The sequence below is a fragment of the Shewanella sp. H8 genome (assembly GCF_040285065.1).
Taxonomy (GTDB): Bacteria; Pseudomonadota; Gammaproteobacteria; order Enterobacterales; family Shewanellaceae; genus Shewanella; species Shewanella polaris.
This window is the reverse complement of the sequence record NZ_CP157213.1, coordinates 2,191,514-2,249,184: the sequence shown is the minus strand read 5'-3', so window position 1 is coordinate 2,249,184 and position 57,671 is coordinate 2,191,514. Positions and strand designations below refer to the sequence as shown.

The window sequence follows — 57,671 nt, the reverse complement described above, 5'->3', positions numbered from 1 at the left end:
ACTTTCTACTGTGCTTCTGACAAAGCGGTCAATTTCCTCATCAGTTTGTATTGCTAGGCCAGGTTGAATTTCTTCACCACGATAGTCATCTAAACCCGGTTGATTAATAATTTCACGGGTGAGACGAACACAAGCTCTAAAACCTTCAATATCATCTTGGTGCGATAAATAATTGAACTGAATTTGAGGCGCTATCTTAGGATCATTTGATACGACAGTTACGGCGCCACGGCTTTTAGGTTTATTGTGGCCAATATGAACTTGGAAACCATGGCCAGCAAATGCTTCTTTACCGTCGTAACGCATTGCGGCAGGTAGAAAGTGATACTGCAGATCAGGCCACTCTAAACCGGCCTTTGAACGGATAAATCCACACGATTCAAAATGGTTAGTTGCGCCCAAACCTGATTTATTTAAAATCCAGCGAGCGCCAATAAACAATTTGTTTAATGGATCAATTTTACCATTCAGCGAAATCGGCTTTAAGCATTTAAATTGGAAATAAAACTCTAAATGGTCTTGCAGATTCTGACCGACACCGGGTAATTGATGTACTTGCTCAATACCTGCAGTTGCCAACGTTGTTGCTTCACCTATACCCGACAGCTGTAGAATATGTGGTGAACCAATTGAACCTGCTGATAAAATCACTTCTTTATTGCAATTAACATCAATTAACTCACCTTTGCGTTCGTAACGCACGCCGACAGCCGTTTTACCCTGCATGATAACCTTGTGCACTAAAGCGTGGGTTACTACCGTTAGATTAGGACGTTTCATGGCTGGGCGAAGATAGGCATTAGCTGTGGACCAACGCACGCCATTTTTAACTGTCATGTGCATTGGGCCAAAGCCTTCTTGCTGACTGGCATTGTAATCATCTGTGGCTAAATAGCCGGCATCGACACCAGCATCAACAAAAGCTTGATACAACGGGTTTTTCATTTCATTGCCGTTATTTACCGCTAATGGTCCTTGGTCGCCTCGATACTCGTTACCGCCCAGATACCAGGTTTCTGCTTTTTTAAAATAAGGAAGACAATTAGCGCAATCCCAATTTTTTGCGCCTTGTTGTTGCCATTCGTCAAAATCGCGAGCATGACCACGCACGTAAACCATGCCATTAATTGATGATGAGCCGCCTAATACCTTACCGCGAGGGCAATGCATACGACGATTATCTAAATGTGGTTCGGCCTGCGTTTCAAACTGCCAAGCATACTTTTTAGTATTCATTGGAATTGATAGCGCGGTAGGCATTTGAATAAAAATGCTCTTGTCGCTTCCACCCGTTTCAAGTATTAATACTTTATTATCTGGGTTTTCCGTTAAGCGGTTGGCTAATACACAACCTGCGCTACCGGCACCAACAATAATATAATCGTATTCATGAGACATTTGCTTAGACATTAATTGGGTCACTCCTAAAATGGGCTTTCAAGTGACTGCATGCCAACGTAAACCGCTTTGATTTGCGTGTATGCTTTTAATGTTTCTGAGCCATTTTCACGACCAATACCAGACATCTTGTAACCACCAACCGGCATTTCTGCAGGAGAGGCACCATAAGCATTTATCCAGCAAATACCCGCTTGCATTTGATGAATAACTCGATGTGCGCGGGTAATGTCTTGAGTAAATACACCCGCCGCTAAACCTAGGTGAGTACTATTGGCACGTTCAATAACTTCATCTTCATCTGTAAAGGTAAAGACAGACATCACTGGGCCAAATATTTCTTCTTTCGAAATCGTCATCTCATCAGTGCAATCGGTAAATACCGTAGGAGCAACAAAGAAACCATTCGGTGCATTGTCAGGTGTTAATGCTGTCCCGCCTGTTAATAAGGTGGCACCTTCTTTTTTACCGATTTCAATGTAGTCGAGTACTTTTTGTTGATGGTCACGTGAAATTAATGCACCAAAATTGGTGTCAGGGTGCATTGGATCGCCACAAACTATGTTTTGCTCAGTACGTTCTTTTAAGCGTTGGATAAAGCGTGGATAAATATCTTGTTGTACAAACACGCGAGTACCGTTGGTACACACTTCACCTTGAGTATAGAAATTAGCTAACATTGCTGCTGACACTGCATTTTCTACGTCGGCATCGTTAAAGATAATCAATGGCGATTTTCCGCCCAACTCCATAGTCACTTCTTTAAGTGAACCTGCAGCAGCGGCCATCACTTTTTTACCTGTACCGACTTCGCCAGTAAATGACACTTTAGCGATATCTTCATTGGTGGTTAACCATGCGCCAACTCTACCGTCACCTTGAACTACGTTAAACACGCCATCTGGTACACCGGCCTGAGTGAATATTTCAGCTAAACGCATTGCGCCACGAGGTGTTTCTTCTGAAGGTTTAAAAATCATTACGTTGCCGCAAGCAAGTGCAGGGGCAGCTTTCCAACAAGCAATTTGTAACGGGTAGTTCCATGCGCCAATACCAGCACAAATACCTAATGGTTCGCGGCGAGTATAATAAAAGTCCGCGCCTACAGGCTGTTGATTACCTTCAATACTTGGTGCTAGTCCAGCAAAAAACTCAATAGAGTCGGCGCCAGTAACAATATCGACAACCGAGGCTTCTTGCCATGGTTTACCAGTATCTAAGACTTCACCTGCAGCAAGGTCATCATTTTGTTCACGAAGTAGGGCAACGGCTTTAAGTAAAATACGGCTACGTTCTATCGGCATCATTGCAGACCAAATAGCAAATCCTGTTTTAGCACTTTCAATTGCAGCTTGCTGTACCGATTCAGTTGCTACTTCAACTAAATAACTCACATTTCCAGTAGCAGGGTTGATCACTTCAAATGTCTCACCAGTACCATTTGCTAGGTATTTGCCATGAACATAATTTTGATAAATAACTTTTGACGACATTAATGAACTCCGTTTTGCACGATCACAGCCTTGATAAAGGCTTTAGATAAAATTTGGGCTTGTTTAAAATCTTCATTAGGGTTGGTACTCAGCGCACTGCGTAACCAAAAACCATCAATCATTGCTGCCGTTTGTTTAGCGGCATTGATAGCGTCGATTTTGGGTAATAATTGTTTAAATGAAAAAAGCAGGTTGCTGTATAACCGCTGACTATTAATATTTTGTAGTCTTGCTAATCCAGGATCGTGCATCGCTTGAGACCAGAAGCTTAACCATGTTTTTGTTGCGGCAGTTGAGCGTTGTAATTCAGTAAAGTTTGCTTCCACAATCATTGAAAGCCGTTCAAATGGGGTTAATGTTTTGCCTGACGTTCTCGTCAGTAATGCTTGCTTTAATTCTTCTAATAAGAATTTCTGCGTGGCTTCAATTAACCCTTGTTTACCACCAAAATAGTGGCTAATAATTCCTGATGACATTCCAGCTAATCCACTAATGGTATTAATTGTGGTGTTCTGTAACCCATGACGTTCGACAGACATTAACGTGGCATCTATCAGCTGTTGTTGTCTGACGTTTTTCATTATAGGTCTTGACATAAAGGGGTCCTGTTATCAGTCTTAAGAGTTGTTAATTGAACGCTCAATTAATAACAATACTAATGATTAGTGCTGTAACTATCAAGAAATATGTTGATTTAGATCACATATCTAAGTGTGTTAGATGAGATGTTAATCGAGAGATTACCTGTAACATGCTGTTAATATTGTTTATATCTGTATTGACAATAACGAGGCAATATCTTGTTTAAAATAAAAGATTTTACCTGTAATAATTATAGCTACAGTTATTTTTGGTTTTATTTTAAGTGGTTAGTCGATTATTTGTACAGATTTTAAGACGAGTTATCCTATATTGTTATGCTTGTGACATCTGTTGATGTGTCGAGTTTTTATGCTTAGATGATTGACTGAACAAGTTCCAAAGTTGACAATGATCTACTAATCAGATGACAGGTAAAGAGGGACATAGATGGATGCAGCTATGATTATGTGGAGTGTATTATTTGGTGCTATTGGCATGGGTTATTTTGTGTTTGGTAAACGGCAACGTGCAATTGTCCCTTTGTGTATTGGAATGGCGTTAATTATATTTCCTTATTTCGTCGCCAGCGTGACCAGTTTATTGATCATAGGTGTCATCTTAATTGCAATTCCATATTTTATTCGTATCTAGTCATGATCGTTAATCCCTTAGCATGACATTACTGATTGTTTTAGTGTGAAACAAAAAATGCCAATCAGGTAACTGACTGGCATTTTGTTTTATTATCTTAATTAATGCTTACACCGCGACAAATTAGTCAATGACATTTAACAAATTAATTGAATCAATCTATATTAGCTACTTAATATTATTTAATATGTTCTACCAAATGTGTACGCGTTGATCTTCAGGCAAATACAACTTATCACCGGGTTTAACATCAAAGGCTTTATACCACGCATCGTGATTACGTGGGGCGAGGGTGCGATAACGACCAGGTGCATGAGGATCGGAACGTAACTGACTTAACATACTTTGCTCGGTGCGTTTTTCTTTCCACACTTGAGCCCATGCTAAAAAGAATCGTTGATCACCCGTTAGGCCATCAATAACCGGCGCTTCTTTACCGTTTAAACTTAATTTGTAGGCATGATATGCCATTGATATACCACCCACATCACCGATATTTTCACCTAGGCTGTTGCGTCCGTTGACAAAGTTATTCGGGATGGGCTCATATTGACTGTATTGTTCTGCAAGCCTATTGGTCTTGGCATCAAAAGCCGCGCGGTCTTCGTCGGTCCACCAGTTACGTTGAATTCCGTTGGCGTCTGACTTAGAGCCTTGATCATCAAAACCATGACCCATTTCGTGACCAATTACCGCACCAATACTGCCATAGTTAACGGCGGCGTCTGCGTTTGGATCAAAAAATGGTGGTTGTAAAATCGCCGCAGGGAAAACAATCTCATTAAATGAGCTGTTGTAATATGCATTTACCGTTTGCGGTGTCATCCCCCAACGGTTACGGTCGGTTTTTTCCAGTTCTTTGGCAACACTGTCGGCTTGGAAGTATTGGCGTAACTGTTTAATGTCACCTACTAAGTCATTTTTAGTTAGGGTTAAACCATCAAATTGTTGCCATACATCGGGATAGCCAATTTTAGGTGTAAATGCAGCTAATTTAGCATGAGCATTCACTTTAGTTTCAGCACCCATCCAATCTATACCATCAATACGTTGACCTAATGCCGTACGCAGATTTTTAACTAACTCGGCCATTTTTTGTTTAGATGACTCGGGGAAATAACGCGACACATATACTTTACCAATTGCAAAACCTAATGATTGAGTTCCCGACATTTCTTCAACGGCACGTTTCCAACGTGGGCGAGGTTGCTCTTGTCCCGTTAATATCTTGCCATAAAATGCAAAGTTACTATTAAAAATGTCTTCTGACAGTAGATCTGCGTTATTGGTGATGGTGTGGAAGGTCAGATAGTCTTGCCATACATTGAGAGGTTGTTGATTAATTAAGCCTATCATTGCTTTAACAGGTTCTGGCTGCGAAATATTCAACTGCGGTACTTGGTAACCTGTTTGTGCAAAATATAAATCCCAGTCAAATCCTGGATATTGTTTAGCAAGATCTTCACGTTTAATTTGGTTTAAGGTTAAATCACGGTCACGACGTTTTTCTCTTGGCCATTGTGCTTGTGCAATTTTAGTTTCAAGAGCAAGAATTGCTTCGGCACGTTTTTCACCGTCTTTTATACCTGCAAAGGCAAGCATGTTAGCGATGTGTTCGACATAAGCTTTACGGATTTTATTGAAACGCTCTGTGTCTTCTAAATAATATGACCGGTCAGGTAAACCTAAACCACCCGCACCAATAGTCATTTCATATTGGTTAGGGTCTAAACGATTAAACCACATGCCACCGTTAATAGGAGATGATGCTCCGGTAAGCCATGCTTCACCAAATACCTTGGTTAAGTCTTTGGTTGAATTAATTGCAGCAATTTGATCTAAGGTGCCTTTAATAGGCGTGATACCTAACTTATTAATGGTCTCAGTATCCATGTAGGCATGGTAAAAATCTGCAATGAGTTGTTCTTCGGCGTTTAAATCTGTGCGACTGGCAATATCGTCAATAATCGCTTTGACTTGTGTTTCACTGCGCTCTGCTAATGCATTAAAAGCACCATAGCGGGTTTTGTCAGCAGGCATGACAAAGTTGTCATACCAAGTACCACTTGCGTACATAAAGAAGTCGTCACCTGGTTTAACGGCTTCATTGCGTGCTGTTAAATCAATACCAAAAGTACCTAATTCTGCTTTAGCGGGAGCAGGTGAGGTCACGGCCGCAGCCTGAGTGTTATTTGTATCAGATAAGCCACAACCACTTAATAGTGCTGTTGTTAATCCAATCGCAATTAAGGATTTTTTCATTGTTATCGTGTTCCTTAGCTAATGTATGAACAGAATTATTTGCTTAGTTATAGAATTATTTACTCTGTTATATTGAAAGAGTGACAGAAATAGTCAACATTTGAATTGTTAGCAAATTTTGCACCAGTGATATGAATGTCAATCGAGCGCTTTAAAGGGCTATGTCAGGGTATCGATAAATAAGCTGTATAAAGCGAGCGGTATTACACATCCAAGTTGCCTGATCGAACATTGCTATTGAGATACCCATCACCTCTAAACCCCTAGTTATGTTTAGCCTATAGACAAATCAAAGCGGGTACTAAGTCAGTTAATCAGTTAGTTGTTGTAGCGCGTTATCAATTTGTTGAGATAATTGAGCCAATAAATCACTGTAGGCTGTGACCATTTCAGCGGCAGTTGTACCTGCGTTGGTGATAGCGGTGAAATTTTGCTGGGTTATATGACGGTTTACATGGTTATCAACAAGTTCCCAATTGGCATTCAGTCTAGCGTTGTTGTTATCGCGATTTAAGGTCATGATCTTTATTGTTACGCGGTACTGAGGAGTATTTTCTACTGGCCAGGGAAATAACACCAGTTTACGACTATGATCGCTTTGGCTGAGATTCATACTCATGATACGGCTGATACCTTGATCTAATGGTTCGGCCCAATAGCTATTGCCTATTCTTTGCAGGCTGCCATCTTCAAGCTGATAGACCATTTGAGTGAAATTTAAGTACTCAGGGATGTCGATAGGGCCGATACCAATGTCGTTTTTGAGTGATGTACTTCCTGCTTCTATCACTGAAGGTTGTGCGGTTAACACAAAGTACTGTTTTGGCGGTGAGCTTTGACAACCGCAGAGCTGGCTAAGTACCAATAGACAAACGCTCCAAGAAATTAATTTCATCCCATATTTCCCCATAACATTATTCTCCTGACGGTATGGTTTTTTTACCTCGGATGATGGCCTCAGGTTGTTCATCTAAGGTCTCACTTAAACTGCGTAACGATCGAGCTGTGCGACTGATCTCTTCTAATGTGTTGGTTAACTCAATTAACAATGGTGAGTTTTGGTCTAGTGAATATCCAGTTCGGGTGGCAAGTTGCTCAATGCTTGTTAAGGTATCGCGTAATGCCATTAAACTTTGGTTGAGTGACTCTACTAATTTAGGTTCATCCAGACTCAACTGTGTCAGTAAACTATCGAGTTTAGCCAATACTACTTCAGTCTTTATACCAAATTTAGCTTGAGTGCTATCAATGTTAACAGCGGTTTTTTTTACAGCATTTGCGGCACTGTCGAAGTCATCCAGTGCTTGCTGTATTTTGCCACTGGCGGCAATCTCACTGAGTTGCATAGCCAAGTTATCGACATTGGTCACTAAACTTTTTAAGTTTAATGATTGTAGATCTTTTGACAATGATTCGAAATCATTGGCTATGGTAGGTAACTCTAGTAATGAGTCTTTTTTACCATGAAATATAGGCGTGCTACCAGGGTAAAAATCCAGTTCAACATAGAGTTGCCCGGTTAATAAACTAAGATAATTCAACTGAGCACGTAAACCGTTTCCAATAGCGTGAGAGAAAAACTCTTCCCCAACTTGTGTGCCTTTAAGGTTGATGCGTTTTAATAGTAAATCAGCATGAACAGCAGCTGTGACACCTAAGCTACTGTCGTTGGGGAAATTAATACTAATATCACTAATCTCACCTATTATCACGCCTTTTAACTTAACGGGTGCACCTACCTGAAGTCCTTGCACTGAGTTATTGAAATACATGATTACAGGCGCTTTTTCGGCAAATAACCGCCCACCAGAAAAGAACAGCAGGGCAATAAACACTAAGATAATGGCGCCAAAAATAAAGGCACCAATCGCAAGCGGAAGTCGTTGGCTTTTACTCATGATATCTCCGATTTTTCGGTGCGATTGAGAAATTGACGAACCCTAGGCTGATTACTGTGTATCTTTAATTCTCGAGGGTCACCACAATCGAGCATCGTATTGGTTTGATTATCCAGAAACACACAGCGGGTGCCGATTGACAATATACTGGGTAACTCGTGGGACACAATGATCACGGTAGAGTCTAGCGCTTGGCATATTTGCACGATCAATTGATCTAAACGCATTGAACTAATAGGGTCTAAACCTGCAGAGGGTTCATCAAAAAATAACAGTTGAGGGTCTAATGCGAGTGCGCGCGCTAATCCTGCGCGTTTGTGCATACCGCCACTTAACTCGGCAGGGTAAAACTTCTCGAAGCCAGCTAAGCCGACTAATGCCAGCTTATAGGCAACGGCTTCGGCTATTTGTCGCTCAGAAAGGTCGGTATAGAGCTGCAAGGGTAAAGCCACATTTTCGCCAAGTGACATACTCGAAAATAGCGCACCTGTTTGAAAGGTAATGCCCCAATCTTTGAGCATTGCTACCTGCGCGGGGTCATCTGCCTCATAAAAGTTTTTGCCTTGATAGAGTACTTCACCCTTTAGTGGTGTAAGTAATCCCACCATCGATTTCAGCAAGGTTGTTTTGCCACAACCACTGCCACCAATAACAAAAAAAATATCATTTTTGTTAATGTCGAAGTTGAGTTGTTTTTGCACCTCGGTACTGCCATAACCGACGGTAAGATTACGTACACTGATAAAGGCATCATCAACCATGATTAGATCCCTAATTTATCGTATAAAACATTGAGGGCAGCGTCGGAAACCACGAGAAAGACAATGGCTTTAACCACTGCGCTGGTGGTGGCTAAACCAACGGCATTAGAATCTCGACCGCAAAGCAGCCCAGCCTGACAACCCGCAATCGCAATAAGAAAGCCAAAAATTAAACTCTTTATTAAACCGGCTGAAATGTCTACCCAATCAATGGCTACTTGGGTTTGCAAAATGTATTGGGTGTAACTAACCCCCATTCCATTGGCAACAATTGCACCACCAATCATGCCGATTACATCAGAATAAATACACATTAACGGCATGATGAAAACCAATGCCAACAATCGAGGTAAAACCAGAAACTCCATGGTCGAAATTCCCATTACTCGCAATGCATCAATTTCTTCATTAACCTGCATAGTGCCTAATTGTGCCGCATAAGCAGCCCCTGTTCTGCCGGCCATAATAACCCCTGTCATAAGGGCGCCCATTTCCCGCACCATCCCTATAGCCACTAAGTTAGCCACATACACTTGAGCCCCTAATTGGCGCAGCTGTACCGAGCCTAAATAAGCCAAAATCATACCTACAAGCAGACTAATTAAGGTGACAATAGCAAGGCCTTTAGGCCCAGCTTGTTCGATGAAAAATACAATATCACTCCTGCGAGTACTGGCTTTACCTTTTAACCAGTTTCCCAATGCAAGCGTGCTATTGCCAACAAACACTAATCCGTCGTGTACCTGCAAACCTTGCACAATAAGCTGACGACGTAACATCGGCCACAGACCGCCAATGGCACCTTCATTAGTTGGTTGATAAACAGCAACATCGGTAGCAAGTTGCAGTAATTGCTGTAGCCCTTGAGGCGTTTGTTGAGTGTCTAGTGATAGTTTATGTTGTTCACACCAGCGAGATAACTGTAATAGAGCAATAGCGAGACTTGAATCCCAATGGGATAATTCTGTGGTAATTAAGGTGACACTATGGCAATTCGATGGCAGCTCAGCACAAATATCTGCGCCTAGCGGTGCTTGGCCTAGTTGCCAATCACCAGCAAGGTTCAGTAAGCAATTATCATCGTGCATGTCGATATGGAATGTTGCGAGTGTCATGCTAGACCCCCGAGCCAATATGAAATAAGTATACTCGTTTGTTTTATAAACAGGTTAGCTTGGTTTTTAGCTCCTGTTAACAGTGTAGACCAAGCCCGTTGATTATATTTTGACCTTGGACATATTATTTCATCAATAATGAAGCTATCACTTTGATGTATTGATGCTTTGCCGCATTGAAGATGAGTGAGTTATGGCGCGCGGTCGCGTGTAGATGACAATAAAAATGGCGTTAACAATTGAAAATAACTGCTGCTTGTCTCGGTTCAAATCAAATAAGCTTGCACTGACAAAATTTAACGCTAATATACACTGTTTATTTATACAGTATCTGTGTCATATTAGAGGTTGTCATATGCGCGTCATTCCCATTGCAGCCAGTGCCGGCATTACCGGTTTTGAGTCACCTGCAGCCGAGTACCTTCAATTAAGCCTCAGTCTTGATGAGATGTTAGTTCAGCACCCAAGTTCCACTTTTATCGGCTTAGCCGAAGGCGAGTCGATGCAAGGTGTGGGAATATTCGATGGTGACTTATTGATTGTTGATCGCCATGAAACTGCAAAAAACGGGGATGTGATAGTGGCTAATTTTAATGGTGAGTTTGTGTGTAAAATTATCGACATGCAACGACGAATGTTGGTGTCATCTAATGAGCAACATTTACCCGTAACCATATGCGACTATGATGACTTTAGCATCGAAGGTGTGGTGATCCGCTCAATTCGTTGTCATCGTCAAAGTCCACTGTTTATCAGCAAAAAAGGGTAAATAACAATGTTTGCCTTAGTCGATGCCAATGCATTTTATTGTAGTGCAGAACAGGTTTTTCGCCCTGATTGGCGCGGCAGACCGATTATTGTACTGAGCAATAATGATGGCTGCATTGTCGCGGCTAACCGGCAAGCAAAAGAGGCCGGTATTGAAAAGTTTTTACCCTATTTTCAAGTTAAAGCATTATGTGCTCAACGTAATGTCATCGTGTGTTCGTCTAATTATGAGCTCTATGCCGACTTATCAGCAAAAATGATGGCGATAATAGGCCGTTTTGCGCCAGAGCAGCATGTGTATTCCATTGATGAAAGCTTCCTCTCTTTTAAACATTGTTATCCCGCTATCAAATGTCTGTATACCCAAGGCCAGTTAATCCGACGAGCAGTATGGAAAGAAGCCCGTTTAGCGGTTTGTGTGGGAATGGGGCAAACGTTAACCTTAGCAAAAATTGCCAATCACGCCGCTAAAAAAATACCGGGGTATAAAGGTGTGTGCGTTATCGAAACGGCGCAGCAACGTAATGATATTTTACGCCAACTTGCCGTAAAGGAGGTATGGGGAATTGGCAGACGTATTAGTAAAAAGCTTGAATTGATGAACATTCGCAGCGCACATGATCTCGCTTCCATGCCTCCGAGTCTCGCGAGAAAACAATTTAGTATTGAAATCGAACGCACGGTTCGTGAGCTAAATGGCCAAGTGTGCAAACAATGGGATGAGGCTAGGGCAGATAAGAAACAAATTTTCTCCACTCGTAGCGTGGGTGAACGCATTTGCGATGTTGAATCGCTATTACAAGCACTGAGTAAACATGTTGGCATAGCGGCAACTAAAGCCCGTCAACAAGGCTCACATTGCAAAACCATGTTGTTGTTTGCCAGTAATTCGCCCCATGACGAACGACCCGTGAGTTATAAAGTTATCGCACATTTTCCATGTCCAACCCATTGCACCATTGAACTCACCAAAGCCATGACAGAAGCCGCTCCTAGATTATTTCGCCAAGGTGTACGCTATTACAAAATTGGTGTGGGCTTGGTTGATTTAGCCAGCGAGAAAAACTTTCAATTTGATTTGTTTAATACCGCTAAAGTCAATTATGCCTTGATGCACACGCTTGACGGCATCAACCAACGATATGGACGCGATACGGTGTTTCTCGCCGTTCAAGGGACACAACAAAAATGGGCCATGCGCCGTGATTTACTCACACCTCAATATTCAACCCAATGGAAATGCTTACCAAGCATTAAATGCTAAGGGCTTTGAGATTAGTATAACTCGTTATTATTGATTGTTTATCAGCCATATTTACAGCCATTTATGGACAAAAAAATCATGTTTACATAAAGAGTGCAATCGATCACAAAATACAAATTATAATTGGCATATGCCATTTATAGGTGTATATATAGCATATGCCAACAAACATGAGTTGATTATGTCAAGACCGAAAATTCAGCGAACAATTTGTGGGGGACCAGCTAAAAGCTGTTTCAAGCCCAATGGTATTCCGATGGACAAACTTGAAAACATTGCAATGGATAGCGATGAGTTTGAAGCATTGCGTTTAGTTGACTTGTTAAAAATGCAACAGCAACAAGCGGCTATTCAAATGGGAGTGTCACGTCAAACGTTAGCTAATGTACTTAAGCTTGCGCGTTTTAAATTAATGGACTGCTTAACCAATGGTAAAGCGTTGTTAATGCAAAATGCACATGAGGAGAAATTATGATTACCGCCATACCAATGAAAGATCAACATATTGCCAACCACTTTAGTCGTGCCGATGAGATGCTATTTATCGATGAGCAAGGCCAAGTAAAAGGGCGCTTTGTGAACCCAGCGTTAGCTGAAGGATGTGAGGGTAAGCAACAATTAGTCAGTATGATACTGGCAAATGGAGCGGATCGCGTCATCGTGCGTAACATTGGTCAACAACTGTTATCTAAATTATTAAGCCAACAATTGAGTGTATTTCATGCAAAAAATGGTCGCACAGCAATAGAGTATTTTGCAGGTGCTAATTTAGCAGACTGTGAGCCATTTACCGAGGCAAGTCAGGGGCGTCCATCAATCAATAATATTGCTAAGAAGGCCAATGGTGGTTGTTGTAACCATGAACATGAGGATGGACATCATGCACATGGTGAGGAAGGTTGCCATGGCAAATCTGACTCGGCGACACATAAACGTTGCTGCGAGTCTGAATCTGAATTGGCAAATGAAACAGCTACAATGAAACGTTGCTGTAAAAAGCACTCAATAATGCATCATCATCATCATTAATGATAACGATGGTGGAGATATTGTTATTACAGCGTTGTAAGCTTTAAGCCATAGCGCTGTAATTTACGATATAAAGTACGCACACTAATATTCAGTGTTATGGCTAACTCAGCTGGTGATCCCTGATATTGCGAGCATATTTGAGAAAGATATGCACACTCCATGTCATCTAAAGTCACTATTTCTGTGTCTGTATTGGTGTTAACGACATCACTTGTTACTGTTAGTTGTACACTTTCAGGTAAATCATTGCTGTGGATAGTATCTTCGTTGGCTATCAGTGCCGCTTGTTCAATAATATTTTTTAATTCCCGAATATTACCAGGGAATGCATAGCGGCTAAGTAAAGTTAAAGCATTGACCGAAAACTTTTTATGTTTGTATTCAGAATACTTTATAAAATGCTTAACGAGTCCTGGAATGTCATCATGGCGTTCACGTAACGAGGGTAAGTAAATGGGAAATCCTGCAATGCGATAATATAGATCACGTCTAAATTCACCTTTTTCAACCAAATCCAATAAATTTTTATGACTAGCACTGACTAATCTAAAGTCAGAGCGTTTTTGTTTTAATCCGCCGACGGCTCGATAACATTGGGTTTCGAGTAACCTAAGCAATTTTACTTGCATGTTCAACGGAACATCACCAATTTCATCAAAAAATACCGTACCACCATGGGCTATCTCAATCAGACCCTTTTTACTGGTTGTTGCGCCGGTAAAGGCACCTTTTTCGTAACCAAATAATTCACTTTCAAATAGGTTTTCACTGAGTCCGGTACATTCAATGACCACAAACGGTTTATCATTTCGGCTACTGGCCTGATGCACTGCTTTGGCGACTAATTCTTTACCTGCACCAGTTTCACCTTGTAATAGCACAGCAATGCTGGATTGAGATGCTCGGTTAATTCTGTTGAGCATTTGTTTAAACGGCGCAGACTGACCCACCATGGTGCCTTTTTTAGATTCTGTTGACGCATAATCGATAGCATCTAAAATCTCCAGAAACCCTAATATTTCTCCACTGCTGTCTTTAATGGGTTTCATTAAAATATCGCAATATGACTTACCCTGTGCGGTGCTATGAATATGCACTGCATTGGCAGCCCTTTGCGTGCTTTGGCATTGTTGTAGCGGACACTCTTCGCCATGTTGATCACAAGGCTCGTCACTATGATGTGATATCTGATGACAGCGACTTTGACCTAAAATAACTTGGCTGTCGTAGGTTTCTATATAGGCTTGATTAACAGCATGAATAACATAATCAGGTGAAATAAATATCGCTGGTTTATCAATCGCGTTGATCATGGATTGCACAACAGTAGTGTTATTCATTTATTGCTCTCGTTTGCAGTACGCATCTAGCCGTTAATATCTAAATGACATTTTTAGCACAATCTAACACGATAATTGTCACTGCAATGTCATATTTGTCACTTTATAACCTAGCATGTGCATCATATAAATATCAATGTATTTTAACTAGCTGATTATATTGTATTTATATTATTTGTGTGATCTGGCACAAGGTTTGTATTCATCTTGTTATATGTTTCCTGACCATATTGGTTAGTAGAACATAAAATGGGGAGAATACTCAATGGCGAAGGTTGTCGTGCTTGGCGCAGGTACTGGTGGTATGCCTGCTGCGTATGAAATTAAAGATATCCTAGGTAAAGATCATCAGGTGTTAATGGTTAATGAGCGTGAAAACTTCCGCTTTGTACCGTCTAATCCTTGGGTTGCAGTGGGTTGGCGAGAACCCGAAGCGATATCTATACCAATAGCAAAATATTTGGCTAAAAAAGATATTGATTTTAAATGTGCTTTTGTCACTCAAATTGATGCTGAACAAAACCAACTGATTACCGCTGATAATGGCATTATTGACTATGACTATTTAGTCATTGCCACAGGACCTAAGTTGGCGTTTAACACCATACCTGGAGCAGGGCCAGAACACTTTACTCAATCAGTATGTTCACTGGAACATGCGTTAACCTGCAAAATCGATGTAGATAAGCTATTAGCAAAACCAGGTCCAGTGATAGTGGGGTCATTTCAAGGTGCCAGTTGTTTTGGACCAGCTTATGAATATGTGTTCATATTAGACAAAGTATTACGTGATGCAGGTATCAGGAATAAAGTGCCAATTCATTTTGTCACCAGTGAGCCTTATGTGGGCCATTTAGGACTAGACGGTGTCGGTGATTCAAAATCAATGCTCGAATCTGAGTTACGTCAGCGAGATATTAAATGGATATGTAACGCGAGTGTCGACAATATTGAACAAGGAACCATGCACATATCTGAACTAGATCGTAAAGGAGATCTTTACCTTTCACACTCACTGCCATTTAATCACGCAATGTTAATTCCACCGTTTGCCGGTATTGATGCCGTTGCCAATGTAGAAGGTTTATGCAATGGCAAAGGTTTTGTCATTACAGACGAGCATCAACAATCACCAAGATTTAACAATATTTTTGCGGGAGGGGTTTGTGTCGCAATTCCGCCTGCAGAAATGACTCCAGTACCAACGGGAATGCCTAAAACAGGGTATATGATCGAGTCAATGATGACCGCCATAGCCCATAACCTGCATAGCATTATTGTTGAAAATGTTGCACCTAAAAGTAAAGGGACTTGGAATGCGATTTGTATTGCTGACATGGGGGACACTGGTGCGGTATTCGTGGCTATCCCACAAATAGCCCCAAGGAATGTGTCATGGTTTGCTAAAGGTAAATGGGCACATTTAGCTAAAATTGGTTTTGAGAAATATTTTTTACGTAAAATGAAAACCGGAAGTAGTGAACCACTTTATGAAAAATATGGCCTCAAACTCATGGGGATAACTCGACTAGAAACAAAGGATGACGAATAATGCGCTTAACACACAAACAAACTAACTCATGGATAAAGTCTGGCCAAATGACTGGGCTAATCATGTTTATGAGTATTTCGACAATAGGGCAGGCTGAATCACTCACTGAGCAGCAAACACTTGAACAACAAGCTAACCAACGTATTGCTGACTTTAGCCAAGCATTAAAAGGCCAGTTAAAAGCAGCAATTAAACAAGGTGGATTAATTAATGCCGTGTCGGTGTGTCACTCTGTCGCGCCAGCCATTGCCGCTGAGAACGCTAAAGAAGGATGGACACTGAAGCGCACCAGTTTACGGATGCGTAATTCAGAAAATACGCCTGATGCTTGGGAGTTAACCCAATTACAAAAATTTGAAGTTATTAACGCTTCAGGGCAACAGGCTGCTGATAAACCCATCATTGCGAGTGAATATATTGTCAATGATGGGGAAACCCATTTTCGTTATATGAAAGCAATACCGACTCAGGAATTATGCTTAGGTTGTCATGGTAGCAATGTTGAACCTGACGTGAGTGCATTGATAAACAAAACCTACCCAAATGATAAAGCAGTTAACTTTGCTCTAGGTGATATTCGCGGGGCATTTTCATTGCAAAAGGTGATCAGTAATCCAGCTCAATCAATGACAGCCACAACAAAGTTGAAGCAATAGAATTAATGCATGAATAGAATATCCTAGTGTTACGTAGGGCTTAACTGCTGTTAAGCCCTACTACACCAAACCTAAGTCATACACATTTCATTATCGTGTCGTTATTTGCTACTTATTGCGACGTCATGCGCAGTTTATGATAATGGTTTAATTTAATATTAAGCTGTCGTAATTAAGCCTTCACCGTCGTTGTCGAAATGATGTTGCAAATGTAGGTTAATTTTTATCTGAAGTGTTATCTAACAAATGCATTATGTATTTTGTTGGGAGTTAATTTGTCATGAGTAAAATCCGGATTGATCCTTTTTATCATCCAGCTAGCCATACAGTTACCTATGTGGTGACCGATCTTGCGACTTGTCAAAGTGCGATTATTGATCCAGTTTTAGATTTTGATATAGCATCTGGCACAATAAGCACTGGTTTTGCCGATAGCATCATAGATCATATTGACAATAATGGATTTGAAATTGAATGGATTTTAGAAACTCATGCTCATTGTGATCATGTGTCAGCTGCGTGTTATATCAAGAAACAACGTGGGGGGATGACAGGAATTGGCGAACACATTTCCCAAATTCAGCATACCTTTAAACGATTACTTAATTTAGATGACAGTTTTAAGTGCAATGGTGAACAGTTTGATCAACTGTTTACCGATGAAGAACTCATTAAACTGGGTCATTTAGATATTCATATCATGTATACACCTGGGCATACACCTGCCTGTGTAAGTTATCTTATTGAAGATGCCGTGTTTGTCGGCGATACCTTATCAACCCCAGAGTTGGGTACTGTAAATGTAGACTTTCCAGATAGCAGCACAACCACTTTATACCATTCCATTCAGCGAATATTGGCATTGCCAAATTGTACTCGGGTGTTCGTCGGACATAATAAGCTTGCAGAAAAACGCGCCGATGAGGTGTTAGAAACATCCGTTATAGCGCAAAAACGTTATAACAGTGTGGTTGGTGGTAAAGCAACCCTTGCTGAGTTTGTTAAGTTACATCAGCAACGCCATGTTGATTCAGATATCCAGCCTTTATTATTGCCCGTAATACAATTTAATATTCGTGCAGGCAATATGCCTCCAGCAGAAGCTACCGGTAACTATTACCTTAAAATACCGCTTAATCAGTTGTAATACTCGAGAATAACCAAGATAACCAACTAATATCACCAACTAATACAATTAACTAATGTTAGCAACTAATGTTAGCAACTAACACGAACCAGAATATCCCGATTCGTGTTGTACTCATTTAGGCTTTATAACTCACCAACGGAAAACCATCCTGTTGCCATTGCATCATACCACCGGCAACAGAAAGAGGTTTGCTAAAGCCCATATTCTGCAATGATGCAGCAGCAAGTGCGGAGCGGCCACCAGAACGACAAATAAGGTATATATCCTTGTTTGCTAACTCTTCTAATGCCATTGATGCTTCACAGTGATGACTCACCAAAGGATGTTCTTGTATTTTCATTTCTAATACGCCGCGAGGGAAATTCACCGCACCTTCAACATGGCCGGTGATAAACTCTTCATGTTCACGAACATCAATAATCACGGTTTCTGGGTTAAGCATCGCAGTGAGTAACTCTTGAGTTGTCACTTCGAGGATATTCGTTTTGATATCACTAATGTATTGTCTAGCTGTTTTCATGGTGACCTCAAGAATTAAATAACAGATTTAATAAAAATAAATATCGCCATTAACACCAAAAAGACCGCAAATACTTTTTGCAAAATGGCTTTAGGAACATACTGGCTTACCCATTGACCAGCCATGCTGCCTACAAGTCCGCCAGCAATCATGATGCCAATAACCGACCAATCAAATTGAAGCCCTTTGTCTGAAAGCAAACTGTAATATTTAACAAAACCAATCAGTGAGTTCATCGAAATAATCAATAAGCTAGTGCCAATGGCCAGCCACATTTCAATACCACCAAGCAATACCAGTGCTGGTACAATGAGAAAACCACCGCCGACACCCACAAAGCCAGTGACGACACCCACAGCCAATCCTTGTGTCAGGATTTTAACGATATTCAGCTTGGTGCCTGCTTTACATCTGCCAGATTGATTACGCCACATCATTACCGCGCCAACGAGCATCAAAACCACAAACACCGTGAGCTGTATGTCACTATTGAAAAAGGTACTTGCCCATGCACCTATATAAGTGCCTGCCATACCAGGTAACCCAAACAAAAAAACATGAGGCCAAGAGACCTTTTTTTGTTTAATAAACCCAATACTACTGACTACACTGATTGCACCAACGATGCATAATGATGAGGCAATCGCTAATTCTGGCTGCATACCAATGAGATATAGCAACACTGGAACCGTAAGAATTGAGCCACCAGAACCCAACATGCTCAGCACTAAACCTATTAATAATGCACCTATGATTGCTTGTATCATCTTGATTACTCTTAGGCTTAAAGTAGATTAATGGGGATTTTTAAATACACAGTGCCATTGTCTTCTGCCGCTGGCATTTGTCCTGCTCGAATGTTTACCTGTATTGCCGGAATTATTAGCCTTGGCATAGGTAAGGTGGCATCTCGTTTTTCACGAAGTGCAACAAAGTCTGCTTTTGATACCTTATTATTAACATGAATATTATGTTGCTTTTGCAGGCTTACTTGGGTTTTAAATTGGTGGTCTCGACCTTCAGTAGGGTAGTCATGACATACGTAAATATCGGTTGTATCAGGCAAGCTGAATATGGTTTGAATTGAATCGAATAAGGTGTTGGCATCACCACCTGGGAAATCACATCTAGCGGTACCCACATCGGGCATAAACATAGTATCGCCAACAAAAGCGGCTTGTTCATTCACAATATAAGCTAAATCGGCTGGAGTATGACCCGGTGTGTGCATAATGCGGATCGAGGTATTACCTAGTTGTAAGAGATCATTATTATTAAATAGACGATCAAATTGGCTGCCATTAGGAAGAAAATCAGCCTCTAAGTTAAAAATTGTTTTAAAGGTATCTTGTACTTTAGTGATGTGTTGACCAATACCAATTTTACAGCCAATTTTATCACGCAGAAAACTTGCGGCAGATAAATGATCAGCATGGGCGTGAGTTTCTAATATCCATTGAACCGTCAAGTTTTGACGTTCAATCCAATGTAAAACACGCTGTGCACTGCGGGTATCAGTACGGCCAGATTTATAATCGAAGTCTAAAACAGGATCAATAATCACTGCATATGAAGTCGCATTATCGGCAACAACATAGGTAAATGTTTCACTGTCTTCATCTAAAAACTCATGGACACTAAAAGTCGAATTCATCACGAATCTCCTATCAATCCTATATAACGAAGACACAGGGATTGGTATCCCTGTGCAGGTAAAAAATTAAAGTGATTTTTTACTGAAATACCAATCTGTGTATTCATATCCTTCGTCTAAACGGGCTTTTGCATCAGCAGTTGTTGCTGGTGGCGGTACAATGACTTGATCGCCAGGCTGCCAGTTTTCTGGAGTTGCAACACCATTTGCATCACTGGTTTGCAATGCTTTAACTAAACGAACGAATTCATCAACAGAGCGACCATTGCTCATTGGGTAATACACCATTGCACGTAATATACCTTCAGGATCGATAATGAAGGTTGCACGAACAGCGGCGGTATCACTGGCGCCGGGTTGGATCATTCCATAAGCTTTAGCAACGGCCATTGATAGGTCAGAAATAATAGGGAAAGTAATTTCAACACCGAAGTTTTCTTCAATGTTTCGTACCCAAGCAATGTGTGAATGAATACTGTCGATAGATAGACCTAATAATTCGGTATTAAGTTGAGCGAACTCTTCAGCACGTTGCGCAAACCCCATAAATTCTGTAGTACAAACGGGTGTAAAATCAGCAGGGTGTGAGAACAATACTAACCACTTACCTTTATAGTCAGTAAGTGAACGCATACCATGTGTAGTCTTGGTATTAAATGCAGGTGCAGGGCGGTTTAATTGTGGAAAAGAAACGATTGAATCAGTCATGTAATTATTCCAATAAGGTTAAGTTAAATTAGTTTCAATCTGTAAAATAGATTGCAAACATACTTAGTAATAGCAATAGCTAGGCCAACATCGGTAAGGTAATAATAAAAAAGGCAATTAAAATATAAGGTGTTGTTTTAATGAGTTTTAATATTTATAAAATAATAAATTATTAAGTAAGGTATATTTTAAACGAATGATCAATATCACTTTTTCAATGACATAATTGGCTTGCTGACAATAATGACAGTTAATATTGTCACCATAATTGAGTAAAACTCAATATTTGGCTATTTATGATGAGTTTTTAAATCGTTTGACCTCAATGACAAATAACAACTGAAAAGACTTATCAATTTAAGAGTCAAAACAAGAATCTATTAGGATTCTATTAGAATAGTATTTAACGATGATCTGATTAATATAAAAAATGTGAAATGCACTTAAGCACAGCTATATCGACGAGAAAAGTTGATATCTAATGGATTATCAATGTATTAAATCTATAGGCGTTGAATTAGATTAAGCTGAGTTTGTCAAATGAGGGAACGTTTAATTCATTGAATAGAGTCAAACAAAAAGGCATGAATGGTTAAGTAAATTGGCGTGGTATAGCGTGACTTAATCACATACTAATCAACTAGGATGGGACTAAATTTGGCTAATTCAGCAGCATTGTGAACATCGAGTTTTTTAATGATTTTTGAACGATGAACTTCTATGGTTCGCAATGAAACAAACAAGATTTCTGCCATCTGCTTATTGGTTTTCCCATCTATTAATAAATGAAGTACCTGATTTTCCCTATCTGTTAGTGTGCTGTAGCGTTTTCTTAATTGCATTGTTTCAAATGTGAGATTGCTGGTGGTCAATGCTTTTTCAATGGCACAGACAAGCTCGGTACCTTTTACTGGTTTTTGAAAGAAGTCACATGCACCTTGTCGAAAAGCATGAACCGCCATAGGCAGATCGCCATGACCAGTGAGAAATATAATGGCTAATGGACTTTGAGCATCTACCAGTTTTTGTTGTAATTCTTGGCCCGTTATTTCAGGCATTTTACTATCAACAATAAGGCAGCCAGCTTGGGTTATATCGATATTGGCTAGAAAGGCATTAGCTGAATCATAGATATGTAAATTAAACCCATATTGCAACAGCATAAATTGCATTGAATCGAGGATCGCCAAGTCATCATCAACCATGTAAATATTATTAGAATTTTGCATTTGATTACTAGCTTTATCCCGTTAATTTAAGCGTTATAAATACAGTGTAATCAATATGATGGATTGAGCAAATACTTGAGTCATTTATGTGCGGAAGACCACTTTAATGTTGCACTAGCTACATTAGACTGTACTTATTGGGGTAATTGTAATTTATTTAGTGGATGATTATTAATGCGTTTGAAAATGTGGTTAATGTTAATGCCAGCTTTTTTATGGACTGTCGCAGCTCAAAGCATTGTGCTACCAGACAACATTGCGCCTCTTGTTCAACAGCAAACACCACGAGATGTCGTCCCTCTGGTTCACTACCGCGTGGCGGTATTAGCCAATTATGGTGTGGCAAAAAGTATTTCTCGTTGGCAACCATTAATGAACTATTTAACCCAGCATGTTGCCAATGCGAGTTTTGAGGTTGTTCCACTCGATTTCAATCACATGAACCAGCAGTTATTGAATGGACAGGTACAGTTTGTTGTTACCAATCCTGGGCACTATTTCAATATGAGTGGCGATTTCCCAATTTCATGGTTGGCGACCATGAAGAGCGACAAACATCAAGGCAACACATTTGCTATCGGTGCAACTATTATTGTCCGCAGTGACAGCCCATTTTATACCATTGAAGATCTAGCAGAACATTCGGTCGTTGCTAGTGATCCAAATGCGTTAGGTGGTTACCAAGCCGCAATGGGGTTAATCAATTCTAAAGGCTATTTAACCGATCATTTCTTTTCAAATGTGACGTTTGTGGGTTTTCCTCTGGAACCATTAATTTATCACGTTCGTGATGGTACGGCAGATATTGCTATAACCCCTTTTTGTACCTTCGAGCAGATGGTGGCTCAAGGTTATATTAATGCTGACGATTTTAGAGTTATTAATGATGTTACGCCAGAAGGTTATGATTGTGCAGTCAGTACACCTTTGTACCCAAATTGGTCGTTTGCTTCTTCTGATGCAGTTCCATTAACAGTGAGAACAGATATTACCCGCGCATTGCTTTCTGTTAGTGCAAATCATCCCGCTTCTATTGTGGGCCAAAATGGTGGTTGGGCCGCACCTATTAGTCAATTTGAAGTGATCAAGTTGTTTAAACAACTTGATATTGAGTCAAACCAAATCCCAGTATATATGCAAGTTTGGCAATGGATTAAGTTAAATCAAAAGTGGGGCTTTGGATTATTAGGCTTATTTTTTGTTTCAACAATTTATCATCTATGGCTTGAGTATCGATTTAGACAAAAAAGTGAAAATTTATTAAATACGGAACGCCAATTAAAAAACAAGGCATTACAGTTAGCCCGATTACAAAGTGCCGCTATTTTAGGAGAAATTGGCGCCGGACTGGCCCATGAGCTTAATCAACCTATTGCGGCAATAACACAATACAGTGAAGGCGGTATGATTAAGCAGGCCAACAATACTGGGCTAGACTCCGTGCAATATCAGTTGCTTGAAAAAATACATCAACAATCTATTCGTGCAGGAGAAATAGTACATAGAATTAGAGGCTTATTGCAGAGAAAAAACACAGAAGACACAGATTTTTTTGTGAATGAACAACTAATGGTATGTCTAGAGTTACTAGAGCATGAATTTAAAACCCACAATATCAAACTCAGCACCCAACTAACTCGTCACGACATCAAATTAACCGGTGACAAAGTTGGCTTTTGCCAAGTGCTAATTAATGTCTTAAAAAATGCAGTTGATGCCATGTCTGAAAAAGATGATCCACTGCAAAGCACAAACCGAATACTAATTGAGTCGCACATTGAAGATAATATCCTTCAGATGAAGATTTATGATAATGGTATTGGTTTGAGTTGTTCTGCAGTTGAGTTCAAAACTACCTTTTTCTCCACTAAAGAAAATGGCTTGGGTTTAGGCCTCACCATTTGCAATGACGTCATAATGCAGTTTGGTGGAAATATCAGTTTATCTAAATGTGAAGATGAACCTGATTCACCTTGGCAAACGGGTTGCCGAGTATTAATTACTATACCGGTAAGCTCTAATAAATAATTTCCCAAGCATAAATACTGCCTGACCCCCCTTGGTATCACCCTTCATTCTTTGCTATTTAATTGTTACTAATTCGGCATTTGCGAGCTGGAACTGTGACACTAATCATATGTTTAGTTCCTATGTGGTTTACCACAATACCCATGTTTTTCCTATGGGTTAACACTGTATCTAGCGATGACATTTATTGTTTTATTTATTCGAACAATGTCATTAAACCAACGTTAACCGTAATAGCTTCAAGCATCATTGAAGGTCAAGGGGGCAATCATGATTCAGTTAAATCGGCGTCATTTTTTGAAGGGGGCAGGTGCAAGTAGTGCAACTTGTGCTCTGGCAAGTATTTTACCCGGTTCAATTGCTGCGATAGAGAGAGAGCCATTAAAAGGTGTTTCTTCTGAAGTCGCCAGTATTTGCGAAATGTGTTCCACTCGCTGCCCAATAAAAGCACGGATTGTGGATGGCAAGAATGTCTTTATTACTGGTAATAAAGAAGCAAAATCATTTGGCGGTAAGGTCTGTGCTCGAGGCGGCGCTGGCCATAGCTTACTTTATGATCCACAGCGAATTGTCAAACCACTAAAACGTGTGGGCGAACGCGGTGAAGGTAAATGGGCCGAAATATCTTGGGCCGATGCTTATAAAGAAATTGCTGCCAAAATGAATCAGATAAAACAACAATATGGTCCAGAAACCATTGCGTTTTCATCTAAATCAGGTTCGAACTCTGATCATGTATTCAATCTTGCTGCTGCATTCGGTACACCTAATACATTTAATCATGCGTCTACATGTCCTGGTGCCTATGTTATTGCTGCTAAGGCAATGTTTGGCACAAAAATGAAGCGTGACTTAGGTAACTCAAAATACATTATTAACTTTGGTCATAACATTTATGAAGGCATTAACATGTCTGAAACCAGAGGGATGATGCAAGCCCAGATGGACAGAGGTGCAAAGTTAGTTGTATTTGAACCTAGATTTTCAATCGTGGCAGATAAAGCTGATGAATGGCACGCAATACGTCCAGGTACTGATGTTTCAGTGGCATTAGCACTATGTCATGTCTTAATTGTTGATAATTTGTACGACCGTGATTTTATTGAAAAGTATGTTGTTGGTTTTGATGAATTTGCAGCTGAAGTAAAAGACTACACCCCAGAATGGGCCGAAACCATTTCAGATGTATCTGCCACTGCAATACGCAGGATCGCTCATGAATATGCAAGCCACGCACCTCATGCCGTTGTTGATTTTGGACATAGAGCAACCTTTACCACAGAAGAGTTCGATATGCGCCGCGCGATATATGCAGCCAATATTCTCATTGGCAATATTGAACGTAAAGGCGGCATATACATGGGGAAAAAGGCGCCAGGTTATAACAAGCTTGCGGGTGAAAATGTTGCTCCTGCATTGGCAAAACCTGGTGTGAAAGGCATACCAAAGCCTACCGCTATCCGTATTGACCAAGTAGAAAAACAATTTGCCATGATGTGGTCTTCTGGTGGTGTATATCAAACGATATTAGATGCAACGTTGAATGCTAAGCCATATCAGCTAAGAGGTTGGGTAATGAGCCGTACTAACCCAATGCAAACATTAACAGACAGGGCCAAAGTCGAACAATCACTTAAAGCATTAGATTTAGTGGTGTCATGTGATCTTTATATTAGTGAAACTGGCGCGTTTGCCGATTACATTTTACCTGAATGTACTTACTTGGAACGTGATGAAGATATCATGGACAAATCAGGTAAAAACCCTGCTTATTATGTTCGTCAACCTGTTGTAGAGATTATTGGTGATACTCGTCCAAGCTGGCAAATATTTAAAGAACTGGGTCAATCTTTAGGGCTCGGTGAGTTTTATCCTTGGGAAAACATTCAAACCTTGCAGTTAATGCAAGTTAATCGTGATCACAGCTTATTGGAAAAAATCAAAAAGCTAGGTTATATCAGTTACGGAAAACCGCTGATGTTACGTGAACCAGCAATGGTTGCTGAATTCGCTAATGAATATTCAAATGCAAGAGCAGTAGATGAAGATGGCACCTATGCATCGGCAATGCACTTCAAAACACCCAGTGGCAAAATTGAATTAACCTCGGCCAAAGTAGAAGACATGGCACCTGGTCGTGGCGTGATAAAACATCGAGATGTGCAACTAAAAAAAGCCGATGAATTGTATTTTATTCAAGGCAAAGTAGCTGTACATACTAATGGTGCTACACACAATATTCCATTTCTTGCCAACCTTATGTCTAACAATGCTGTGTGGATCCACCCGTTAACCGCTGGGCGGTTAAATATTCACAGCGGTGATGCAATTAAACTAACCAGCAGTGCAGGTAGTGAAGAAGGCACAGCCCTCGTCACTCCAGGAATACGTCAAGATACCGTGTTTGCTTATATGGGCTTTGGTTCAAAAAACAAAGAACTGGTAAGAGCAACGGGGAAAGGTATTCACTGCGGTAATTTATTGCCTAATGTCGTCTCACCTGTGTGTGGCATGTGTTTACACACCACTGGCGTTAAGTTGGAAAGGGTTTAGCCGGTAACTAATTGATTTGGAGTCTACTATGAAGAAACGATATGTCATGGTGCATGATGAAAACAAATGCATCGGCTGCCAAGCTTGTAATGTAGCTTGTCGTAGTGAAAATAATGTTCCAGAAGGTGTCACACGCTTACAAGTTAGAGTGGAAGGGCCTTATGGTGAAGCCCCTGATTTGCATTTTAAATATCATCGTGTGTCTTGCCAACAATGTGAAGATGCTCCATGTGTCAGTGTTTGCCCAACTGGAGCGGCTTATATTGACGAAAATGGTTTAGTGTCTATCCATAACGATAAATGCGTTGGTTGTATGTATTGTATTGCAGCCTGTCCATACAAAGTGCGCTTTATTAATCCTATTACCAAGGCGGCTGACAAGTGTAACTTCTGTAAAGATACTCGTTTAGCAAGAGGGGAACAGCCTGCTTGTGTAACGGTATGTCCAACAGATGCATTGTACTTTGGCGATGCTAATGACAAAGACAGCGAAGTGGCAAAATTACTCAATACTAGAGTTACTTATCAAGACAAAACTCACCTAGGTACCAAACCACGAGTTTACCGCATTCCGACTAAACGAGGAGGGATTGAATCATGAATAATACATGGGGCGACATGGCGCAATATGATCCACTAATTTGGAACTGGATCATCGCAATCTACTTATTTATGGCCGGTCTATCGGCAGGTAGCGTACTGATTGGTATTGGTATGCGTTGGTACAGCAAAGACAAAAGCATTGAAAGCCCAATTTTAAAAGCTTCAGCCATTATTGGTCCTGTAGCAATTTGTTTAGGCTTAGCGTGCTTAGTGTTTGACTTAACCAAACCTTTCCACTTTTGGCTGATCTTAATCAATTATAATTTTGATTCTGTAATGGCAATTGGTGTAGCAGCATTAATGGCTTATATGCCTTTAGGATTTATCTATTCAATAATCGTATTAAGGGATGATTTAGCTAAATGGAAACTGGGTTTTTTAACGCCAATAGGAAACATGTTTTTACCATTTCGTAAAGTTATTGAAGTATTAATGTTCGTATTAGCTATTGCTGTTGGCGCTTACACAGGCTTTTTAATCTCGGCAATGAACGCTTATCCTATGCTGAATACGGCAATACTACCGGCACTATTTTTAGCGTCTGGTTTATCCGCAGGTGCTGCGGGCAACTTAATTGTGGCATTAACCTGTTTTAATAGCAGTACTCATGATGGCGAGGTGATGAAGCTTCACGGTCTCGATTTACCGGTGATTATTACTGAAATAATGTTTTTGTTTATGTTGTTTACTTCATTGTATTTTACCGGAGGCGCTGCAGCTGAGTCGTTAGCATCGTTAAGCCAAGACGTATGGGCCAGTGTATTTTGGATAGGCGTAGTGGGAATAGGATTTTGTATTCCGATTCTGTCGATGTTTTTACCCTCAAACGCGCGCCATACAAAGGCAATGATGTTAACCGTGGCATGTTGCAGTTTAACCGGGGTGTTAGCACTTAGACATTTCATTGTCTATGCAGGCCAAACCTATATTAGTTAGCTATATTCGCGACATAAGTTAACGATATAAATTAACTTAGCAATATAGCCAGTATGGTGTAGTTAATGTCCTTTCAGAGGTGTCTGAGAGGACATTTTTATGTCAAAATTTAAAGTCGTAGCCAACACCCAAACGAGTCGCAGTTGTTGAATATTTAACTGATTTATTAAATGTATCAGTCAGCAATGTGAAGCGAGTCTTGATTATAGGAGTGGTGACTATACCGCCATAAGAATTACGTTTATATTTTTGATATTAGCTCTTTGCTTAATGAGGATAAGCCGTTAATGGATTTAGCAAAGCTTTCGCGTATCAGTATGAAACACTTAATCACTTTGCATGTGATGCTCGACACGTTAAGTGTCACCGCCAGTGCCGAGCGCTTGTGCTTAAGTCCTTCGTCGGTGAGTAAAACCTTAAGTCAGTTAAGGGACAGCCTCAATGATGAATTATTTTATCGTCATGGTAATTCGCTTGTTGCCACACCATTAGCCCGAAGGTTAGGCCCAAGTGTGCAGCAGATGATCAATGACATGAACCATATCATGAGCCAAGATGTGTTTAATCCTGCAGATTATCAAGGTCGATTCTCACTCGCCATGCGTGAAAGCACTTTTGAGCTATTAGCGGCAAAATTAAGCGCGCATATTCTTAACTTGGCGCCCAATATCCATTTAGACATCTACAGTAAAGACAACATTGGTTTTGATGGCTTAATAAAGGGATCGTTAGATTTTATCATTTTGCCCCATGACTTGAGTCAACCGAAAAATATCGATGAAAATTTAGTTTGGCAAACTTTGATTAATGATGAGATGGTTTGCCTAATGAATGAGTCACATCCATTGGCTTTACAGCAACAAATCAGCATTGACGACTATTTGCATTTTAGCCACATTGGCATCACAGATACCGATTTAAGCACGCCATTTTTTGATATCTTGTTGGCTCAGCAATCTAAAAAACGTGCGGTCCCCATCTCGGTAGCAGACTTTGGCAGTGCCGCATTAATGTGTCACCACAGTGAATTACTGTTTACCTGCTCACGTCGCTGGGCATCTATCGCTAAACAAGCTCAAGGGCTTATTATTAAACCTTTACCAATAGATTACGGCAAAGTGGCTTATAGCCTTGTTTGGCATAAACAGAGTATGAATGACCCTGCACACCGGTGGTTGTATGAACAAATATTACTTTGTAGTGATTAAGTTAACTGTGCTGGTGAAATGAAGCGGGCTTACTTTTATTAAATTAGCTCAATTAACGCTACTGATTAAAGTTAGTTATAACTGGCTTAATTAAAGATATAAGGCTGGCAAGGCAATATTGCTAACGCCTCGTTGTTTAAGTTGCGCCGTTAATGCTTCTATGTCAGCTTGAGTGCATTGCGGCCATGCCAAGGCTGCTTTGCCCACACCGTGATGGTGAAATGCATTCAACTTAATCCGAGTGTTCATTGGCAAGCTATTTATGTAAGCCGCGAGAGCATCTATTTCCACATCATAATCGGTAACCGTAGGGATATGCAGTAGTCTCACTTCATAGAGTTTATTATGCTGTGCAAGTAACTCAATTGAGTTAAACACCGCTTGATTATCGCGCCCGGTAATAGTGTGATGGGTTTCTGGTCGCCATGCTTTTAAATCCACCATAGCACCGTCTAAAAATGGCAGTAACTTATGCCACCCCGTCGAACCTAAACTGCCATTAGTGTCAATCATGCAATTAAGATGCGCTAACTGCGCAGATGATTTAATCGCCTTAAACAGCTCAATCACAAAGGGTAACTGCAAACTTGCTTCGCCACCACTTAGGGTAATGCCATTAATAAAATCTCGCTGGCGACTAATGACCTCAAGCATTTGCTCAACGGTATAATGTGATGTTTTGGGGGATGATTGTGTAGGGCATACCGCAAGACAAGTATCACATTCACAGCAACGCGCGCTGTCCCACACAATATGAGACTTATGCGTTAACTGCGTCAGTTGTTTATTCGATTGTTGTGAAGCGACTTCCCCTTTAAGTACAGCAGAATTGTTGATTAACGATAATGCTTGTTGAGGGCAATGTTCAATGCAATCTCCGCAAGCATCACACAAGCTTATCGTTTGCGGATTATGGCAGTTCTTGCATTGATAATTGCAGCCCTGCAAAAATATAACCAGTCTACTGCCGGGACCATCCACACATGAAAACGGCAATATTTGGCTGACAATCGCGGCTTTACTCATAAACTAAAGGAGACTGTTCGTGGGCAATAACTCGTGCTTGGCGTTGTAATATCCCAGTATTAAGTGCCGCCTCGGCTGCTAACCCCGTAGTATTAGTACGTGAACCACATTGTTTAAAGGTTTCAATATCAGAACGCTTCACCATATACCCGGTAACGCGAATTAACTCGTTATTGGCAACATTCGCGGTAAATTCTCTAAAACCTAAATTGAGGGCGCCTTTACAGAGTTGGAACATCGCTTGTGGATTCGATTTTACCGTTTCATCGATACTTAAAATGTCACTAATACCAGCGGTGTAATATTGATGATGTTTGGCTAATGCCTGGATGTGGCTAATCGGATCCGGTTCAGTACCATAGGGAATACGAACCCCTGGGGTGATGTCTATATCGACACTAATGCCACTTTGAGAATGTAATAAGGCTCGGCCTTGATAGCCATAGGTTACCGGAGTGGATTTTACTATTTTATCTAAAGCAGCAGAAATTTTGAGTCCAAGTTCATTGGCTTCATGGTTATGGCCATAGCCGGTATTTGATTGATTAACATCAGTGATCGTTTCTAACGTTATCGCAGGATCATTGTCCGCCAAGCTTTGTAATATATTAACCGCTTCAGCCATACCATAAATGCCAAACATAGGTGCAAAACGCGACTCATCGATAAGTTGCTCTTTCACTAAAAAACTATCAAAGAAGTGCGATTCTTGATGCAAAAATCCCGAGCGTGCTTCAATAAGTTCATAAGTTAGTTGGCAATAATAAGGCAATGTTTTTTCAAAAAACTGATTAATATCAGTAGCTTTTAACGCAACTTGTTTCAGATTAAGTCGCACCAAGGTATTGGCACCACCCGCTAAAGGCAATGAGTTATAACAACTGACAATGCCAAAGCCACGTTCATCGAAAGTGTCGGCATGTAATGGGTAGTTGGCAATATGAGGCTTATTGCACAAACAAATATTGGTGGTCGCCAGCAGTAATAAATCATCCGGCGTTATCTTTGGGTCGTAAAGAAAGGTTAAATTAGGCGCAATTTGCATTAACTCCGCATCCACTCGCAATAGAGTCCGGCAAATAATGTTATCCGTAGGACCAATATTCACGTGCATAAATGCATCGGGTAAGGTTCTGTCTAACATGATCCAAAAACGTTTTAGTTTACGATAGATAGCATCTTCATCAAGCTCAGATACAAAGGGCATTAATAACGCATCTAATTGGCCTAAAAAAACCGGAATATTAGTTACCGATGGGACGTGATGGTACAAAATCATTAGCGAATTCAGAGCATCATCAAAATCTTCCGCAGGCGCCAATTCCAAATGCTCAGAGCCTTGCTTGAGAAACTTTGCATAATCTGGCAACACATAACGTGGTTTAAATGGCGCGTGCCCCTCAAACATATCGCAAATAACCCCCTCCTGCATGGCCTCTTTAACCTGCTCGGACACAGAGACATAAGGCAGACTATTTTCAGCCTCTAAAGCCAAGTAATTTGACTTTTGCTTGGGAGAAAGGTGAGGGTGGGTGACTATTTTCACAATATTGTCTTGTAATGCCATGATGCAGTTCACTTATTTAAGACGAAAGCTGATACCAATTAATCTACTTAATCTTAATGTTTAACAACAGTGAAAAGAGTAGAAGCCAGGATTGATAGATTCGAAATCCGATGATGAAGATCACAAGTTACAGAACTCGCCAGATTATGAACAACTAAAGTGTAGATTATCTTTGCTCACAATAATGATGGCTTCGAACCATTTTTGAAGGTCGATTGTGTACGGTTAACGTTAATTTATTTTGCGTAAAAAAATTTTTTTTACGTCACTCATCATTTTTACCCATTTCTATAAGCTAATCCCTATCGAATATTGAATGAATATTTATAAATAAAAAAGGGAACAAAATGAAATCAACTATTAAAAACAATATCAAAACAGGCGTAATTTTTGGTTTAAGTGCATTGGTGTTAGTGGGTTGTGGTAGCTCGTCTGAAGAAGATCAACTGACTTGGATTAATAACTGGAACAACTCACTCGATATTGAGGCCAAAATGAAAATGCTAAATACCTGCTTCAAAGTAGCGGGTGTTAAACGTAATACCAAGCAAATGACAGATTCACAAAATGACACCATGAATGAATGTGAATTGGATTACGTTATGGAGTTGGCTGAAAAAGATGACATCAGTTTAGACCGAGACTTATTAGCCGCCAACACGCTGCAACTATAAAATTCGATACAGCATCTTAGAGCTAATTAGTAAAAAGTGAACAATGAAAGGAATACCAATGTCATTAAAAGATAAAGCTGTCGACTTAGCCAGCGAAGCCAAAAGAACTGCAGGGCAGTTAACTCATGATTTACAACAATCTCAAGCATTTGAGCAGGTTAAATCTTCGCTATCCAATACTAAAGAACGGGCATTAGCCGTCGATCCTGCGGGCATTAAATTAATGAACTTTTTTGCAGTATTTTGTCTAGCATTTATGTTGTTAAGTACATATTTCCCGCTAATGAATGTGATGGGAAGCAGTATGCCCTTAAGTGATATCACCCCGACCTGGTTATATTTAGTCACTATTGTTGCTTTGTTGAGTCACTTATTTGGTGTTAAGCAGTCAATTTCACGTGGTTTATTACTGTTACTTTTATTGTCGATTATTTATACCGTATATCAACAAGTTTCAGATATATTTCAAGCAGCACAAATATTTGGTGGTGCAAGAACAAAAGACATTATTCGAGTGGCCGCAGAGGGTTTGAAGTATGCCGATATTGGCTTTTACTTATTTTTAGTTAGCCTGGTACTGGTGGTCATTGCAACGATTAAACCCGGCTACAAAACCAATCATGCATTATGGGTTCAATTGGTTCAAAAATAGCTCGTCATTGTTCAAGTAGCCAGTTACTGACTGGCTACTTTTTTAAGGCTTAGCGACTATGCAATTTAAACCGCGTAAACAGCATATTTATAATTCGGCTAACCTAGTGGGAAAAGACTATATCGTTGGCGATATTCATGGCCAAATTAACCGGCTTTATGAACAATTACAGGTACAGGGTTTTAACTTTAACACTGACCGTTTGTTTTGCACTGGAGATTTGCTCAGTAAAGGTGAACACAGTGTTGAGTGTATAAATCTACTCACTAAGAAGTGGTTTTTTGCGGTAATGGGTAATCATGAACAGCTGTTTTTATTAGGTTTTCAGTGTTCAAGTTATTGGGATTGTTTACGACAAAAAGGTGGTGATTGGTTATCACAACATATGCACCGTTTCGATTTATTAATTCGTTGGAAAACCATGATTGATATTACGATGCCATTAAGCCGAACTATTTTGGTCAATGGCAAAACCATTGGCATTAGTCACGCATCTGCAACCCCAAGCTGGAAAACTTTGCAAAGCGGTATGTTGTCAGATGATGACATTTGGCAAGTATTGTGGAGCCGCCCGTTACACCATTCTAATCATTGCGGTGGTATTGAAGATGTAGATTATGTAGTGCATGGACATAGTCCTGTTGAAAGGGTAAAACGTCACCATAATCGTTATTGGATTGATACATTCACTATGAAGCATGAATTGACCATCATTAACCTAACCCAGTTACAATAGAGCTAACTTAATATACTGTAATTACTAGTAATTGAGGATGAATTAGATGATAATTGCTTGGTTAAAAAATGTTGAAGTTAGGGATGGTTGTGTCAATTAGAGAACTTAACAATGCCACTGAATTATTAGTGGGCTGGCAAAATAGAGATAAGCATCAAAGTGAAGAGTTTCTCACTTATGCTTACCAAGATATCCGTGCAATTGTTGAAAAATATCTTTCTAAACACCAACCTAATGAGACTATTTTACATGATGCTTCCATTACCGAATTAGCCAATGAATCCGTAGTTAAATTGCATCGCTGGCGTAATGATGAGCAGCCATTTGAAAGCCGACAGCACTTTTTTGATTATGTACGTGTGTCTGTTTGGCATTTGCTATTTGGTAAACCCCATCAATCATTAATCGATCATCAACAAGCAAAGCATGAGTTTTTGCATTCGCAATTAATCGACTCTGAAGTTATTTTACCTAATTGGACAGAAAACCTCGCATTGTCGTCAGCATTAGAGCTGTTACAACAATCCCATCCAAGACAAGCAGATGTGTTCGAACTTAAAAACTTTGCCATGGTTTCACATCAACAAATAGCCGATATGCTAGAATTATCTTCAAGAACGGTCGATAACGATATCAAGTTCGCCACAGTTTGGCTCAGAGCAAAATTAACTGAATGATTGATATTGTTTCCCTATATAGCGAATTAGCTTGTTTATCGAAAACTGAGCAGGAACAACGCTTATTGCCATTAAGGCAAGATTATCCTGAACAAGTATTAACACTTGAAAAAATGCTCATCGTTGATGATATCCCTTTATCAAGCAGCCAGTTAATTGCCCAGCAATATACAAATCATTGTCATTTCGAGTATGAAGAATTGATTGGCCAGCAAGTGATGGGATTTACCATCACTCAGTTGGTTTCTAATACTGGTGGAATGGGCTTGGTGTATCTAGGTGAACAACGCTTAGCAAATCATGATAATGGCAATATCAAAGTCCATAAAGCCGCTATTAAAATTCTACGTACCAATACGTTAAACTCCTATCAGCAAAAATCCGTTTTTTTTAATGAAGCCTCCATTTTAATGACCTTAGACCATCCTAATGTGTGCAGCATATATGGCGTTTCTGAGGTGTTAGGCCATGCTTGTATTGTCATGGATTACATCGATGGGCAAGGGTTAGACATTTGGTTAGCTAACAACAAGCTTAACCGCATACAGAAGCTTAATGTGTTTGAACAATTACTACGAGCCGTGAGTTATCTTCATCGACAACACTTTTTTCACGGTGACTTAAAACCGCAAAATATCATTATTAATGACCAAGGTCACCTAGTGTTGATTGATCTCGGCCTAGCTAGAAAATATAAGCAAAAAATTAACGATGACAGCAACAATGAACAATATTTGGTTCAAGCATTCACCCGTCATTGGAGCGCTCCTGAACAGATAGCCGGGCTAGCATGTACTGCACAATCGGATGTATATTCACTCGGGGTGATACTGCACTATTTACTTACGGGCAGTGTGGTAACAAGCGACAAACTACCCTCACTTAAAAGCACCGAGCTTAATGCAATAATCAACAAAGCCTTGCTGAACCAACCGGAACAGCGTTATCCCAATGCTGAATCATTTAGGCAAAGCATTAATACCTATCAGCAGGGAATGCCTGTTGAAGAGTATTCTCAACGCGGTACTTACCAATTACACAAGCTGTTAAAGCGCAAGCCTTTTACTTCACTCGCATGCATGTTGTTTGTGTACTCTGTTGCCACCAGTATGTGGATTGTTTTTCATTAAAAGTTGGGTAAATAAAATCTCTTATGGGCATCATCAGAACAATGCCCATGAGAGAAAATTAATGATTAATAATGGCACGATTTACAATCACGTTCAGCTATTTCTCCGTTGTGGCATTTCCAGCAGAATTGTCCACTATTATGGTCCTTTAGAGTAAAACTGTAACGTTTAGGTTCAAATATTGCCTCATGTTCTTTAGTGCTATGACAATCAGTACAAATGTAAGAACCTCCTCTTGCATGGGTTTGATAAGAAAAGACAACTCCGCCTTTACCTCCACCACCGTATTGCCGATCTTGTTCTGATGGTGTTGCCCAAGCGTTTGGCAACACCAGAACCGCGACAACCACAGCGGCTAATATATCCTGATATGCTGTGGTGAGTTTCATTAAACCTCCTGAATGAGTATCGATGGGTCTACATTGTTGACATCTGAAACGCCAGTTAACACCATGCTAGACACTAGTTCAGTATGATAACGTTTGAACAACATCTCGACCCCCTCAACTCCACCACCGAGACTTGCACGTATCATAGGGCGTCCAATCAACACTGCTTGAGCACCATAGGCAAGTGCTTTAAGGACATCGCCGCCGTCGCGCACGCCACCATCCATCAAAATTGGTATCTTATAACCACGGTCACGCACAGCTTTGACTATCGCTGGAAGTACATGCATTGTTGCTGGTGTAGAGCTTAGTACTCGTCCGCCATGATTAGAAACAATGATTGCTCCACAACCTGCTTCTGCACACATAAGAGCTTCATCAACTGTCATGATACCTTTAGCAATGAAAGGGATTTTGGCATAATTAACAATCTCTTTAAGCTTTTTAAGATCCTTTGGTTCAACTGTTTTACCTGGTAAAGCACGTGCGGCTCTACCAGCAGAGTCAACATCTATAGCAAAGAAAGGAGCACCTGCTTGTTGAACTATATCAATTCTTTCGAAAATTTCCTTTTGCGTACGCGGCTTTATTTGTGCAACTGCTCGTCCTTTAAACTCTTGAACTACATTCATTCTTCTTTTGTAAGTTTCTAATGGGTCCCCTATACCATCAGCGGCCCAACCAATGGTGCCAGAGTTAGCAGCCCCCTGAATAATACCGCGGGCATATTTTTCTTCAGTCATCAATTCACCATCAAAGGCGAGTTTATTGGCAGCTCCCATGTTATAAGTCAGGCCTCCTGTTATGCCCGTAAGAATTGGCATAGAGAGTTTAACGCCTAATAGATCAATCTCTGTTTTAGGTTGAGTAATATTATGTACGGTTCGCATATTGAGGCTTACTTCTTCAAAAGCTTCAATGTTACGCACAAAGCTAAGACGCTTGCCTCCCATACCTGGCACTGTTTCACCGCAAGGACCTTTACCATTACAACGACCTGCACCAGATATATCGCAAGCTGCACATGTATCCATAATTTTACGTGCATTCATGAGGACATCAGTCAGGTTTTGAGGTTTTTTAACATAACCGGCTACCGCTATAGGTTTATCTACTGCAGCCGTTGTAGCTTGAGCTGAAGATGTAGACATCGTTAGGGTGCCGGCTGCTGCAGCTAACACAGCACTTTTGGTTAGAAAGTCACGACGATTTTGATTGAGGTCATTATTATTCATTTTTTAATTCCTATGGTTGTTTCTTGCTCACACCATAAATTTATATCAGCCTTATTCGATATAGGAGTAATCAAGTGCCGAAGTGAGTAATAGATCCATTGTTCAGTAAAAAATTGATATGCACACACAAGTTTATGCATTTGGGAATATCAATAGTGACTTAACTATTATTCATTATGTGAGTTGATTTGCAGAACAGAACAAAATCAGTGCCAATCAAAATCATCAGCGCTTATTGTTAGGTGACATAGTTTGGAGTTTCGTGATGAATGTAATTATGATTAATTGGAGATCCCTCTGCTACCTATCAATTTTAGTATTCTTTTTACAACCAAACGTATATGCAGAGCAGCAACTTACTTTGAATGTACATAGCAATACACCACCGTTTGAATGGCAAAGTGAAACGGGTGAAGAAAATGGTTTTAATATTGAATTAGCACGCTATATCGCTCAGCAATTACATTATGATTTACACATCAATCGTAGATCATTAGAACAAACACTTGAAACGGTAACTAATGATACTCGGCAATTAGCAGTCATCGCTGTACCTTCTGGTGACATATTGGATATCAATAAGGCGTTACCGCTTTTGCCAACTTATATTAGTGCTTATAATCGACGTGGTGAAGAAAATGCCGACACGTGGGCTGCACTAAAAGGAAAGCGTGTTGCAATCAAAAGCGCTTCATCTGTTGCAATGTACCTCAACAACAAACCACAAGACTTTATTATAATTCCAGTTATTACCAACGAACGAGGTTTTGAGTTACTCATTAGTGGTGAGGTGGATTATGTTGTATCTGAGTTTTACTGTTCAAGACGAATGCTCAGCCTTTTCCCAATAGCAAAGACTGCGGGTAGACCACTGCTGTATAGCCAGTTTTATTTGATAATGTCTGATAAAGACCCTGATTTTGTTGCTGCGATCAACCAAGTCGTCAAGAATAGTTTTAACAATGGTTATTTTGATGATTTACTGAATCAATGGGTAGCATTCGGCAAGGAAAAAATTGAGCTTGGACAGGTTAAAAAAGACTTTTCTCAAGGCGCGTTAGTCACTTCCATAATTTCAAGTTTGGGCATGTTAATTACTCTTTATATAAGTTTCATATTAAGAAAAAAAACCAAATCTTTAAAACAAGAACTGCTAAATCGTCGTAATGCAGAGTTAGAAATTAAACGTATATCTGTACAGTTTCATTCGGTATTAGATGGTTTGCCTCACGGTGTTTGTTTGATAGCTAAAAATCAACAATTGATTTGGCAAAATGGTAAATACCCTTGGATTCTTGAACATGAAGTGTTAGCGCAGTCAAAACCTAAGATTAATTTGAATCAGTTAATATCCCGAACTTTCACTGATGAATATTCTCAAAATTTAGAATTTACTTTAAACAACAAACATTGGAAATTAGAACTACATTTAATTTCCAATGACATGCTTGCATTGTTTTTAGAAGACAATACCGAAACATTTGAATTGAAGCAAGCAAGTGATCTTTCTGCCCGTCTAGCTTCTTTAGGTGAGTTATCTGCAGGAATTGCACATGAAATAAACAATCCTGTTGGGTTAATTACCCAGTCTGTCACTTTGGTTAGGGACTTGCTGGACGAACTGAAACTAAATATTTCAAACAATATTACTTCAACTCAAAAAACTAACCAGCTATTAGCGGATATAGATTATGGCTTCGAATCAATTGATGACTCGGCGGGGCGTATTAGTCGAATTGTGCGAGATTTGAAACATTTCTCAAAGCCAATACTTGAAATTGCCCCTAAAGCGGTTAATTTGAATAATGTAGTGGAAACAGCATTACGATTAACTCATAACAATGTTAAACGGATTCACTTACAGCTGATGCTAAACAAGCAACTGCCCACAATTGAAGGTGATGAGCTGCAGTTACAATTAGTATTAGTTAATTTGATTCAAAATGCTTGTTTTGCAATGGATAAACCAGAGCCTTCATTGGTAATTGAAACGGGTATAGAAAACAGTAATATTTTTATAAAAGTAACTGATAACGGTTGTGGTATGGATACACAAACATTGGAACGTATTCGTGAACCGTTTTTTACAACTCGTAGAGATCTAGGTGGAACGGGGTTGGGTTTATCTACCAGCAATAAGATCCTTTCAATACATCAAGCACAATGGCTGATACATTCGCAACAAGGAACAGGAACTGAAATGAAAATATTATTCAGGAGTGTTTCATGAAATTAAGCAGAAACATTCTCATTATTGACGATGAAACAAGATGGTTACGAACCATTGAACTATTACTTTCTCGTCGTATACCTGAGGCAAATTCTTATACTTGTGAAAATAGTCGTCAAGCATTAGAGCTTATTTACCAATTGGATATAGCGTTGGTATTGCTTGATCTTAATATGCCAATACTTGATGGCCGTGAGTTGTTACGAGATATTCGAGAGCAAGCGCCTTATGTGCGAGTGATTATTGTAACAGGACTTAATGAAACTGAAGTTGCCGTTGAGTGCATGAAGCAGGGCGCATATGACTTTATTACCAAGACAAGTTCTACAGAACAATTACTACTATGTATTCGGCGAGCAATGGAAGTTCTCGGATTAGAACGAAATTATCATAGAATAAAAGACGGCTTTTTTAATCGGCATAGCCTTAGTGTTTTTAGTAATATATTAACAACAGATATTAAAATGCATGATTGTTTTTGTTATGCGGCTACTTTACATGACAGTCATGAACCAATTTTTATCGAGGGTGAAATAGGCACAGGTAAAAGGCTGTTCGTACAAGCTTTACAACAATTAATTTGCCCAGAAGAATTGATAATTGAGATCTCTCTTGCTGATTTAACACCCGTTATGTTAGAAGCAAAGCTATTGGGTGACGTAAATACTCAAGGGTTATTACAAACAGCTAGCCATGGAATGATATTACTAACACAATTAGAGTTAGCAACACCTGAAATACAAAGGATTTTAGCTCGATTATGTAAACTTAAAAGTTATTTACCGCTAGGCTCTCTAAGAGAAAACTCACTTAATTGCAGGTTAGTGTTCAGCAGCCATAGTTCATTAGAAATACTCGAACAACAAGCTTTCTCTCTAAGCTTAATTTATGCGTTACGACCTCAGTGTATAAGATTGCCACCACTACGTGAACGCAAAAATGACATAGGCTTATTGCTTCAACATTTCAATGAAATGGCTTGTCTAGAATTGGGTTTCGACTATCTTGCTTTGCCACATAATTTAGCTAAAAAACTAGAGGGTTATTCTTTTCCAGGTAATGTTTCCGAGTTAAGGTCTTTAGTATATACAGCTGCCAATATTAGTAGCGGTTCTGAATTATCACTAGCCCCATTTTTTCATGTTATTGAACATAAGCACCATCTTGAAGTGGAACGAATTATGTTCCCAAATACATTACCCACTATCAATGAGACCGTTCAGCAATTAATTCACGAATCATTAGTGCGAGCTAAAAATAATCAAAGTGCTGCTGCTAAGCTATTAGGCATCACTCAAAGTGCATTAAGTCGTCGTTTAAGTAAAATAGAATAATATTTTATGGGACTAAAACTTAATACAGGTGAAAACCTATTGGTATTTTTATTATGACCTGATGATTATTTATCGAAAATATCCCGTTACAGACTATTCAAGAAGCGGTTTTTTATTAATTTCTATTTACTCTGTGATTTTAACAAACATTTATTAACTATATTTTCATTTCGTATGTTCTAAACGAAAGTGTGCAGTTTAATCAAAGATGAAGTAATCTTGCATCTCCCATATGTTGTATAAATAATGCCTATATTAGCGTTATATTAATCGAGTTAATCAATCTACATGGATCCCACAATGCCATTACCAGTGCTGTATTCTTTAAGGAACTGCCCCTTTGCAATGCGGGCTAGGTTAGCTATATATGCCTCTAGCCAACAAGTCCAACTGCGCGATTTAGTATTGAGTAATAAACCTGTCGAGATGTTAAAGGTATCGCCAAAAGGGACCGTTCCAGTATTAGTTACCACAAATAATCAGGTGATTGATGAGAGCTTATCAATCATGCAATGGGCATTGTCACAATCAGATCCAGACGATTATCTCGATGCCACAACTGCAAATGCTTTGGCTGATATGTTGGCTGTTATTGAAATATTCGATAACGAGTTTAAGGGATATTTAGAGCAATATCGCTGTGCTAAACGTTACCATGAACCATCATTAATTGAAGATAGACAGAAATGTGAACGTTATATTGCAGATTTAGAATTTCGATTATGTCTACATCCATATTTAATGTCTGACAAACCTAGCTTAACTGATTTGGCGTTAATGCCTTACATTCGTCAATTTGCTAGGGTAGAGCGGCAATGGTATTTACAATCTCCCTATCCCAAATTACGACAATGGCTTAATCACTATTTACAATCTAGGATGTTTAGCAAGGTGATGACGAAAAATCCAATGTGGTTAGACACAAAAGAACACATTGTTTTCGGAAACAATTGATCAATTTAACTTGAGAGAAAACAATAAATCACTATGCCGACGCGGAATAATATCCCCAAGTGATCGGAATGTTTCCCTGCAAGTACATTTAGGCATAACAAAGTGGCTAAACTACCAATAGGTGTGATTTTTTGACCTAAATCGCTGCCAATAATATTAGCGTAAATCATCATGTCTTTAATGATACCCGTCGCATTACGTCCATCAATAAATATAGCCTTGATAAGCCCCGTTGGCATATTATTCAGAGACGGTAATCAATCAAGTGCATTTAAAATTAATTGAGCATAACGTTCCATTGGAATGTTCATTTTTGTCGATAGTAATTTGGCATTAGTTAATAATTGTTGTTCTCCTATTAAGGGGATGTCATTTTTGAACGCGAGTACAATCCGATTGCCACTGGCTACTTCAAAACTCAATAAGCGATGTTCAAATTCTTGTGCTAATAATTCATCTAATTCGGCGCGTAACATATCAGACGTATGCCAGATATTCAGCACTAGGACACCTTGTTCGCTTAGAGCATTTTTGCAATCCCGTAAATAGGATGTTTGTACTTGTTTTGGTTCCATGCCTTGAGCGCTGTACAGATCTGAAAAAATAATGTCGCTTTGGGTTTTGGTCTTGTTAATGTAGTTAGCAGCATCGTCGATATGAATATACAAGCGATCAGTATCGGGTAAATAAAAATATTGTTTTGCCGTAGCCGCCACCGCTTCACGGTATTCAACTGCGTGTACTTTCAAATCAGCAAAACTACTGAGTAGATTTTTTACCATGGAGCCGGCACCTAAGCCCATAACGGTGGCAGTTTCTACTTTGGATATAAACAGAAAGGCCGCCATCATCGCCTGGGTATAACCCAAATGTAATCCATTAATGTCATTGGTTTTCATGCAACTCTGATAGATTTTTCCATCAAAGCTTAAAATGCGACTGTTTCTTGTTTCGTAAACATAAATGGGGCCGAGATCATCTACTATTGATGAAATACAAGTTCCTTTGATATCCATGGTTTTTCAATATCTCTTAAAATGATGTCTATAACGGGTAGGGCATTATAACGGGAAATTAGTGAAGGGAAGTGACTCATAAACAAAAAGACGTTTTCAATGTTATATAAGAAATTATTGGCTATGTTGAAAATTAACAATGTAGAGGTTGATGTCCAAACTTTTGATATTAATTACACTTTCACTTCGGTTTTTAGATAAAAAGTGTCTACAGATTTAGGAGGAAGATCAGTCTAAAAAACATTCAAAACCGGAGTCAGTAGTACGTGTGCCACATCTGTATACTGGGTGGGAATACCGAAATTGTATAACCATCAGTGGCCCAAATGTGCGAGAAAGAATGATAAAGCTAAAATGATATCAAGTGATTACCAACCAAATTGTATAAAAAACGGCTACCGCAATACAGCAAATTCCTATACCATCTTTTAAACCAATTTACATGAATGAATATAGTTTGCAGCATAGGCAGGGCAACGACAAAAGGCGCTGCTCCTGCTTTGGGTATCATCAGCCAGATTTGCATAGTCTAAATTGAACACGAGGTTCAAAAATGGAAAGTAAGAAAGCATTTATATTAATGCCATTTAGTGAGTCATTAAATGATGTCTATGAATTCTTAATAAAAGGAGCGCTCGTCGACGCTGGATATCAAGTAAAAAGAGCTGATGATATTAAAAGCCAGAGCAATATATTAGAAGACATTATCATAGACAGGATCTTTAGCAATAAACCTATATTTTAGATAGAAAAAAGGCCTTATTTATGATCTGATAATTGTCGCCAAACAAATCAACCTGAACAATAAATAAAGCCAATGACAATTATCACCTTAAAAAAGCAATTTATGCAATTCTTCAATGCAGACATCCTTCAAAAAATGGCTAAGCGCACTGGGTTTATACAGCGAAATCGCGCTGTACTACCTGAGTTACTGGTGCCGAGCTTGGTCTCTGCGTTGAGCAAAGGGAACTGCCATGCCATTGCTGACTTACATCGTCAGTTTAATGGTATGTGTCTGACAGAAAATGATAATGTGGCTTACAAACCTTTTCATAATCAGCTCCGCAAAGCCGCCTTTGCTGATTTTATGAAGCAACTGGTTCAGCTGGCTATCGCTCAGTTTGCACGCCAACAATGCGCTTCGCTTCCGAAGAAGTTGTCAGGCTTTGATGATATTTTGCTTCAGGACGGCAGTTCTTTTCATGTTCACAAGGCGTTAGCAGACGTGTACCCAAGCCGCTTTAAGCGTAATCCCGCCGCGATAGAGTGCCATATGACCATGTCATTGCGCACATTTAACCCCACGGCAATGGCGATAAGTGCTGATACCGCTTCAGAAAGAACCTATCTCCCCATGGCCTTTAGAATGAAAAACACACTGCTTCTGGCTGATGCGGGCTATCCTGATTTCGAATATTTTGCCAATGTGGAACGGCATCAAGGTTTCTATATTTTTCGGGGGAAAAAGTCACTCAACCCAAGAATAGTTGAAGCTAGAAATGGCAAGGGCCGTGTGCTGCCTAAGCTTGCCGGAGTGAAGCTTAACGACATCACGCGTCGCACCAATCGCTCAGAAGTGCTTGACCTAAAAGCCCAGCGGGGAACGCAGGAATTTCGAGTGATAAGGCGTTGGTTTGCAGAAGAAAAACGATTTTGCATCTGGCTAACCAACTTACCGGCAGAGTCTTACTCAGCCGATGACATTATGGCGATTTACCGCTGCCGCTGGCAGGTTGAGCTGCTGTTCAAAGAGTTGAAATCACATACAAACTGGCAGAGATTTGCCACCGCGCAGAAAGCGATAGTTGACGGCCTAGTATGGGCCAGCCTGCTGGCACTTATCATCAGACGCAGCACCGCGATGCGCATCATGCCTTCAGTTTCGCTGTTCAAAGCGGCAAAGAATGTGGACGTTTGGCTGCTGCCAATCTTTGAGTGTATCTGTCATCGGGCTTGGTCAGAAATAACAGAAAAGATAGACTGGGCGGTCTGCTATATAATAATAAACGCAAAAAAGTCACAACAAAGAAAATCTAGAAAAGACATAACGTTAGATGGAATTTTTGCAGGCCTTAATGCTTAAGGTCCAGTGTATGAAGACATTATAAAAGGAATTATAGAGAGTGACCTAATAGTAGCTGATTTAACCGATTCTAATGCCAATGTATATTATGAACTTGGTATTGCTCACGCACTTCAGAAAAAAGTCGTACTTATAACTCAAGAAATTGATGAGCTTCCATTTGATTTAAAATCCTATCTAGTAATAGGTTATACCACACACTTTGCAAGAATGAATGAAGCAAAAACTCAACTTCATCAATTAGCTCAAGAAGCTTCAAATGGGACATTACCTTTTGGTAACCCAGTAAAAGATTACGCTAAAATTCAAAATGTGAGTGAATCTATTTTTCCTGTTGTAGTAAATGATAGTAACTATGAAGAATCAGATTTAGGTTTTTTAGATCATATAGTACAAGTAGAAGAGACCTTTGAGGCCTTAACCGAGATTGTTGCTGTTGTTGGTAGTAAATTAGTTGATGAACTTACTCCTGAGATAAATAAAACTACTCAAATACTTACTACAAAAAATTTAACTACTAAACAGCGTCGAAACGTCATAAGAGAGTTAGCTAAATACGTAGATGATTACGCAAACCTGTTAAAACCAAAAAATGAAGAATATACAGAGTTGAATAAAAAAGTAGAGACAAGTATCGAGATTGTTTTAACTCTAAACCAAAATCATGATGAAGAATCTATTGAAGGTATAGAAAATTTCTTAATTGGTTTTGAAACTCTAGAAAATGGAGCTCAAGGAGGGAGAGATGGTTTTATTGGTATGTTAAGGATAATGGAAAAACTACCAAATTTAGAGAAAAGCTTTAATCGTGCAAGTAAAGAGCTACAGCGAGAGTTACAGCTTTTTATTAATAATATTGATCAAACAATCTCAATGGCTTCAAGAGCAAGAACTTTAGGTAAATCGCTATTAGCAAAAGTATTGGATAAAGTTCCTTTGAACTGACACTGATCTCAATTAATTTGATGACATAAATACTCTATTTAACATAATATACATTGTGCGCATACTTGTTCGTACATTAGAGGTTGTGTTCAATACTAAGTCTTTGTAGGCATTGATTGCTTATTAACTGCCTAATGCTGCTTAATATGCTGTTTAACATCGTGCTGAGATTGCATACTTTCAACTTTATCGGTCAATGGTAGCCAATTATTTAATCTCAGCAAGATGATTTAATGGTTTATTGAATGCACTTTGGTGTCGTTCAGTTTGCGTGGTGTGTAAATACTGTGATGTGGTGTCGATGCTTTCATGGCCGGCATCGGCCTGGACATGTGATAACGGTCGACGGTTAATATTGATGTCGTGCGTTATCCCAGTGTGGCGAATATTATGCGCGCTGAGTTTTCTCATTAGTTGGCTGTCATGCTCAAAACCATCTTTGGCTGCATTGTCTGCGGCTAAATTAATGAGCTTATCGATTTCGTCGCGTATATGTCTGATGCCCAGATTGGCGTTGATGACTCCAGATTCTCTACCATGAGCTGCAGCTTTATGGCGCACGAATATTGGGTGTTGGTCGTTGATGTTAGGTAAATCACTAAGACGCAGAAAACGTCGGTAATCGACTAAGCCTGCCAGTAATGCTTTTGAGATTGCAATATTACGGGCTTTGCCACTTTTAGAAAACGGTACATTAAAATACCAAATACCAGAATGTGAGTCTTGTCTGAACTGACTCATGATGGGTGCATAACCCGCACGAGCGCTGATTTCAGATATACGTAAATAGCAGCTATATAATAGTGTGATTAAAAACAAACTGCGTTGATGTTGTTCTGGTTGATTTTGCGCTAATTGCTCAACAGTACTGATAACGTATGACCATTGTAGTTCAGTGAATGCGTGGTTGTTATTGTCTTCGTCGATGGTGAATTTACGTTTAATCGCAAACCGACTGTGTTTAAGCCATAACTGAGCCGGGTTTCGTTCTGTATATTCTTCGCTAATTAAGTAGCCATAAAAGGATGATAATATTGCCACTTTAGTTTTTAACGCATTATCACTCAATTGATATGGCTGACATTTACCGAGTTGTTTTTTCCCTATAAATGGTCGCCATTGTGGATTTGGTGCTCGCTCTCCAGTGGCTTTGTCGAGTTTAAATTGCGCTACATTGAAGTAACCGATTAGTTCCGTTGGTGGTGATTGACAGTAATCGATGTATTTAGCGATGTCTTTACGCGTGACCGCGATTGGCGATAATGCCACAACATCAAAGCACCAATGTAGATATGTAGTTAATTCACTGCGGTAGGCTTTGTAGTTATTTTCCGTCTGTTTTTGCTCAAATAACCAATCGGCACAGTGCTCTATGATAAGTCCTGCATCGGCAACTTTATCTATTGAAATTCGGGTAATATATTGATTTACAGCTGGATTACCTTGTAAAACATACTCTGCAGCATCAAATAGTGGCAACACTGGCGGCAACTCATCAATGATATTATTGGTCATGTGAATAAATATAGGTTATTGATTATATTGCCTTATTGTACTATTTTTTAGCTGATGCCGATAATGTTATTTATCGGCATCAATCATGCTGATATTAATATCAGTTTTTAACATATGCATATTTCGGTTCTGCAATTTGATCATCTGTTATTAATTGTTGTATGCACTGCTGGATGGCATTTGTTGGCATACAAGATTGTTGGCATTGTTGATTGTGGCAAGTCGAGCGCTTTTGGCAGCTCATTAAGCATAATTGCCAAATGGTTTGTTTACTGGTTTTATCCAGACATTGTAGATCAGCAGCACACAAATGACCTGCTTTGATTAATTGTGCCACTTTATCTGCATCAATAGATACGTTGACTCTGTTCATGTGTGCTCCTTATTTATCACAACGGTAAATGAAATCAGTAAACATGATGTTGGTTAATCAGTAGATTTCTTTTAATCGTCTTATGCCCTACTGACCTAAAGGGCCATATGTTATGTGTTAATAATACATCAATGAGAATGATTATCAATTACAATTTAAGGAATATCACTACTTCTTTGTTTTTGATCATGAAAAATATACCAATAAATCTTGAATATGAGCTCTGCAGCAGTATGGTGCGATAGTGAAATTTTATTAGGTATCTGGAATGACTGCGTGAATGATGATGTTAAATGTGACTTTATGCAGAATTAAGCTTATAAAAGCACAATTCTATACTATGTGCCGTTATCTACCTTAACTCTGCCCTAGTCTTCAGGAAGCTTGTCACTTTACTTAGATATGCTTACTTGTAACTGTTATGAATATTTTTGTAATGACTCAGATCATCGATATTTATGCCTATTTAGTCGTTAAAACTAAACGACTAAATGACGATATTTCACCTTGTACTTGGCATAAATACTTAACCGTTAGCATTAACATGACTATTTATCGTTAATTGTTATCGGCTAAAAAGTCATAGATTAATGTACGTGGTTGTTGTTGATAGTCAAATGAGACAAACACTCTCCACACCATATAATTACTACTGCATGAGCCAAAAATGAGATTTCCGTGTATTTCATTGTCTGTTACAGAGGATAATGACACAGGTATAACGCCCATGAACATATCTCGACCTTCTACTCTAACTGAAATATTAGTGATCGCTTGTGTAGATGTTAACGTAAGATTTAATGGTTTTTCACTTGGAGTATTGACTGGATCGATCATTAAACCAACAGTAATGTCCGCTACTTTTTTGTAACATTCACCCGTTGAAAATTGACATAAAGTTTTGTCTACAGGGAATGTTTGTTTTTCTGCTGTGTTATCACCATTGCAGGCCATTAAAAACATTAAGGAAAATGTAAGAATGATGAACTTGTTTATTTTATACACAATTATTAACCTTTCTACTTGTATTGATAACATGATCTTATGGATATTGATCTAAATCAAATTTGAGATGCGTTGTGAAGTATCTTTTTTGACTTAGCTCAAGTATCATTACACCGCCTTGTGATAGAGATCATTTACACGAGGTAACATCTTGACAAATGGCCCTAAAAACGGTGTAAACAGCTCGATTTATCGCCATATGTTAATCTAACAGGTAAAGTCCGCTTTACTAAATATTAAAAGTATAAGTAATAAGCCGTGGAAGCATTATGATGAACCATTCCCAGTCTACAGGCGCTGATTACAACTACACTATTGTCCGCCAATTCGCATTAACCACAGTTTTGTGGGGAATCTTTGGTATGGCAGTAGGTGTATTGATTGCGGCTCAGTTAATCTGGCCGCAACTGAACTTCGACACACCTTGGTTAACGTTTAGTCGTTTACGACCTTTACATACCAATGCGGTGATTTTCGCGTTCGGAACATCAGCTCTTTTCGCTACATCCTACTACGTTGTGCAACGCACTTGTCAAGTCCGTTTATTTGCGCCTAAATTGGCCGCATTTACCTTTTGGGGTTGGCAAGCCGTTATTATTGCAGCTGCAATTACATTACCTTTGGGCATAACCCAAAGTAAAGAGTATGCAGAATTAGAATGGCCTATCGATATCGCTATTGCGGTTATATGGGTTAGTTATGCAATCGTCTTTTTTGGCACAATCGCTAAGCGAACTACATCCCACATTTATGTGGCTAATTGGTTCTTTGGTGCCTTTATCATTACTGTTGCAGTACTTCACATTGTTAACTCAATGGCAGTACCAGTAAGCTTATTTAAGTCTTACTCGCTGTACTCTGGCGCAGTCGATGCGATGGTTCAGTGGTGGTACGGTCATAATGCGGTAGGCTTCTTACTTACAGCTGGCTTCTTGGGGATGATGTATTACTTCGTGCCTAAACAAGCTGGTCGTCCAGTGTATTCTTACCGTTTATCTATTGTCCATTTTTGGGCATTGATTGCGTTGTACATTTGGGCTGGTCCTCACCACTTACATTACACTGCCCTTCCTGACTGGACTCAGTCTTTAGGCATGGTAATGTCATTAATTTTATTCGCGCCATCTTGGGGCGGTATGATTAACGGTATTATGACCCTGTCTGGTGCATGGCATAAGCTACGTACAGACCCTATTTTACGTTTCTTAGTTGTTTCATTGTCTTTCTACGGTATGTCTACCTTCGAAGGCCCAATGATGGCAATTAAAACAGTTAATGCTTTATCTCATTATACTGACTGGACCATTGGTCACGTTCATTCTGGCGCGCTAGGCTGGGTTGCAATGGTGTCAATTGGTTCTTTATATCACTTAATTCCAATTTTATTCGGTCATGGTCGTATGTACAGCAGTAAGCTGGTTAACGTTCATTTCTGGTTAGCAACTATCGGTACTGTGTTGTATATCGTTAGTATGTGGATTTCTGGTGTTATGCAAGGTCTTATGTGGCGTGCGGTTAACTCTGATGGAACACTAACATATAGTTTCGTTGAGAGTTTAGAAGCATCATATCCATTCTACTTTGTACGCTTTATTGGTGGTTGTTTCTTCTTAACGGGTATGTTCCTTATGGCTTATAACGTTATTCGGACCGTTAAAGCACCTAAAGATTCACTACCTGCTATTGCAGAAGCTTAAGGAGCCGATTCGATGAAATTTAATCATGAATTAATTGAAAAAAATGTCGGTCTGCTTGCTATCTTCACTGTTATCGCCATTAGTTTTGGTGGTTTAGTGCAGATTACCCCACTGATATTTCAAAAAGACACTACTGAACCTGTTGAAGGTCTTATTCCTTATACAGCGTTACAGATTGAAGGTCGTGACATTTATGTTCGTGAAGGTTGTTACAACTGTCACAGCCAAATGATCCGCCCTTTGCGTGCTGAAACAGAACGCTATGGTCATTATTCTGTTGCTGGTGAGTCTGTTTGGGATCATCCATTCCAATGGGGTTCTAAGCGTACAGGTCCTGACTTAGCCCGTGTTGGTGGACGTTATAGCGATCGATGGCATGAAGTTCATTTAACGAACCCTCGTGACGTTGTACCACAGTCAAACATGCCTGGTTTTCCTTGGTTAGCCGAGAATAAACTAGACGGTGTACTCACCGGTGACAAGATGACTATTCTGCGTAATCTCCATAAAGGTGGTTATAAAGGTGGTGGTAAAGAAGGTAATGACCTTTACACTGATGAAGAAGTCGCCGGCGCTCAAAAAGCGGTTGAAGGCAAAACAGAAATGCAGGCACTGATTGCTTATTTGCAATCTTTGGGTCACGCACTCAAATAGGAGGCAATGATGGATTATGGTACTTTTCAAGGTATTTTAACCATAGTTGTTATGGTGACCTTTGTAGGTATATTTTTCTGGGCATACAGTAAGCACAGCAAGTCAAATTTTGACGAAGCGGCTAACTTGGTGTTTACCGAAGAAGAACTTACAAAAATGTCAAAAGACTCGGGAGATCAGAAGTAATGATTATGAGTAACTTTTGGAGTATTTGGATTTCTGTACTGACGATTGTGGTTATTGTTGGTTGTTTTATCCTTCTTAAACTGGTGAATAATAATTACACCGGAGTAGAAGAAGGTAAATCAATGGGCCACAGTTTTGATGGCATTGAAGAACTGAACAACCCACTCCCTAAGTGGTGGGCATACATGTTCTATTTGACCATCTTTTTCGGTGTGATCTATTTAGCTCTGTATCCTGGCCTTGGTAACTACAAAGGTCTATTTGGTTGGACAAGCTCTAACCAAAGCATTGGTACTGATAAAGGCATTAAAGCTGACTCAGCTGCAGCGCTTGAAGCAGCAAAAGCAGAAAACCGTTTATCTCAGTATGACCGCGAAGTGGCTCGTGCTGAAGAGAAATACGGTCCTATTTTTGCGGCCTATTTAGCGACACCATTAGAAGAACTGGTTAAAGATCCTGAAGCATTAAAAGTGGGCGGACGTTTGTTTTTACAAAACTGCTCACAATGCCATGGTTCTGATGCTCGTGGTTCTAAGGGCTTCCCTAACCTTACCGACAGTGATTGGTTATATGGTGGTGAACTTGCCACAATTAAAACCACAATCATGAATGGTCGTAACGGTATGATGCCGCCTAAAGGTGGTTTACCTATCGAAGACAGCGAGATTAAAGGTCTTGCTGAATACGTGGTTAAATTGTCTGGACGTGAACATGACGAAGCGTTAGCTGCCCAAGGTCAAGGATCATTTATGAAAGGTTGTTTTGCATGCCATGGTATGGATGCAAAAGGTAACAAGTTCATGGGTGCACCTAACCTAACTGATAATATTTGGTTATATGGCGGTAGTCGTGGTGTGATTCAACAATCTATCACTAACGGCCGCGCTGGCGTTATGCCTGCATGGAAAGACATTCTTGGTGAAGAGAAAGTCCATGTGGTTGCTGCTTATGTTTATAGCTTATCAAACAAATAGTTATATATAAGTAACATCAAGGCCTCGAATTTATCGAGGCCTTTTTTTTAAGTGATTATTAAGCCATTACGGGGTAAAATACCCCCCGAATTATTTCAATGATTTTAGGATGTATCATGTCGACAGAACCCCCTTGGTATAAACAGTTTTGGCCTTGGTTTTTAATTGTTTTACCTATGTGTGCCGTTATTGCCAGTTTAGCCACGTTAAAGATTGCTTTGGATAATTCTGATTCATTAGTTGCTGAAGATTATTATAAACAAGGCAAAGCCATTAACATGGATTTGCGTAAGATAAAATATGCTAAACAAATTGGCATGAAATTTTTGGTTACGGTTGCAGATCAAGAGTTAACCATCACTCAACACGGTGGCCCTGAATATCGTGCGGCGCTTAATGTCCGTTTTTATCACCCTACCATTGAAGCTAAAGATTTCAGTCTTAATGCCACGGCAGACGCCAATTATGTTTATCACATCCCTTTAGATGATGCGATTACCGGGCCTTGGGAAGTGCGTCTTGAAGGATTTGACGCTAAATGGCGTATCCAACAACGCATAGATATTAAAGATGACGTTGAATATTGGCTAAATTAACACCATATCCATGTTGTTTCTGTGTGATGACATATTTAATTAAGCTGGTATAAATAGATGACATCTTGTTTCCATTGCAATGAGCCGGTACTCACGGGTGATAAGTTCACCACTGTGATTAATGGGCAACCACAACCTATGTGTTGCCCTGGTTGCCAAGCGGTTTCGCAGGCCATTATGGATGCTGGTTTAAGCAGTTATTATCAATTCCGTAGTGAACCGGGTCATCGTCAAACAGGTTTAATACCAGAGCAATTGTCACAATACAGTGCCTATGATTTACCTGAAGTTCAGCAGGATTTTGTTCACAAAAAAGATAATATCAACTCAACGTCTTTGTCTATCGACGGCATTACCTGTGCGGCATGTGCTTGGTTAATCGAACATAAGCTCAAGCCCGTTGCTGGTATCAGCAATGTTTTGGTTAACTCTACAACACAACGGGCGTTAGTCAGCTGGGATAGTCAGGTTATTCAACTCAGTGAAATCCTGCAGATTATCAGTAAGGTTGGATATCAGGCCGCACCTTATCAAGTTGATGAACAAGAAAAACAATCAAAAGCAGACAGTCGCAAGTTTTTATTACGTTTAGGCCTTGCTGGTTTTGCAACCATGCAGGTAATGATGTTTGCCCTTGCCTTATACACTGGATATTTTTCCGATCTAGAGGTTGAGTTTCGGGACTATTTTCGTTGGGTGAGTTTGATCTTTGCGGCACCTGTCGTGCTGTATTCTGCACAGCCATTTTATTTCAGTGCAATTCGTAGTTTATTAAGTGGCAAACTTAATATGGATGTATCTGTTTCTATTGCTATATTTGGTGCTTATGTGGCCAGTTGTATTGCCACTATTCAGGGCAATGGTGAAGTGTATTTTGAATCAGTATCCATGTTTACTTTCTTTTTATTATTGGGACGTTATTTTGAACAAACGGCTAGGCAAAAAGCCTCTGTAAGTTCAAGCAATTTACATAAACTGGTGCCACTCACTGCGCATCTGCGTTGCAACGGTGAAATTACTGAAATTGCCGCTAAACAATTAAAGATTGGCGATATTATTTTAGTTAAACCGGGTGAAGTAATTGCCGCAGATGCTGAAGTCGTTAGCGGACAATCGAGTGTTAATGAAGCAATGCTGACGGGTGAACAGATGCCAATTGGCAAACGTGTGTCTGATAGCGTTTATGCTGGCACCATTAATGTTGAACAACCACTTGAGGTCCGTGTTGTCGCACTTGGGCAAGATCAACTGGTTGCTGAAATTATTCGTTTGCAAGAGTTAGCATCAAACAATAAACCCGCCATTGCATTATTGGCCGATCGCTTAGCGCGCTATTTTTCTGGCACGGTTTTATCGATAGCGGCAATAACATATGTGGTGTGGTTATTCATTTCTCCTGATGATGCCTTTTGGATTACCTTATCAGTACTGGTTGCGACTTGTCCTTGTGCCCTCGCCCTTGCAACACCAACAGCGGTAACTTGTGCTTCAGCTATTTTTACTAAGTTGGGTGTTATTCCTCGAAAGGCCGGTGTTTTTGAAAAGCTACCCAAAATCGATCATGTGGTATTTGATAAAACGGGAACCTTAACCTGTGGTCATTTATCGATTGGTGAAGTGAAAACCTTTGGCGGATATTCATCTCAACAAGTTCTCTCGCTCGCCGCCGCAATAGAGCAAGGTTCATTACATCCCATCGCGTTAGCTTTTTCACCTTTTTATGATCATCAACACAGAGTTGAACTCATTGATCACCATATTGGTTTTTAGGTATTCGCGCCAGCATTAATCAACAACAAGTTTGCATTGGAACTTCACAGTTTGTTATGCCTTCACTTAACATAGTGTCTCCGCAAGCCATAGAAAGTCAGTGGATTTATTTATCTATTGATAATGAATTGGTTGCCAAGATCGAATTGCTAGACCAGTTGCGTGCTGACAGTTTAGCAACAGTTAATGCGTTAAAAGCCGCAAACATAAAGCTGAGTATTGCGAGTGGAGATAATTCAGGACATGTTGAGTTTTTAGCGAAAAAGATAGGTATTTCGGATGTACATTCAGGTTTGTCACCTCAAGGTAAGTTAGCATTAATAAATCAATTACAACAGCATGCTAATGTTGCTATGTTTGGTGATGGTATTAATGATGCACCAGTATTAGCAGGAGCCAATTTGTCTGTTGCTATGGGCAGTGGTAGTGCTATTGCTAAAAACAGTGCCGACTTAATTTTATTAGGCGATCATTTATCTCGTTTTAACGATGCTATTTTTGTGGCTAAGAAAGCACAACAGATTATTCATCAGAATTTGTTATGGGCCTTTGCTTATAACATGGTTATTTTGCCATTAGCGGTGACAGGACATGTTGCCCCGTACATTGCAGCTATTGGCATGTCTGTTAGTTCACTTATTGTGGTGAGTAACAGTTTACGGCTTCTTAGGATTAAATTATGAGTATCATTTACGTATTAATACCTATTGCGATGTTGTTTGTCATTATTGCAGTTTCGATTTTCTTTTGGGCCGTAAAATCTGAACAATTTGATGATTTAGATAGACAAAGTGTGTCGATACTGTTCGATGAAGATGACACAATTGCAAACAATAATGCTAGTGCCAGTGCGAATACAAACAGCAATGTTGATGATGACTCATCCATAAATTCTTCCGCTATTAAACATTCCCTAAGTGATAGTTCTACGAGTGACATTTTTACGAGTGAGAATGATGTTACATCTTCTCCTATCGACCGTAATGTTAAACCTGTTGGTTCGACTACCACTCATATTAAAGCAGAGTAAGTCCAGTGATCGAATATAACGTTGGTGGTGCTTTTATTGTCGGGTTGATGGGTGCAGCGCATTGTTTTGGAATGTGTGGCGGTTTAATCGGGGCTTTTTCTGCCAATATTCCTTCTCAAGGACAATCTCGTTTAGGTACGCAACTTAAATTTCTTTTTAGTTATAATTTAGGACGTATTTTTAGTTACACAATGGCAGGTGCCATTGTAGGAGGCAGTGTGTCTGCCCTTGGTCATCTATTCGATGCTGATAGCTATTTAATCTTTTTACGCATTTTTGCGGGTATTATGATGATTTTTACTGGGCTTTATATTGCTCAGATATGGTTTGGAATTGTACACATTGAAAAAGTTGGCAAAATACTGTGGCGCTATTTACAACCGTTAACCCGTAAATTCATTCCTATTACACATCCGTTGCAAGCGGTTATGGCTGGTATGGTTTGGGGGTGGTTACCCTGTGGGCTGGTGTACAGTACACTAACCTGGTCAGTTGCATCAGGTAGCGCATTACAGGGTGGTTTAATTATGTTCGCATTTGGTTTAGGCACATTACCTGCTCTATTTGCTGCCGGATTAGCGGCTAAAACCTTAGCTCAGTGGGTTCAAAAACGTGCAGTGAGATTGTTTAGCGGTGGGTTATTAATATTGTTTGGTTTGCAAACACTTTATATCGCTTTTAATCAACTAAACTAGTTTATATATGTTAACAAATCATATACTGTAACTAAGATATTGATAATCTATAGACGACAATTATATAGTTAAACACTATTTTCATGAAAAATATTCTCTTGTTCTATGCTCATATTGTATTGATACGTTAAGGCATATCAACTAGGTTTTATCTCAACAGTGTGAACAAGCTTAGCTAGATTTGTGTTTATATATCAACACATAAGTGTCTATATTACACGCCCCATTCATTTCATTTAGTCCATATAACTCTACTGCTGCAGTAGTACTTATTAATGAAGAATGGTATAACATAGAACAATCTTCATTAATTGAGAATGGGTATGTCTTCAGATTTGATTAAAACTCGACGTCCACCGGCCAGCGGCAGTGCCATTCATTGTCATGACTGCAGTATGGAGGCGCTATGTATCCCTTTTACGTTAAATAATGATGAGCTCGATAAGCTCGACAACATTATTGAACGCAAAAAGCCCATCCAAAAAGGGGATCTTATCTTCAAATCAGGTGATGCTCTCAAGTCATTGTATGCGATTCGCTCTGGTACGATTAAAAGCTATACCATTACAGAACAGGGTGATGAGCAAATCACTGGTTTCCACCTTGCTGGTGATGTCATTGGTTTTGATGGTATACATTCTAAATATCATCAAAGTTTTGCCCAAGCATTAGAAACCTCAATGGTATGTGAAATACCTTACGAAACGCTAGACGACCTATCTGGAACTATGCCTAAGCTTCGCCAACAAATTATGCGCTTAATGCTTAATGGTAACGAAATCATGAGCGACCAAGAAATGATCCTCCTCCTATCAAAGAAAAATGCTGAAGAGCGCTTAGCTGCATTCATTAATAATTTAGCTAATCGCTTTGGTAACCGTGGTTTCTCCTCTCATGAATTCCGTCTTACAATGACACGCGGTGATATTGGTAATTATTTAGGGTTAACGGTTGAAACGATTAGCCGTTTATTAGGTAGATTTCAAAAGTCTGGGTTAATAGATGTAAAAGGTAAATATATTTCTATTACCGATCATGCGGCTTTGAGTAGCCTTGCTGGAAACGCTCGTATAGCTACTTAAATTGAATATGCATGATCTATCTCAACGTTTATTTATTAGGAAATATTGATACTGTAAATAGACAATACAAATAACAAAATTT

At 39.6% G+C, this 57,671-nt stretch carries 53 protein-coding genes and 3 pseudogenes (1 of these 56 cut by a window edge); 33 read left to right on the top strand and 23 right to left on the bottom strand.

Annotated features, from left to right (window positions below; all coding sequences use genetic code 11):
• The 3 genes in view from betA to betI are tightly spaced (at most 14 nt apart) and all read right to left on the bottom strand, a layout consistent with a single transcriptional unit that may run on beyond the window.
• A protein-coding gene (gene betA / locus ABIS04_RS09770; protein WP_350430948.1) for a choline dehydrogenase crosses the window boundary here: on the bottom strand, positions 1-1,410 show its 5' portion. It extends 285 nt beyond the left edge of the window; 1,410 of the gene's 1,695 nt are visible here — the first part of the coding sequence; it begins with the start codon at positions 1,408-1,410; the stop codon falls past the left edge of the window.
• A gap of 14 nt (positions 1,411-1,424) precedes the next feature.
• The gene (gene betB / locus ABIS04_RS09765; protein WP_137227073.1) at positions 1,425-2,891 is read right to left on the bottom strand and encodes a betaine-aldehyde dehydrogenase; all 1,467 of its coding nucleotides are present in this window, start codon (positions 2,889-2,891) and stop codon (positions 1,425-1,427) included.
• A complete protein-coding gene (gene betI / locus ABIS04_RS09760; protein WP_137227074.1) occupies positions 2,891-3,487 on the bottom strand; it encodes a transcriptional regulator BetI in 597 nt (198 codons plus the stop codon). Before betI ends, betB begins: the two co-directional genes overlap by 1 nt.
• 433 nt (positions 3,488-3,920) lie before the next feature.
• Here betI and ABIS04_RS09755 point away from each other — a divergent pair, with 433 nt between their 5' ends.
• Positions 3,921-4,124 (top strand): hypothetical protein, encoded by a 204-nt coding sequence (locus ABIS04_RS09755; RefSeq protein WP_137227075.1) that lies wholly within the window; start codon positions 3,921-3,923, stop codon positions 4,122-4,124.
• A gap of 192 nt (positions 4,125-4,316) precedes the next feature.
• Here ABIS04_RS09755 and ABIS04_RS09750 read toward each other — a convergent pair whose 3' ends face one another.
• The 5 genes from ABIS04_RS09750 to ABIS04_RS09730 form a co-directional block, all read right to left on the bottom strand.
• Positions 4,317-6,386: a M13 family metallopeptidase gene (locus ABIS04_RS09750; RefSeq protein ID WP_350433361.1), complete on the bottom strand. Its 2,070-nt coding sequence runs from the start codon at positions 6,384-6,386 to the stop codon at positions 4,317-4,319.
• A gap of 310 nt (positions 6,387-6,696) precedes the next feature.
• Positions 6,697-7,281 carry a PqiC family protein gene (locus tag ABIS04_RS09745; RefSeq protein ID WP_350433360.1) on the bottom strand — a complete coding sequence of 195 codons (585 nt, stop codon included), beginning with the start codon at positions 7,279-7,281 and terminating at the stop codon, positions 6,697-6,699.
• Positions 7,282-7,300: 19 nt separating this feature from the next.
• The gene (locus ABIS04_RS09740) at positions 7,301-8,284 is read right to left on the bottom strand and encodes an MlaD family protein (protein ID WP_350433359.1); all 984 of its coding nucleotides are present in this window, start codon (positions 8,282-8,284) and stop codon (positions 7,301-7,303) included.
• Positions 8,281-9,045 carry an ATP-binding cassette domain-containing protein gene (locus tag ABIS04_RS09735; protein WP_350433358.1) on the bottom strand — a complete coding sequence of 255 codons (765 nt, stop codon included), beginning with the start codon at positions 9,043-9,045 and terminating at the stop codon, positions 8,281-8,283. Before ABIS04_RS09735 ends, ABIS04_RS09740 begins: the two co-directional genes overlap by 4 nt.
• Positions 9,046-9,047: 2 nt before the next feature.
• A complete protein-coding gene (locus tag ABIS04_RS09730; RefSeq protein WP_137227080.1) occupies positions 9,048-10,160 on the bottom strand; it encodes an ABC transporter permease in 1,113 nt (370 codons plus the stop codon).
• Positions 10,161-10,515: 355 nt separating this feature from the next.
• Between ABIS04_RS09730 and ABIS04_RS09725 the strand changes: the two genes are divergently transcribed.
• The 4 genes from ABIS04_RS09725 to ABIS04_RS09710 all read left to right on the top strand — a co-directional run bounded on the left by ABIS04_RS09725 (position 10,516) and on the right by ABIS04_RS09710 (position 13,221).
• A complete protein-coding gene (locus ABIS04_RS09725; protein WP_350433357.1) occupies positions 10,516-10,929 on the top strand; it encodes a translesion error-prone DNA polymerase V autoproteolytic subunit in 414 nt (137 codons plus the stop codon).
• A 6-nt stretch (positions 10,930-10,935) separates the two neighbouring features.
• Positions 10,936-12,192 carry a Y-family DNA polymerase gene (locus ABIS04_RS09720; protein ID WP_350433356.1) on the top strand — a complete coding sequence of 419 codons (1,257 nt, stop codon included), beginning with the start codon at positions 10,936-10,938 and terminating at the stop codon, positions 12,190-12,192.
• A 181-nt stretch (positions 12,193-12,373) separates the two neighbouring features.
• The gene (locus ABIS04_RS09715) at positions 12,374-12,667 is read left to right on the top strand and encodes a DUF134 domain-containing protein (protein ID WP_137227083.1); all 294 of its coding nucleotides are present in this window, start codon (positions 12,374-12,376) and stop codon (positions 12,665-12,667) included.
• On the top strand, positions 12,664-13,221 hold the full coding sequence (locus tag ABIS04_RS09710) for a NifB/NifX family molybdenum-iron cluster-binding protein (RefSeq protein WP_350433355.1): 558 nt from the start codon (positions 12,664-12,666) through the stop codon (positions 13,219-13,221). The genes ABIS04_RS09715 and ABIS04_RS09710 overlap by 4 nt, the downstream gene beginning before the upstream one ends.
• A 26-nt stretch (positions 13,222-13,247) precedes the next feature.
• Here the strand turns inward: ABIS04_RS09710 and ABIS04_RS09705 are convergent, their stop codons facing one another.
• Positions 13,248-14,564 (bottom strand): sigma 54-interacting transcriptional regulator, encoded by a 1,317-nt coding sequence (locus ABIS04_RS09705; protein ID WP_350433354.1) that lies wholly within the window; start codon positions 14,562-14,564, stop codon positions 13,248-13,250.
• A gap of 265 nt (positions 14,565-14,829) precedes the next feature.
• On the opposite strand from ABIS04_RS09705, the gene ABIS04_RS09700 reads away from it, so the two are divergent.
• From ABIS04_RS09700 to ABIS04_RS09690, 3 genes are all read left to right on the top strand, one after another.
• Positions 14,830-16,116, top strand: coding sequence for an FAD/NAD(P)-binding oxidoreductase (locus tag ABIS04_RS09700; RefSeq protein ID WP_350433353.1), 1,287 nt, complete (start codon positions 14,830-14,832; stop codon positions 16,114-16,116).
• Entirely contained in the window at positions 16,116-16,772 is a 657-nt protein-coding gene (locus ABIS04_RS09695; protein WP_350433352.1) for a DUF3365 domain-containing protein, read from the top strand. Before ABIS04_RS09700 ends, ABIS04_RS09695 begins: the two co-directional genes overlap by 1 nt.
• A gap of 280 nt (positions 16,773-17,052) precedes the next feature.
• Complete coding sequence (locus ABIS04_RS09690; protein ID WP_350433351.1) at positions 17,053-17,919, top strand: MBL fold metallo-hydrolase; 867 nt, start codon at positions 17,053-17,055, stop codon at positions 17,917-17,919.
• Positions 17,920-18,037: 118 nt separating this feature from the next.
• Here ABIS04_RS09690 and ABIS04_RS09685 read toward each other — a convergent pair whose 3' ends face one another.
• The 5 genes from ABIS04_RS09685 to ABIS04_RS09665 all read right to left on the bottom strand — a co-directional run bounded on the left by ABIS04_RS09685 (position 18,038) and on the right by ABIS04_RS09665 (position 22,033).
• A complete protein-coding gene (locus tag ABIS04_RS09685; protein ID WP_350433350.1) occupies positions 18,038-18,442 on the bottom strand; it encodes a rhodanese-like domain-containing protein in 405 nt (134 codons plus the stop codon).
• A gap of 14 nt (positions 18,443-18,456) precedes the next feature.
• A complete protein-coding gene (locus ABIS04_RS09680) occupies positions 18,457-19,209 on the bottom strand; it encodes a sulfite exporter TauE/SafE family protein (RefSeq protein WP_175405909.1) in 753 nt (250 codons plus the stop codon).
• Positions 19,210-19,226: 17 nt separating this feature from the next.
• Complete coding sequence (locus ABIS04_RS09675) at positions 19,227-20,096, bottom strand: MBL fold metallo-hydrolase (RefSeq protein WP_350433349.1); 870 nt, start codon at positions 20,094-20,096, stop codon at positions 19,227-19,229.
• A 66-nt stretch (positions 20,097-20,162) separates the two neighbouring features.
• Positions 20,163-20,804 (bottom strand): peroxiredoxin, encoded by a 642-nt coding sequence (locus ABIS04_RS09670; RefSeq protein WP_137227090.1) that lies wholly within the window; start codon positions 20,802-20,804, stop codon positions 20,163-20,165.
• A 632-nt stretch (positions 20,805-21,436) separates the two neighbouring features.
• On the bottom strand, positions 21,437-22,033 hold the full coding sequence (locus ABIS04_RS09665; protein ID WP_350433348.1) for a response regulator: 597 nt from the start codon (positions 22,031-22,033) through the stop codon (positions 21,437-21,439).
• Between the two features lie 174 nt (positions 22,034-22,207).
• Here ABIS04_RS09665 and ABIS04_RS09660 point away from each other — a divergent pair, with 174 nt between their 5' ends.
• From ABIS04_RS09660 to ABIS04_RS09640, 5 genes are all read left to right on the top strand, one after another.
• Positions 22,208-24,061, top strand: a complete 1,854-nt coding sequence (locus tag ABIS04_RS09660) for a PhnD/SsuA/transferrin family substrate-binding protein (RefSeq protein ID WP_350433347.1) — start codon at positions 22,208-22,210, stop codon at positions 24,059-24,061.
• Positions 24,062-24,331: 270 nt separating this feature from the next.
• The gene (gene phsA, locus ABIS04_RS09655) at positions 24,332-26,614 is read left to right on the top strand and encodes a thiosulfate reductase PhsA (RefSeq protein WP_350433346.1); all 2,283 of its coding nucleotides are present in this window, start codon (positions 24,332-24,334) and stop codon (positions 26,612-26,614) included.
• Between the two features lie 28 nt (positions 26,615-26,642).
• Positions 26,643-27,215 carry a 4Fe-4S dicluster domain-containing protein gene (locus tag ABIS04_RS09650; RefSeq protein WP_350433345.1) on the top strand — a complete coding sequence of 191 codons (573 nt, stop codon included), beginning with the start codon at positions 26,643-26,645 and terminating at the stop codon, positions 27,213-27,215.
• On the top strand, positions 27,212-28,153 hold the full coding sequence (gene nrfD, locus ABIS04_RS09645; protein WP_350433344.1) for an NrfD/PsrC family molybdoenzyme membrane anchor subunit: 942 nt from the start codon (positions 27,212-27,214) through the stop codon (positions 28,151-28,153). Before ABIS04_RS09650 ends, nrfD begins: the two co-directional genes overlap by 4 nt.
• A 287-nt stretch (positions 28,154-28,440) precedes the next feature.
• Positions 28,441-29,361, top strand: coding sequence for a LysR family transcriptional regulator (locus tag ABIS04_RS09640; protein WP_350433343.1), 921 nt, complete (start codon positions 28,441-28,443; stop codon positions 29,359-29,361).
• A 90-nt stretch (positions 29,362-29,451) separates the two neighbouring features.
• On the opposite strand, the gene ABIS04_RS09635 is transcribed toward ABIS04_RS09640, so the two are convergent.
• Together ABIS04_RS09635 and ABIS04_RS09630 are read right to left on the bottom strand one after the other, a co-directional pair.
• On the bottom strand, positions 29,452-30,387 hold the full coding sequence (locus tag ABIS04_RS09635) for a YjjW family glycine radical enzyme activase (RefSeq protein WP_350433342.1): 936 nt from the start codon (positions 30,385-30,387) through the stop codon (positions 29,452-29,454).
• Entirely contained in the window at positions 30,380-31,954 is a 1,575-nt protein-coding gene (locus tag ABIS04_RS09630) for a YjjI family glycine radical enzyme (protein WP_350433341.1), read from the bottom strand. The genes ABIS04_RS09635 and ABIS04_RS09630 overlap by 8 nt, the downstream gene beginning before the upstream one ends.
• 347 nt (positions 31,955-32,301) lie before the next feature.
• On the opposite strand from ABIS04_RS09630, the gene ABIS04_RS09625 reads away from it, so the two are divergent.
• From ABIS04_RS09625 to ABIS04_RS09605, 5 genes are all read left to right on the top strand, one after another.
• On the top strand, positions 32,302-32,628 hold the full coding sequence (locus ABIS04_RS09625) for a hypothetical protein (RefSeq protein ID WP_350433340.1): 327 nt from the start codon (positions 32,302-32,304) through the stop codon (positions 32,626-32,628).
• Between the two features lie 58 nt (positions 32,629-32,686).
• Positions 32,687-33,280, top strand: a complete 594-nt coding sequence (locus ABIS04_RS09620) for a hypothetical protein (protein ID WP_350433339.1) — start codon at positions 32,687-32,689, stop codon at positions 33,278-33,280.
• A gap of 58 nt (positions 33,281-33,338) precedes the next feature.
• Positions 33,339-34,016, top strand: a complete 678-nt coding sequence (locus ABIS04_RS09615; protein WP_350433338.1) for a metallophosphoesterase — start codon at positions 33,339-33,341, stop codon at positions 34,014-34,016.
• An 89-nt stretch (positions 34,017-34,105) separates the two neighbouring features.
• Positions 34,106-34,693: an ECF-type sigma factor gene (locus tag ABIS04_RS09610; RefSeq protein WP_350433337.1), complete on the top strand. Its 588-nt coding sequence runs from the start codon at positions 34,106-34,108 to the stop codon at positions 34,691-34,693.
• Complete coding sequence (locus ABIS04_RS09605) at positions 34,690-35,823, top strand: serine/threonine-protein kinase (protein ID WP_350433336.1); 1,134 nt, start codon at positions 34,690-34,692, stop codon at positions 35,821-35,823. The genes ABIS04_RS09610 and ABIS04_RS09605 overlap by 4 nt, the downstream gene beginning before the upstream one ends.
• A gap of 65 nt (positions 35,824-35,888) precedes the next feature.
• Here ABIS04_RS09605 and ABIS04_RS09600 read toward each other — a convergent pair whose 3' ends face one another.
• Positions 35,889-36,212 (bottom strand): cytochrome c3 family protein, encoded by a 324-nt coding sequence (locus tag ABIS04_RS09600; protein ID WP_350433335.1) that lies wholly within the window; start codon positions 36,210-36,212, stop codon positions 35,889-35,891.
• Positions 36,212-37,447 (bottom strand): alpha-hydroxy-acid oxidizing protein, encoded by a 1,236-nt coding sequence (locus tag ABIS04_RS09595; RefSeq protein WP_350433334.1) that lies wholly within the window; start codon positions 37,445-37,447, stop codon positions 36,212-36,214. The genes ABIS04_RS09600 and ABIS04_RS09595 overlap by 1 nt, the downstream gene beginning before the upstream one ends.
• A 265-nt stretch (positions 37,448-37,712) precedes the next feature.
• Between ABIS04_RS09595 and ABIS04_RS09590 the strand changes: the two genes are divergently transcribed.
• The 3 genes from ABIS04_RS09590 to ABIS04_RS09580 all read left to right on the top strand — a co-directional run bounded on the left by ABIS04_RS09590 (position 37,713) and on the right by ABIS04_RS09580 (position 41,965).
• Positions 37,713-39,677, top strand: a complete 1,965-nt coding sequence (locus tag ABIS04_RS09590; RefSeq protein ID WP_350433333.1) for an ATP-binding protein — start codon at positions 37,713-37,715, stop codon at positions 39,675-39,677.
• Positions 39,674-41,011 (top strand): response regulator, encoded by a 1,338-nt coding sequence (locus ABIS04_RS09585; protein ID WP_350433332.1) that lies wholly within the window; start codon positions 39,674-39,676, stop codon positions 41,009-41,011. The genes ABIS04_RS09590 and ABIS04_RS09585 overlap by 4 nt, the downstream gene beginning before the upstream one ends.
• 300 nt (positions 41,012-41,311) lie before the next feature.
• Positions 41,312-41,965 (top strand): glutathione S-transferase, encoded by a 654-nt coding sequence (locus tag ABIS04_RS09580; protein WP_350433331.1) that lies wholly within the window; start codon positions 41,312-41,314, stop codon positions 41,963-41,965.
• 46 nt (positions 41,966-42,011) lie between these two features.
• Here ABIS04_RS09580 and ABIS04_RS09575 read toward each other — a convergent pair.
• Positions 42,012-42,213 (bottom strand): annotated as a pseudogene (locus ABIS04_RS09575) (ArsB/NhaD family transporter); the annotation flags it as partial.
• A 9-nt stretch (positions 42,214-42,222) separates the two neighbouring features.
• The gene (locus ABIS04_RS09570; protein WP_350433330.1) at positions 42,223-42,981 is read right to left on the bottom strand and encodes an ATP-binding protein; all 759 of its coding nucleotides are present in this window, start codon (positions 42,979-42,981) and stop codon (positions 42,223-42,225) included.
• A gap of 817 nt (positions 42,982-43,798) precedes the next feature.
• Here ABIS04_RS09570 and ABIS04_RS09565 point away from each other — a divergent pair.
• A complete protein-coding gene (locus ABIS04_RS09565; RefSeq protein ID WP_350433329.1) occupies positions 43,799-45,067 on the top strand; it encodes an IS4 family transposase in 1,269 nt (422 codons plus the stop codon).
• 6 nt (positions 45,068-45,073) lie between these two features.
• On the top strand, positions 45,074-46,012 hold the full coding sequence (locus ABIS04_RS09560; protein WP_350433328.1) for a hypothetical protein: 939 nt from the start codon (positions 45,074-45,076) through the stop codon (positions 46,010-46,012).
• 207 nt (positions 46,013-46,219) lie between these two features.
• Here ABIS04_RS09560 and ABIS04_RS09555 read toward each other — a convergent pair whose 3' ends face one another.
• Together ABIS04_RS09555 and ABIS04_RS09550 are read right to left on the bottom strand one after the other, a co-directional pair.
• Entirely contained in the window at positions 46,220-47,527 is a 1,308-nt protein-coding gene (locus tag ABIS04_RS09555; protein ID WP_350433327.1) for a site-specific integrase, read from the bottom strand.
• Between the two features lie 100 nt (positions 47,528-47,627).
• The gene (locus ABIS04_RS09550) at positions 47,628-47,900 is read right to left on the bottom strand and encodes a hypothetical protein (protein WP_350433326.1); all 273 of its coding nucleotides are present in this window, start codon (positions 47,898-47,900) and stop codon (positions 47,628-47,630) included.
• 421 nt (positions 47,901-48,321) lie between these two features.
• Between ABIS04_RS09550 and ABIS04_RS09545 the strand changes: the two genes are divergently transcribed.
• Entirely contained in the window at positions 48,322-48,462 is a 141-nt protein-coding gene (locus ABIS04_RS09545) for a hypothetical protein (RefSeq protein WP_350433325.1), read from the top strand.
• On the opposite strand, the gene ABIS04_RS09540 is transcribed toward ABIS04_RS09545, so the two are convergent.
• Positions 48,459-48,905 (bottom strand): hypothetical protein, encoded by a 447-nt coding sequence (locus ABIS04_RS09540; protein WP_350433324.1) that lies wholly within the window; start codon positions 48,903-48,905, stop codon positions 48,459-48,461. The genes ABIS04_RS09545 and ABIS04_RS09540 overlap by 4 nt on opposite strands.
• 269 nt (positions 48,906-49,174) lie before the next feature.
• On the opposite strand from ABIS04_RS09540, the gene ccoN reads away from it, so the two are divergent.
• From ccoN to etrA, 9 genes and pseudogenes are all read left to right on the top strand, one after another.
• Positions 49,175-50,602, top strand: coding sequence for a cytochrome-c oxidase, cbb3-type subunit I (gene ccoN, locus ABIS04_RS09535; protein ID WP_350433323.1), 1,428 nt, complete (start codon positions 49,175-49,177; stop codon positions 50,600-50,602).
• 12 nt (positions 50,603-50,614) lie between these two features.
• Positions 50,615-51,256, top strand: a complete 642-nt coding sequence (gene ccoO / locus ABIS04_RS09530) for a cytochrome-c oxidase, cbb3-type subunit II (protein WP_350433322.1) — start codon at positions 50,615-50,617, stop codon at positions 51,254-51,256.
• 9 nt (positions 51,257-51,265) lie between these two features.
• On the top strand, positions 51,266-51,442 hold the full coding sequence (locus ABIS04_RS09525; protein ID WP_350433416.1) for a cbb3-type cytochrome c oxidase subunit 3: 177 nt from the start codon (positions 51,266-51,268) through the stop codon (positions 51,440-51,442).
• 5 nt (positions 51,443-51,447) lie between these two features.
• Positions 51,448-52,416 carry a cytochrome-c oxidase, cbb3-type subunit III gene (gene ccoP / locus ABIS04_RS09520; protein WP_137227120.1) on the top strand — a complete coding sequence of 323 codons (969 nt, stop codon included), beginning with the start codon at positions 51,448-51,450 and terminating at the stop codon, positions 52,414-52,416.
• 116 nt (positions 52,417-52,532) lie between these two features.
• Complete coding sequence (locus ABIS04_RS09515) at positions 52,533-53,012, top strand: FixH family protein (protein ID WP_137227121.1); 480 nt, start codon at positions 52,533-52,535, stop codon at positions 53,010-53,012.
• Positions 53,013-53,069: 57 nt separating this feature from the next.
• Positions 53,070-55,465: pseudogene (locus ABIS04_RS09510) on the top strand (heavy metal translocating P-type ATPase).
• A pseudogene (gene ccoS / locus ABIS04_RS09505) lies at positions 55,462-55,600 on the top strand (cbb3-type cytochrome oxidase assembly protein CcoS); the annotation flags it as partial. The pseudogenes ABIS04_RS09510 and ccoS, both read left to right, overlap by 4 nt.
• Before the next feature lie 217 nt (positions 55,601-55,817).
• Positions 55,818-56,507 carry a sulfite exporter TauE/SafE family protein gene (locus ABIS04_RS09500; RefSeq protein WP_137227124.1) on the top strand — a complete coding sequence of 230 codons (690 nt, stop codon included), beginning with the start codon at positions 55,818-55,820 and terminating at the stop codon, positions 56,505-56,507.
• Between the two features lie 323 nt (positions 56,508-56,830).
• Positions 56,831-57,589 carry an electron transport transcriptional regulator EtrA gene (gene etrA, locus ABIS04_RS09495; protein ID WP_350433321.1) on the top strand — a complete coding sequence of 253 codons (759 nt, stop codon included), beginning with the start codon at positions 56,831-56,833 and terminating at the stop codon, positions 57,587-57,589.
• Positions 57,590-57,671: the final 82 nt, after the last annotated feature.

Excerpts from the sequence above, each read along its gene's own strand:
- ABIS04_RS09555 (WP_350433327.1), bottom strand. The coding sequence starts at position 47,527 with ATGACCAATAATATCATTGATGAGTTGCCGCCAGTGTTGCCACTATTT.
- ABIS04_RS09755 (WP_137227075.1), top strand. The coding sequence starts at position 3,921 with ATGGATGCAGCTATGATTATGTGGAGTGTATTATTTGGTGCTATTGGC.
- ABIS04_RS09585 (WP_350433332.1), top strand. The coding sequence starts at position 39,674 with ATGAAATTAAGCAGAAACATTCTCATTATTGACGATGAAACAAGATGG.
- ABIS04_RS09590 (WP_350433333.1), top strand. The coding sequence starts at position 37,713 with ATGAATGTAATTATGATTAATTGGAGATCCCTCTGCTACCTATCAATT.
- ABIS04_RS09570 (WP_350433330.1), bottom strand. The coding sequence starts at position 42,981 with ATGGATATCAAAGGAACTTGTATTTCATCAATAGTAGATGATCTCGGC.
- ccoP (WP_137227120.1), top strand. The coding sequence starts at position 51,448 with ATGAGTAACTTTTGGAGTATTTGGATTTCTGTACTGACGATTGTGGTT.
- ABIS04_RS09695 (WP_350433352.1), top strand. The coding sequence starts at position 16,116 with ATGCGCTTAACACACAAACAAACTAACTCATGGATAAAGTCTGGCCAA.
- ABIS04_RS09545 (WP_350433325.1), top strand. The coding sequence starts at position 48,322 with ATGAATATTTTTGTAATGACTCAGATCATCGATATTTATGCCTATTTA.
- ABIS04_RS09630 (WP_350433341.1), bottom strand. The coding sequence starts at position 31,954 with ATGGCATTACAAGACAATATTGTGAAAATAGTCACCCACCCTCACCTT.
- ABIS04_RS09720 (WP_350433356.1), top strand. The coding sequence starts at position 10,936 with ATGTTTGCCTTAGTCGATGCCAATGCATTTTATTGTAGTGCAGAACAG.
- ABIS04_RS09705 (WP_350433354.1), bottom strand. The coding sequence starts at position 14,564 with ATGAATAACACTACTGTTGTGCAATCCATGATCAACGCGATTGATAAA.
- ABIS04_RS09740 (WP_350433359.1), bottom strand. The coding sequence starts at position 8,284 with ATGAGTAAAAGCCAACGACTTCCGCTTGCGATTGGTGCCTTTATTTTT.
- ABIS04_RS09515 (WP_137227121.1), top strand. The coding sequence starts at position 52,533 with ATGTCGACAGAACCCCCTTGGTATAAACAGTTTTGGCCTTGGTTTTTA.
- ABIS04_RS09525 (WP_350433416.1), top strand. The coding sequence starts at position 51,266 with ATGGATTATGGTACTTTTCAAGGTATTTTAACCATAGTTGTTATGGTG.
- ABIS04_RS09745 (WP_350433360.1), bottom strand. The coding sequence starts at position 7,281 with ATGAAATTAATTTCTTGGAGCGTTTGTCTATTGGTACTTAGCCAGCTC.
- ABIS04_RS09665 (WP_350433348.1), bottom strand. The coding sequence starts at position 22,033 with ATGCAAAATTCTAATAATATTTACATGGTTGATGATGACTTGGCGATC.
- ABIS04_RS09620 (WP_350433339.1), top strand. The coding sequence starts at position 32,687 with ATGTCATTAAAAGATAAAGCTGTCGACTTAGCCAGCGAAGCCAAAAGA.
- ABIS04_RS09625 (WP_350433340.1), top strand. The coding sequence starts at position 32,302 with ATGAAATCAACTATTAAAAACAATATCAAAACAGGCGTAATTTTTGGT.
- ABIS04_RS09685 (WP_350433350.1), bottom strand. The coding sequence starts at position 18,442 with ATGAAAACAGCTAGACAATACATTAGTGATATCAAAACGAATATCCTC.
- ABIS04_RS09580 (WP_350433331.1), top strand. The coding sequence starts at position 41,312 with ATGCCATTACCAGTGCTGTATTCTTTAAGGAACTGCCCCTTTGCAATG.
- ABIS04_RS09730 (WP_137227080.1), bottom strand. The coding sequence starts at position 10,160 with ATGACACTCGCAACATTCCATATCGACATGCACGATGATAATTGCTTA.
- betI (WP_137227074.1), bottom strand. The coding sequence starts at position 3,487 with ATGTCAAGACCTATAATGAAAAACGTCAGACAACAACAGCTGATAGAT.
- ABIS04_RS09600 (WP_350433335.1), bottom strand. The coding sequence starts at position 36,212 with ATGAAACTCACCACAGCATATCAGGATATATTAGCCGCTGTGGTTGTC.
- etrA (WP_350433321.1), top strand. The coding sequence starts at position 56,831 with ATGTCTTCAGATTTGATTAAAACTCGACGTCCACCGGCCAGCGGCAGT.
- ABIS04_RS09675 (WP_350433349.1), bottom strand. The coding sequence starts at position 20,096 with ATGAATTCGACTTTTAGTGTCCATGAGTTTTTAGATGAAGACAGTGAA.
- ABIS04_RS09725 (WP_350433357.1), top strand. The coding sequence starts at position 10,516 with ATGCGCGTCATTCCCATTGCAGCCAGTGCCGGCATTACCGGTTTTGAG.
- ABIS04_RS09680 (WP_175405909.1), bottom strand. The coding sequence starts at position 19,209 with ATGATACAAGCAATCATAGGTGCATTATTAATAGGTTTAGTGCTGAGC.
- ABIS04_RS09565 (WP_350433329.1), top strand. The coding sequence starts at position 43,799 with ATGACAATTATCACCTTAAAAAAGCAATTTATGCAATTCTTCAATGCA.
- ABIS04_RS09650 (WP_350433345.1), top strand. The coding sequence starts at position 26,643 with ATGAAGAAACGATATGTCATGGTGCATGATGAAAACAAATGCATCGGC.
- ABIS04_RS09635 (WP_350433342.1), bottom strand. The coding sequence starts at position 30,387 with ATGAGTAAAGCCGCGATTGTCAGCCAAATATTGCCGTTTTCATGTGTG.
- ABIS04_RS09670 (WP_137227090.1), bottom strand. The coding sequence starts at position 20,804 with ATGACTGATTCAATCGTTTCTTTTCCACAATTAAACCGCCCTGCACCT.
- nrfD (WP_350433344.1), top strand. The coding sequence starts at position 27,212 with ATGAATAATACATGGGGCGACATGGCGCAATATGATCCACTAATTTGG.
- ABIS04_RS09595 (WP_350433334.1), bottom strand. The coding sequence starts at position 37,447 with ATGAATAATAATGACCTCAATCAAAATCGTCGTGACTTTCTAACCAAA.
- ABIS04_RS09710 (WP_350433355.1), top strand. The coding sequence starts at position 12,664 with ATGATTACCGCCATACCAATGAAAGATCAACATATTGCCAACCACTTT.
- ccoO (WP_350433322.1), top strand. The coding sequence starts at position 50,615 with ATGAAATTTAATCATGAATTAATTGAAAAAAATGTCGGTCTGCTTGCT.
- ABIS04_RS09550 (WP_350433326.1), bottom strand. The coding sequence starts at position 47,900 with ATGAACAGAGTCAACGTATCTATTGATGCAGATAAAGTGGCACAATTA.
- ABIS04_RS09735 (WP_350433358.1), bottom strand. The coding sequence starts at position 9,045 with ATGGTTGATGATGCCTTTATCAGTGTACGTAATCTTACCGTCGGTTAT.
- ABIS04_RS09615 (WP_350433338.1), top strand. The coding sequence starts at position 33,339 with ATGCAATTTAAACCGCGTAAACAGCATATTTATAATTCGGCTAACCTA.
- ABIS04_RS09690 (WP_350433351.1), top strand. The coding sequence starts at position 17,053 with ATGAGTAAAATCCGGATTGATCCTTTTTATCATCCAGCTAGCCATACA.
- ABIS04_RS09660 (WP_350433347.1), top strand. The coding sequence starts at position 22,208 with ATGCGTTTGAAAATGTGGTTAATGTTAATGCCAGCTTTTTTATGGACT.
- ABIS04_RS09750 (WP_350433361.1), bottom strand. The coding sequence starts at position 6,386 with ATGAAAAAATCCTTAATTGCGATTGGATTAACAACAGCACTATTAAGT.
- ABIS04_RS09715 (WP_137227083.1), top strand. The coding sequence starts at position 12,374 with ATGTCAAGACCGAAAATTCAGCGAACAATTTGTGGGGGACCAGCTAAA.
- betB (WP_137227073.1), bottom strand. The coding sequence starts at position 2,891 with ATGTCGTCAAAAGTTATTTATCAAAATTATGTTCATGGCAAATACCTA.
- ABIS04_RS09700 (WP_350433353.1), top strand. The coding sequence starts at position 14,830 with ATGGCGAAGGTTGTCGTGCTTGGCGCAGGTACTGGTGGTATGCCTGCT.
- ccoN (WP_350433323.1), top strand. The coding sequence starts at position 49,175 with ATGATGAACCATTCCCAGTCTACAGGCGCTGATTACAACTACACTATT.
- ABIS04_RS09640 (WP_350433343.1), top strand. The coding sequence starts at position 28,441 with ATGGATTTAGCAAAGCTTTCGCGTATCAGTATGAAACACTTAATCACT.
- phsA (WP_350433346.1), top strand. The coding sequence starts at position 24,332 with ATGATTCAGTTAAATCGGCGTCATTTTTTGAAGGGGGCAGGTGCAAGT.
- ABIS04_RS09605 (WP_350433336.1), top strand. The coding sequence starts at position 34,690 with ATGATTGATATTGTTTCCCTATATAGCGAATTAGCTTGTTTATCGAAA.